The sequence below is a fragment of the Streptomyces sp. BK79 genome, from assembly GCF_044142145.1.
Lineage (GTDB): Bacteria > Actinomycetota > Actinomycetes > Streptomycetales > Streptomycetaceae > Streptomyces.
Genome location: NZ_JBHVOC010000001.1, coordinates 111304 through 167643 on the forward strand (window position 1 = coordinate 111304; position 56340 = coordinate 167643).

Annotated in this window: 48 protein-coding genes and 1 pseudogene (2 of these 49 cut by a window edge); 31 read left to right on the forward strand and 18 right to left on the reverse strand. The window is 72.3% G+C overall.

Annotated elements, in window-relative coordinates:
- The 3 genes from ACFIF2_RS00545 to ACFIF2_RS00555 all read right to left on the reverse strand — a co-directional run.
- Nucleotides 1-865 carry the 5' end (the start) of a lectin gene (locus tag ACFIF2_RS00545; RefSeq protein WP_395570405.1) on the reverse strand. Its footprint begins 887 nt before the window's first position, so only the first 865 of its 1752 coding nucleotides appear in the window; its start codon is at nucleotides 863-865; the stop codon falls past the left edge of the window.
- Nucleotides 866-882: 17 nt separating this feature from the next.
- Nucleotides 883-3744 carry a lectin gene (locus ACFIF2_RS00550; protein WP_395570406.1) on the reverse strand — a complete coding sequence of 954 codons (2862 nt, stop codon included), beginning with the start codon at nucleotides 3742-3744 and terminating at the stop codon, nucleotides 883-885.
- Nucleotides 3745-4052: 308 nt separating this feature from the next.
- Nucleotides 4053-5048 (reverse strand): aldo/keto reductase, encoded by a 996-nt coding sequence (locus ACFIF2_RS00555; RefSeq protein WP_395570407.1) that lies wholly within the window; start codon nucleotides 5046-5048, stop codon nucleotides 4053-4055.
- Between the two features lie 277 nt (nucleotides 5049-5325).
- Between ACFIF2_RS00555 and ACFIF2_RS00560 the strand changes: the two genes are divergently transcribed.
- From ACFIF2_RS00560 to ACFIF2_RS00575, 4 genes are all read left to right on the forward strand, one after another.
- Nucleotides 5326-7521, forward strand: coding sequence for a discoidin domain-containing protein (locus ACFIF2_RS00560; protein ID WP_395570408.1), 2196 nt, complete (start codon nucleotides 5326-5328; stop codon nucleotides 7519-7521).
- Between the two features lie 137 nt (nucleotides 7522-7658).
- Nucleotides 7659-9827, forward strand: coding sequence for a discoidin domain-containing protein (locus ACFIF2_RS00565; RefSeq protein ID WP_395570409.1), 2169 nt, complete (start codon nucleotides 7659-7661; stop codon nucleotides 9825-9827).
- A 69-nt stretch (nucleotides 9828-9896) separates the two neighbouring features.
- Nucleotides 9897-10976 carry a DUF1996 domain-containing protein gene (locus tag ACFIF2_RS00570; RefSeq protein WP_395570410.1) on the forward strand — a complete coding sequence of 360 codons (1080 nt, stop codon included), beginning with the start codon at nucleotides 9897-9899 and terminating at the stop codon, nucleotides 10974-10976.
- 118 nt (nucleotides 10977-11094) lie between these two features.
- Nucleotides 11095-13536, forward strand: coding sequence for a glycoside hydrolase family 3 C-terminal domain-containing protein (locus ACFIF2_RS00575; protein WP_395570411.1), 2442 nt, complete (start codon nucleotides 11095-11097; stop codon nucleotides 13534-13536).
- Between the two features lie 39 nt (nucleotides 13537-13575).
- Here the strand turns inward: ACFIF2_RS00575 and ACFIF2_RS00580 are convergent, their stop codons facing one another.
- On the reverse strand, nucleotides 13576-14898 hold the full coding sequence (locus ACFIF2_RS00580) for an ROK family protein (RefSeq protein WP_395570412.1): 1323 nt from the start codon (nucleotides 14896-14898) through the stop codon (nucleotides 13576-13578).
- Nucleotides 14899-15080: 182 nt separating this feature from the next.
- Here ACFIF2_RS00580 and ACFIF2_RS00585 point away from each other — a divergent pair, with 182 nt between their 5' ends.
- From ACFIF2_RS00585 to ACFIF2_RS00615, 7 genes are all read left to right on the forward strand, one after another.
- Nucleotides 15081-16397, forward strand: coding sequence for an ABC transporter substrate-binding protein (locus tag ACFIF2_RS00585; RefSeq protein ID WP_395570413.1), 1317 nt, complete (start codon nucleotides 15081-15083; stop codon nucleotides 16395-16397).
- A gap of 14 nt (nucleotides 16398-16411) precedes the next feature.
- A complete protein-coding gene (locus ACFIF2_RS00590; RefSeq protein ID WP_395570414.1) occupies nucleotides 16412-17407 on the forward strand; it encodes a carbohydrate ABC transporter permease in 996 nt (331 codons plus the stop codon).
- Between the two features lie 28 nt (nucleotides 17408-17435).
- Entirely contained in the window at nucleotides 17436-18275 is an 840-nt protein-coding gene (locus ACFIF2_RS00595) for a carbohydrate ABC transporter permease (protein WP_395570694.1), read from the forward strand.
- A 61-nt stretch (nucleotides 18276-18336) separates the two neighbouring features.
- Complete coding sequence (locus ACFIF2_RS00600) at nucleotides 18337-19692, forward strand: GH1 family beta-glucosidase (protein ID WP_395570415.1); 1356 nt, start codon at nucleotides 18337-18339, stop codon at nucleotides 19690-19692.
- A gap of 172 nt (nucleotides 19693-19864) precedes the next feature.
- Nucleotides 19865-20302 carry an ATP-binding protein gene (locus ACFIF2_RS00605; RefSeq protein WP_395570416.1) on the forward strand — a complete coding sequence of 146 codons (438 nt, stop codon included), beginning with the start codon at nucleotides 19865-19867 and terminating at the stop codon, nucleotides 20300-20302.
- An 82-nt stretch (nucleotides 20303-20384) separates the two neighbouring features.
- A complete protein-coding gene (locus ACFIF2_RS00610; RefSeq protein ID WP_395570417.1) occupies nucleotides 20385-21149 on the forward strand; it encodes a DsbA family protein in 765 nt (254 codons plus the stop codon).
- A gap of 45 nt (nucleotides 21150-21194) precedes the next feature.
- Nucleotides 21195-21467 (forward strand): hypothetical protein, encoded by a 273-nt coding sequence (locus ACFIF2_RS00615; protein ID WP_395570418.1) that lies wholly within the window; start codon nucleotides 21195-21197, stop codon nucleotides 21465-21467.
- A 48-nt stretch (nucleotides 21468-21515) separates the two neighbouring features.
- On the opposite strand, the pseudogene ACFIF2_RS00620 reads toward ACFIF2_RS00615, so the two are convergent.
- Nucleotides 21516-21662: pseudogene (locus ACFIF2_RS00620) on the reverse strand (alpha/beta hydrolase); the annotation flags it as partial.
- Between the two features lie 361 nt (nucleotides 21663-22023).
- On the opposite strand from ACFIF2_RS00620, the gene ACFIF2_RS00625 reads away from it, so the two are divergent.
- From ACFIF2_RS00625 to ACFIF2_RS00645, 5 genes are all read left to right on the forward strand, one after another.
- On the forward strand, nucleotides 22024-23613 hold the full coding sequence (locus tag ACFIF2_RS00625) for a peptidoglycan-binding protein (RefSeq protein WP_395570419.1): 1590 nt from the start codon (nucleotides 22024-22026) through the stop codon (nucleotides 23611-23613).
- Nucleotides 23614-23918: 305 nt separating this feature from the next.
- Entirely contained in the window at nucleotides 23919-24122 is a 204-nt protein-coding gene (locus ACFIF2_RS00630) for a cold-shock protein (protein WP_067022479.1), read from the forward strand.
- Nucleotides 24123-24437: 315 nt separating this feature from the next.
- Nucleotides 24438-25943: a DEAD/DEAH box helicase gene (locus ACFIF2_RS00635; RefSeq protein WP_395570420.1), complete on the forward strand. Its 1506-nt coding sequence runs from the start codon at nucleotides 24438-24440 to the stop codon at nucleotides 25941-25943.
- Nucleotides 25944-25989: 46 nt separating this feature from the next.
- Nucleotides 25990-26397 carry a CBS domain-containing protein gene (locus tag ACFIF2_RS00640; RefSeq protein WP_395570421.1) on the forward strand — a complete coding sequence of 136 codons (408 nt, stop codon included), beginning with the start codon at nucleotides 25990-25992 and terminating at the stop codon, nucleotides 26395-26397.
- A gap of 49 nt (nucleotides 26398-26446) precedes the next feature.
- A complete protein-coding gene (locus ACFIF2_RS00645) occupies nucleotides 26447-26755 on the forward strand; it encodes an SCO5918 family protein (protein ID WP_395570422.1) in 309 nt (102 codons plus the stop codon).
- Between the two features lie 92 nt (nucleotides 26756-26847).
- Here ACFIF2_RS00645 and ACFIF2_RS00650 read toward each other — a convergent pair whose 3' ends face one another.
- On the reverse strand, nucleotides 26848-27453 hold the full coding sequence (locus ACFIF2_RS00650; protein ID WP_395570423.1) for a class I SAM-dependent methyltransferase: 606 nt from the start codon (nucleotides 27451-27453) through the stop codon (nucleotides 26848-26850).
- A gap of 45 nt (nucleotides 27454-27498) precedes the next feature.
- A complete protein-coding gene (locus ACFIF2_RS00655; RefSeq protein WP_395570424.1) occupies nucleotides 27499-28098 on the reverse strand; it encodes a phosphatase PAP2 family protein in 600 nt (199 codons plus the stop codon).
- A 119-nt stretch (nucleotides 28099-28217) separates the two neighbouring features.
- On the opposite strand from ACFIF2_RS00655, the gene ACFIF2_RS00660 reads away from it, so the two are divergent.
- The 4 genes from ACFIF2_RS00660 to ACFIF2_RS00675 are packed head-to-tail and all read left to right on the forward strand — an operon-like array spanning nucleotide 28218 to nucleotide 31235.
- Nucleotides 28218-28838, forward strand: a complete 621-nt coding sequence (locus ACFIF2_RS00660; RefSeq protein ID WP_395570425.1) for an ATP-binding cassette domain-containing protein — start codon at nucleotides 28218-28220, stop codon at nucleotides 28836-28838.
- On the forward strand, nucleotides 28835-29671 hold the full coding sequence (locus tag ACFIF2_RS00665) for a hypothetical protein (RefSeq protein ID WP_395570426.1): 837 nt from the start codon (nucleotides 28835-28837) through the stop codon (nucleotides 29669-29671). Before ACFIF2_RS00660 ends, ACFIF2_RS00665 begins: the two co-directional genes overlap by 4 nt.
- Nucleotides 29668-30708 (forward strand): SDR family NAD(P)-dependent oxidoreductase, encoded by a 1041-nt coding sequence (locus tag ACFIF2_RS00670; RefSeq protein ID WP_395570427.1) that lies wholly within the window; start codon nucleotides 29668-29670, stop codon nucleotides 30706-30708. The genes ACFIF2_RS00665 and ACFIF2_RS00670 overlap by 4 nt, the downstream gene beginning before the upstream one ends.
- The gene (locus tag ACFIF2_RS00675) at nucleotides 30705-31235 is read left to right on the forward strand and encodes a nitroreductase/quinone reductase family protein (protein ID WP_395570428.1); all 531 of its coding nucleotides are present in this window, start codon (nucleotides 30705-30707) and stop codon (nucleotides 31233-31235) included. Before ACFIF2_RS00670 ends, ACFIF2_RS00675 begins: the two co-directional genes overlap by 4 nt.
- 93 nt (nucleotides 31236-31328) lie before the next feature.
- On the opposite strand, the gene ACFIF2_RS00680 is transcribed toward ACFIF2_RS00675, so the two are convergent.
- From ACFIF2_RS00680 to ACFIF2_RS00690, 3 genes are all read right to left on the reverse strand, one after another.
- Nucleotides 31329-32822, reverse strand: a complete 1494-nt coding sequence (locus ACFIF2_RS00680; RefSeq protein ID WP_395570429.1) for a PHB depolymerase family esterase — start codon at nucleotides 32820-32822, stop codon at nucleotides 31329-31331.
- Between the two features lie 304 nt (nucleotides 32823-33126).
- Nucleotides 33127-33675, reverse strand: a complete 549-nt coding sequence (locus ACFIF2_RS00685) for a putative immunity protein (protein ID WP_395570430.1) — start codon at nucleotides 33673-33675, stop codon at nucleotides 33127-33129.
- 33 nt (nucleotides 33676-33708) lie between these two features.
- A complete protein-coding gene (locus tag ACFIF2_RS00690) occupies nucleotides 33709-34134 on the reverse strand; it encodes a Rid family hydrolase (protein ID WP_395570431.1) in 426 nt (141 codons plus the stop codon).
- A gap of 150 nt (nucleotides 34135-34284) precedes the next feature.
- Here ACFIF2_RS00690 and ACFIF2_RS00695 point away from each other — a divergent pair, with 150 nt between their 5' ends.
- From ACFIF2_RS00695 to ACFIF2_RS00715, 5 genes are all read left to right on the forward strand, one after another.
- Complete coding sequence (locus tag ACFIF2_RS00695; protein WP_395570432.1) at nucleotides 34285-34773, forward strand: MarR family winged helix-turn-helix transcriptional regulator; 489 nt, start codon at nucleotides 34285-34287, stop codon at nucleotides 34771-34773.
- Between the two features lie 109 nt (nucleotides 34774-34882).
- Nucleotides 34883-35941 (forward strand): abortive infection protein, encoded by a 1059-nt coding sequence (locus ACFIF2_RS00700; protein ID WP_395570433.1) that lies wholly within the window; start codon nucleotides 34883-34885, stop codon nucleotides 35939-35941.
- A 207-nt stretch (nucleotides 35942-36148) separates the two neighbouring features.
- Nucleotides 36149-36718, forward strand: a complete 570-nt coding sequence (locus tag ACFIF2_RS00705) for a DUF6328 family protein (protein WP_395570434.1) — start codon at nucleotides 36149-36151, stop codon at nucleotides 36716-36718.
- Nucleotides 36719-36982: 264 nt separating this feature from the next.
- Nucleotides 36983-38602, forward strand: a complete 1620-nt coding sequence (locus ACFIF2_RS00710) for a PP2C family protein-serine/threonine phosphatase (RefSeq protein ID WP_395570435.1) — start codon at nucleotides 36983-36985, stop codon at nucleotides 38600-38602.
- 68 nt (nucleotides 38603-38670) lie between these two features.
- Entirely contained in the window at nucleotides 38671-39708 is a 1038-nt protein-coding gene (locus ACFIF2_RS00715) for a B12-binding domain-containing protein (protein ID WP_395570695.1), read from the forward strand.
- A 69-nt stretch (nucleotides 39709-39777) separates the two neighbouring features.
- Here the strand turns inward: ACFIF2_RS00715 and ACFIF2_RS00720 are convergent, their stop codons facing one another.
- The 5 genes from ACFIF2_RS00720 to ACFIF2_RS00740 form a co-directional block, all read right to left on the reverse strand.
- The gene (locus ACFIF2_RS00720) at nucleotides 39778-40887 is read right to left on the reverse strand and encodes a PP2C family protein-serine/threonine phosphatase (RefSeq protein ID WP_395570436.1); all 1110 of its coding nucleotides are present in this window, start codon (nucleotides 40885-40887) and stop codon (nucleotides 39778-39780) included.
- A 92-nt stretch (nucleotides 40888-40979) separates the two neighbouring features.
- Nucleotides 40980-41519, reverse strand: coding sequence for a hypothetical protein (locus ACFIF2_RS00725; protein ID WP_395570437.1), 540 nt, complete (start codon nucleotides 41517-41519; stop codon nucleotides 40980-40982).
- Nucleotides 41520-41670: 151 nt separating this feature from the next.
- Nucleotides 41671-43497: a glycoside hydrolase family 3 protein gene (locus ACFIF2_RS00730; protein WP_395570438.1), complete on the reverse strand. Its 1827-nt coding sequence runs from the start codon at nucleotides 43495-43497 to the stop codon at nucleotides 41671-41673.
- 446 nt (nucleotides 43498-43943) lie between these two features.
- On the reverse strand, nucleotides 43944-44876 hold the full coding sequence (locus ACFIF2_RS00735; RefSeq protein WP_395570439.1) for a hypothetical protein: 933 nt from the start codon (nucleotides 44874-44876) through the stop codon (nucleotides 43944-43946).
- Between the two features lie 158 nt (nucleotides 44877-45034).
- On the reverse strand, nucleotides 45035-45475 hold the full coding sequence (locus ACFIF2_RS00740) for an OsmC family protein (protein ID WP_395570440.1): 441 nt from the start codon (nucleotides 45473-45475) through the stop codon (nucleotides 45035-45037).
- 133 nt (nucleotides 45476-45608) lie between these two features.
- On the opposite strand from ACFIF2_RS00740, the gene ACFIF2_RS00745 reads away from it, so the two are divergent.
- The 3 genes from ACFIF2_RS00745 to ACFIF2_RS00755 all read left to right on the forward strand — a co-directional run bounded on the left by ACFIF2_RS00745 (nucleotide 45609) and on the right by ACFIF2_RS00755 (nucleotide 49300).
- Nucleotides 45609-46211 (forward strand): GNAT family N-acetyltransferase, encoded by a 603-nt coding sequence (locus ACFIF2_RS00745; protein WP_395570696.1) that lies wholly within the window; start codon nucleotides 45609-45611, stop codon nucleotides 46209-46211.
- Nucleotides 46212-46302: 91 nt separating this feature from the next.
- Nucleotides 46303-46725, forward strand: a complete 423-nt coding sequence (locus ACFIF2_RS00750; protein WP_395570441.1) for a DUF6003 family protein — start codon at nucleotides 46303-46305, stop codon at nucleotides 46723-46725.
- Nucleotides 46726-46828: 103 nt separating this feature from the next.
- Entirely contained in the window at nucleotides 46829-49300 is a 2472-nt protein-coding gene (locus ACFIF2_RS00755) for an SCO7613 C-terminal domain-containing membrane protein (RefSeq protein ID WP_395570442.1), read from the forward strand.
- A gap of 240 nt (nucleotides 49301-49540) precedes the next feature.
- On the opposite strand, the gene ACFIF2_RS00760 is transcribed toward ACFIF2_RS00755, so the two are convergent.
- The 3 genes from ACFIF2_RS00760 to ACFIF2_RS00770 form a co-directional block, all read right to left on the reverse strand.
- Entirely contained in the window at nucleotides 49541-50758 is a 1218-nt protein-coding gene (locus ACFIF2_RS00760; RefSeq protein WP_395570443.1) for a serine hydrolase domain-containing protein, read from the reverse strand.
- Between the two features lie 132 nt (nucleotides 50759-50890).
- Nucleotides 50891-52609, reverse strand: coding sequence for an acyl-CoA dehydrogenase family protein (locus ACFIF2_RS00765; RefSeq protein WP_395570444.1), 1719 nt, complete (start codon nucleotides 52607-52609; stop codon nucleotides 50891-50893).
- Nucleotides 52610-52656: 47 nt separating this feature from the next.
- Nucleotides 52657-53223: a PadR family transcriptional regulator gene (locus tag ACFIF2_RS00770; RefSeq protein ID WP_395570445.1), complete on the reverse strand. Its 567-nt coding sequence runs from the start codon at nucleotides 53221-53223 to the stop codon at nucleotides 52657-52659.
- 117 nt (nucleotides 53224-53340) lie between these two features.
- Between ACFIF2_RS00770 and ACFIF2_RS00775 the strand changes: the two genes are divergently transcribed.
- The 3 genes from ACFIF2_RS00775 to ACFIF2_RS00785 form a co-directional block, all read left to right on the forward strand.
- The gene (locus ACFIF2_RS00775) at nucleotides 53341-54708 is read left to right on the forward strand and encodes a CoA transferase (RefSeq protein WP_395570446.1); all 1368 of its coding nucleotides are present in this window, start codon (nucleotides 53341-53343) and stop codon (nucleotides 54706-54708) included.
- A gap of 123 nt (nucleotides 54709-54831) precedes the next feature.
- Nucleotides 54832-55587 carry an IclR family transcriptional regulator gene (locus ACFIF2_RS00780; RefSeq protein WP_395570447.1) on the forward strand — a complete coding sequence of 252 codons (756 nt, stop codon included), beginning with the start codon at nucleotides 54832-54834 and terminating at the stop codon, nucleotides 55585-55587.
- 103 nt (nucleotides 55588-55690) lie between these two features.
- On the forward strand, nucleotides 55691-56340 hold the 5' portion of the coding sequence (locus ACFIF2_RS00785; RefSeq protein WP_395570448.1) for a 4-hydroxybenzoate 3-monooxygenase. It continues 529 nt past the right edge of the window; only the first 650 of its 1179 coding nucleotides appear in the window; it begins with the start codon at nucleotides 55691-55693; its stop codon lies off the right edge, out of view.

A 56340-nucleotide genomic window follows, 5' to 3' on the forward strand; every position in this document is an offset into this window, starting at 1 on the left:
GGCCGGCCTGTTTCCAGCCGGAGGTGGACGAGCCGTCGAACAGGGCCGTGTAGCCCGTCTCGGCACGGCAGTCGGCGTTGGTCATCCCCGCGGCCCAGCGGATGCCGCCGAGCAGGTGCCGGCGGAAGGCGGGGTCGGTGTAGGACTCGTCGGTGTGGCCGCCGCCGGTGTAGAAGGCCCGGCCGCCCTGGTAGTCCTTGCACCAGGCGATCGGGTGGTCGCCGTTCATGTTCCCGCCGGAGTAGCTGGACTCGTCGAGGGAGGCCAGCACACGGGCGGTGGTGCGCGGGTTGGTGCGGTAGTTGTACCACTCGTCGGTCCGCTGCCAGGTGCCGCCGAGGTGTGCGGTGGCGTCGTGCGCCCGGTCCTCGACCTCGACGGTCGCGGGCTGGATGGCGGGGTGCGAGTGGAAGAGCGCGCCGGCCAGGCCTTCGTAGAAGGGCCAGTCGTACTCGGTGTCGGCCGCGGCGTGGATGCCGACGTATCCGCCGCCGGCGGTGACGTACTGCTCGAACGCCGTCTGCTGGGCGTCACCCAGCACGTCACCGGTCGTCGAGAGGAACACGACCGCCTTGTACCGGGCGAGGTTGGCGGTGGTGAAGGCCTGGGCGTCCTCGGTGGCGTCCACGGTGAAGTCGTTCGCCGCTCCGAGGTCCCGCAGGGCCGCGATGCCGTCGTCGATCGAGGAGTGACGGAAGCCCGCGGTCTTGGAGAACACGAGGACCCGGTAGGCCGGGTCGGCCGCCGCGGCACGCGTGTCGGTGACCGCGTGGCCGGTCGTTTCGGGCAGGGCCGTGGCCTGCGGAGCCACACATAACGCGGCGCCGGCGAACAGGCCGAGGGCCGCCTTCCATGAGATGCGCATCTGACGTCACTTCCTCTCTACGGCAGGGTCCACTTCTGATTGGGGCCGGTGTGGCAGTTCCACAGGTGCACGGGCGTGCCGTCGTTCCAGGTGCCGCCCGACGCGTCCAGGCACTTGCCCGACTGCGGGTTGCGGACCGTACCGTCGGCTTGGGGCGCCCACGCCTGCGCACCGGAACCGTTGCACGTCCACAACTGGATCCTCGTACCGTCGGCGCTGCCGCCGCCCGACACGTCCAGGCACTTGCCCAGGGCGCGCACGGTCCCGTCACCGGGCAGCGTCCACCGCTGGGCACCCGTCCCGTTGCACGTCCACACCTGGACCTCGGTGCCGTCCGCGGTCTGGGCGTTGTCGACGTCCAGGCACTTGCCGGCGACCCCCTTCACCTCACCCGAGCGGGGACCCGGCTGCTGACCGTCTGTGGTGGTGAAGGAGTAGTCGTCCACGTCGAACAGGGAGCCGCTGCCGCCCTTGAAGACCAGGTACAGGGTCGTGGAGCCGCCCGGCGGGCCGGTCAGTGCGGCCGTCACGTCCTGGAAGGTCTCCCAGCCGCCGGTGACGGGCACGTTCGCCGTGCCGAGCAGCGTGCCGGTCGCGGAGCCCGCGCGTACTTCGATGGTGCCGCCGGCGCCCGCCGAGGAGACCCGTGCGGTGAACGCGGTGGCGTTGCCCAAGGCGTACGGCTCGAAGGAGATCCAGTCGCCGTTCTCGATGTGGCCGACGGTCCTGCCGCCGTGCGCGGGAGCATGGCTGACGACCTGGACGCCCGAGGAGTCTCCGTAGTGCTCGGCCTGGCGGTGGCTCGGCTGGGTGATGTGCTGGTCGTGGCTGGTGAGCGCGGGCTGGCCGTTCGCGCCCGTGTCCGTGTACTCGGCGTCGACGACGCCGAAGATGTTGGCGTTGGGGTCGTGCTCACCGTCGGCGAGGGTCTTCAGCGTGCCGGTGCAGCCGGTGGCCGAGGTCTGCGGGTGGCCGTGGCTGTCGTGCCCGATGATGAAGTTGACCTTCACCTTGGAGCAGTCGATGGTGCCGTCCTCCGGGTCGGTGACCGTCACCTTGAACGGGATCTCGTCGCCGAAGTCGTGGATGCTCCCGTCGAGGGGCGCGTCGAGCCTCACGGTGGGCGCGGTGTTCCCGACGGTGATCAGGACGGAGGCCGTCGCCGACTTCCCGGTCGCGTCCGTCACCTTCAGTGTGGCCGTGTACTGGCCGTTGGCGGTGTACGTGTGGGAAGGGCCGGCCGCGGTGGAGGTGGCGCCGTCGCCGAAGTCCCAGGCGTAGGTGAGGGCGTCGCCGTCGGGGTCGGTGCTGCCCGCGGAGGAGAAGGACACCTGCAGCGGGGCCTTGCCGGAGGTGAGGTCCGCCTTGGCCTGGGCGACCGGTGCGAGCCCGCCCGTGACGTGTTCGACGCGGTACAGAGCCGAGTTCTCGTCGCCGCTGAAGTAGCCGGTGCCGTAGTCCAGGACGTACAGCGCGCCGTCCGGTCCGAAGGCCATGTCCATCACCTGGGTGCCGCTCCAGGGGAAGGCGTTGATGGACTGCACGGTGCCGTCGCCGCCGGCCTCGATGCGCTTGATCCAGCGGCGGCCGAGTTCCCCGGCGAAGTAGTCGCCGTCGAACTCTTCGGGGAACTTCACGTCGGACGGGGAGGCGGCGTCGTAGCGGTAGACCGGCCCTCCCATGGGCGACTCGGAGCCGCCTCCGAACTCGGGGACGCTGTCGCCGTTGTACGGGATCCAGGCCGGCTGCGCGGGCGGCAGGTCGGTCAGGCCCGTGTTGCGCGGTGACGTGTTCCTGGGTGCCGAGCAGTCGAAGGTGCCGCCCGACGTGCCGGTGGCGAAGTCGAAGTCGACGTAGGCGTCGTTCCTGCCGGTGCAGTAGGGCCAGCCGAAGTTGCCCGCCTTGGTGATGCGGTTGAACTCGACCTGCCCCTCGGGTCCCCGGTCCGGCCGCGCGACGTTGGAGTCGGGGCCGTAGTCGCCGAGGTACACGATGCCGGTGGCCTTGTCGACGCTCATCCGGAACGGGTTGCGAAAGCCCATCGCGTAGATCTCGGGACGGGTCTTCGCGGTGCCGGGCGCGAAGAGGTTGCCGGCGGGGATCGCGTAGGAGCCGTCGGCGTTCACCTTGATGCGCAGGACCTTGCCGCGCAGGTCGTTGGTGTTGCCGGACGATCGCTGGGCGTCGTAGGCCGGATTGCGGGACGGGCGCTCGTCGATCGGGGTGAAGTTGTCGGAGGCGAAGGGGTTCGTGTCGTCGCCGGTGGACAGGTACAGGTTGCCCTGCGCGTCGAAGTCGATGTCGCCGCCGGTGTGACAGCAGACACCGCGGGACGCGGGGACGTCGAGGATCTTCTTCTCAGTGGCGAGGTCGAGGGTGCCGTCCGTCTTCAGGACGAAGCGGGACAGCCGGTTGACCCCGTCGAACGGTGCGAAGTCGGACGCCGTTCCCTCCGCGGGCGCGTCGCCGCCCGGGGTGTCGAGCTTGGGGGCGTAGTAGAGGTAGACGTGCCGGTTGGACGAGAAGCCCGGGTCCACGGCGACACCCTGCAGGCCCTCCTCGTCATGGCTGTAGACGTTCAGCCTGCCCGCGACGGCCGTGTTCCCCGCGGCGTCGGTGCGGCGCACGGTGCCGTCGCGTGAGGTGTGCAGGACCGAGCGGTCCGGCAGGACCGCCAGCGTCATCGGCTCGCCCGTTTCGGCCACGCCCTTGGCGAGTGTGACCTGCTGGAACTCCGGAGCGGCGACCGCGGCGGCCTCTCGTTCCGGTTCCTCGGGCGCGGCGGTCGCCGGGGACACCGGCAGCAGACAGCCGACGGCGCATGCCGCGGCGGTCAGTAAGAGACGGACACGTCTGGATCGGGATGGTCTCGAGCGCACAGTGGTCTCCCGGAGGGTGGGGGTGACGGCAGGCCTGACCGGACTGCCGAGAGCTTCGCGGGGCGCGCGCCGCGGCGCCGTGGCACCACGTCTGAAAGGGCCATGACCGGTGTGTTGCATGGAAGTTAGCGGGCTTTGTCGAACTCAGGAACCCATTCCGCACATGATCTCGATACTTTTCCCGTGCACGGGACAAAGTGGACGCGGCTCGTCTCCACCCCGGGCGCGGCATCCCGGGACGGGTTCCGTGGAGCGCAGGAGGCACCCGTCCGGGAACGGGTGCCTCCTGCCCTCGACGGCCGCCGTGCTCAGCGGTCGAGCAGGGCGTCGATCTCCTTGAGCTGCTCGCCGGTCAACGGGCCGTACTCCATCGCCCGCGCGTTCTCCTCCGCCTGCCGCACGGTCCGGGCGCCGGGGATCGGGACGGCGTGCGGACTGCGGGCCCACAGCCAGGCCAGGGCGCCCTGGGCCGGGGTACGGCCACCGCTGGTCAGCACGTCCCGGACGGCGTCGAGGCGCTCCTGCCAGGCGGGAGCCAGCCGGCCGCCGTCGAAGAACGGCAGCCACGCGGGAGCCGCGGCGCGGATGTCTCCGGCCTGGAGCACGGCACCGGAACCCGGCGCGCTGCTGTACTTGCCGGTCAGCACGCCCATCGCCAACGGACCGCGGATCACGGCGCCGAGGTCCAGCTCCCGGCACAGCGCCAGCATCTCCGACGCGTCCTGGAAGACGTTGCAGTTGACCTGCACCGTGGCGCAGTGCGCGCCCCGCGCGAACAGCCGGGCACGGGCGGGGTCGTCCGTCGACCAGCCGTAGGCCCGGACCAGCCCCGCGCGCACGAGGTCCTCGCACGCCTCGCGCAGGGCGGCCGCCTCGTCCGGCGGGGCGTCGTTGACGTGCAGGTGGTACACGTCCAGGTGGTCGGTGCCCAGGCGGCGCAGTGTGTCGGTCAACGCGCGCCGCGCGTGCTCGGGGGAGAGGTCCGGGGTGTCGGCCATCGTCCGGGTCGCGGCGTCGAACACGTTGCCCCACTTCGAGGCGATCACCACCTCGTCCCGCCGCCCGGCGACCGCCCGGCCCAGGACTTCCTCGCTGTGCCCCGCACCGTAGACGTCCGCCGTGTCGAACAGGGTCACGCCCAGGTCCATCGCGCGGCGGATCGCGCGTATCGACTCCTCGTCGTCGGCCCTGCCCCAGCCGAGCGGGTTGCCCTTCATGTCCTGCCATTCACCACCGATCGCCCAGGTGCCGAATCCGACCGCTCCCACGGTGATGCCACTACGTCCCAGGGGTCGTTTCTCCATGCCCGGGAGTATGGAACTTGAAGCGCGATCCAGGTCAACTCCGGTCTCATCCATGCCACTTGAGCGACGCCGGTACTCGGGTACGAGCCGCGTCCCCGAGCGCCGGCAGCGGCGGGCGGCGACCGGGCGGCGCCCCCCTCCATACCGCCGGAGAGCGCTCACCACCCTTAATGCAAGTCAAAAGAAAAGTCGTGCGAGGAACCTTGACCGCGTCCGGCAGGCCGGGCAAGGTTCCGGAGAGCGCTCTCCCACCTTTTCCGTGTCAAGGAGTCCCTCCATGCCCACTGTCGGCATCCCACCGGCGGCGCCAGTGCCGCGCAGACCCGGTCGCCGCGGCCTCGCCGGGGTCCTGGTCACCGCTCTGGCCGCCACCCTGCTCGCCGTCCTGCCCGCCACGCGGGCCCAGGCCGCGCCCGTGCTGCTGTCCCAGGGCAAGCCCGTCACCGCCTCCAGCCAGGAGCACTACGGCACGCCCGCGACCGCCGCCGTCGACGGCGACAACGGCACCCGCTGGTCCAGCGCCGCCGCCGACCCGCAGTGGATCCGCGTCGACCTCGGCGCCCCCGCCACCCTCAGCCAGGTCGAGCTGCGCTGGGAGGCCGCCTACGCCAAGTCCTACCGCATCGAGACCTCCCAGAACGGCACGGACTGGTCGACGGCCTACTCCACCACCACCGGCGCCGGCGGCACGGAGACCGTGAACGTCTCCGGCACCGCCCGCTACGTCCGCGTGCTCGGCACCACCCGCGCCACCGGATACGGCTACTCCCTCTGGGAGTTCAAGGTGTACGGCACCACCGGTGACGATCCCGGCCCGGTCATCCCGGGCGGCGGCGACCTCGGCCCGAACGTGCACGTCTTCGACCCGTCCACGCCCGGCATCCAGGCCAAGCTGGACCAGGTCTTCCAGCAGCAGGAGTCGGCGCAGTTCGGCTCCGGCCGGCACGCCTTCCTCTTCAAGCCGGGCACCTACGAGAACCTCAACGCCCAGATCGGCTTCTACACCCAGATCCTCGGCCTCGGCCTGCGCCCCGACGACACGACGATCAACGGTGACATCACCGTCGACGCCGGCTGGTTCAACGGCAACGCCACCCAGAACTTCTGGCGCGGCGCCGAGAACCTCGCCGTGAAGCCGGTCAACGGCACCAACCGGTGGGCGGTCTCACAGGCCGCCTCGTTCCGCCGGATGCACGTCAAGGGCGGCCTCAACCTCGCGCCCAACGGCTACGGCTGGGCCAGCGGCGGCTACATCGCCGACAGCAGGATCGACGGCCAGGTCGGCAACTACTCGCAGCAGCAGTGGTACACCCGCGACAGCTCTATCGGCGGCTGGTCCAACAGCGTGTGGAACCAGGTCTTCTCAGGTGTCGAGGGCGCTCCCGCCACCAGCTTCCCCGAGCCCCGCTACACCACGCTCGACACGACGCCGATCTCCCGCGAGAAGCCCTTCCTCTACCTCGACGGCAGCGAGTACAAGGTCTTCGCGCCCGCCAAGCGGACCAACGCCCGCGGCACCACCTGGGCGAACGGCACCCCGCAGGGCGAGTCGATCCCGCTCAGCAGGTTCTACGTCGTCAAGCCCGGCGCCACCGCCGCCACCATCAACGCGGCCGTCGACCAGGGGCTGCACCTGCTGTTCACCCCCGGCGTCTACCACGTCGACCGGACGATCGACATCGACCGGGCGAACACCATCGTGCTCGGCCTCGGCCTCGCCACGATCATCCCGGACAACGGGGTGACCGCCATGAAGGTCGCCGACGTCGACGGCGTACGCCTCGCCGGCTTCCTCATCGACGCCGGACCGGTCAACTCCCCCACCCTGCTGGAGATCGGCCCGCAGGGCGCGTCCGCCGACCACGCGGCCAACCCGACCACCGTGCAGGACGTCTACATCCGCATCGGCGGCGCGGGCGCCGGCAAGGCGACCACCAGCATGGTGGTCAACAGCCACGACACGATCATCGACCACACCTGGGTCTGGCGGGCCGACCACGGCGAGGGTGTCGGCTGGGAGACCAACCGGGCCGACTACGGCGTCCGCGTCAACGGCGACGACGTCCTGGCCACCGGCCTGTTCGTCGAGCACTTCAACAAGTACGACGTCGAGTGGTACGGCGAACGCGGCCGGACGATCTTCTACCAGAACGAGAAGGCGTACGACGCCCCGAACCAGGCCGCCATCCAGAACGGCGCGACGCAGGGGTACGCCGCCTACCGGGTCGACGACTCGGTGGACACCCACGAGGCCTGGGGTCTGGGCAGCTACTGCAACTACAACGTCGACCCGACCATCCGCCAGCACCACGGCTTCAAGACGCCCGTCAAACCGGGAGTGAGGTTCCACAGCCTCCTCGTCGTCTCCCTCGGCGGCATGGGCCACTACAACCACGTCATCAACGACACCGGCGCCTCCACGGTCCCGGCCGGCACCTCGACCGTGCCGTCCACTCTCGTGTCCTTCCCCTGACCGGGCCGCCCGTCGGCCGAAACCCCCCTCCGGGCCGGACCACGTCCCCGCGTTCCGGCCCGGAGGGGCCATCGGGCGGTGCTCCCGGCCGCCCCGCTCCGCCCCGTCGGCTTTCCCCCAACCCGCCAGGAGCAGTCGTGTCCCCACTTGCCCCGTCCCGCAGACCGGCCGGCCGCGCCGGCGTCCCCCTGCTCGTCCTCGGCGCGCTGGTGGCCTCGGCGCTCGCCGTCACGGCCCCGCCCGCCCGAGCCGCGGAAACCCTGCTCTCCCAGGGCAAGACCGCCACCGCCTCGTCCCAGGAGGGCGACGGATACGCCGCCTCGGCGGCCGTCGACGGCAATCTCACCGGTACTCGCTGGGCCAGCCGGTGGAGCGATCCGCAGTGGATCCAGGTCGACCTCGGTCAGCGCGCCGACCTCAGCCGTGCCGTGCTGACCTGGGAGGGCGCGTACGGCAAGAGCTACCAGATCCAGGCGTCCGACAACGGCACGGACTGGCGGACCCTGAGAACCGTGACCGGCGGTGACGGCGGCACGGACGACGTCGCCGTCTCCGGATCGGGCCGCTACGTGCGCATGCTGGGCACCGAGCGGTCCGGCGGCTACGGCTACTCCCTGTGGGAGTTCCAGGTGTACGGGACCGCGGACGGCGCCCCTCCCGGCGGCGGCGGAGCGGTCGAGGTCACCGGCTCCCAGGGGAACTGGCAGCTGACCGTGGGCGGCCAGCCGTACACCGTCAAGGGACTGACCTGGGGCCCCGCCGTCGCGGACGCCCCGAAGTACATGCCCGACGTGAAGTCCATGGGGGTCAACACGATCCGCACCTGGGGCACCGACGGCTCCACCAAGCCACTGCTCGACAGCGCCGCCGCGCACGGCATCCGCGTCGTCAACGGCTTCTGGCTGCAGCCCGGCGGCGGGCCCGGATCCGGCGGCTGCGTCGACTACGTCACCGACACCACGTACAAGAACAACATGCTCACCGAGTTCACCAAGTGGGTGGAGGCGTACAAGAGCCACCCGGCGACCCTCATGTGGAACGTCGGCAACGAGTCGGTGCTCGGCCTGCAGAACTGCTACAGCGGAGCGGAGCTGGAGGCGCAGCGCAACGCCTACACCGGATTCGTCAACGACGTGGCCAAGAGGATCCACGGCATCGACCCCGACCACCCCGTCACCTCCACCGACGCCTGGACCGGGGCCTGGCCCTACTACAAGCGCAACGCGCCCGACCTCGACCTGTACTCGATGAACTCCTACGGCGACATCTGCGGTGTCCGGGAGGACTGGGAGGAGGGCGGCTACACCAAGCCGTACATCATCACCGAGGGCGGACCGGCCGGTGAGTGGGAGGTGCCCGACGACGCCAACGGCGTCCCGGACGAGCCGACCGACGTGCAGAAGGCCGAGGGGTACACCAAGGCGTGGGACTGCGTCACCGGTCACCGGGGCGTCGCGCTGGGCGCCACCCTCTTCCACTACGGCGTCGAGCACGACTTCGGCGGCGTCTGGTTCAACCTCGTCCCCGACGGGTTGAAGCGGCTGTCCTACTACGCGGTCAAGCGCGCCTACACCGGCTCGACCACCGGCGACAACACCCCGCCGGTCATCTCGAACATGGCCGTCAGCCCCGCCTCGTCCGCGCCGGCGGGCGGCGAGTTCACCGTCCGCGCGGACGTGCGCGACCCCGACGGCGACCCGGTCACGTACAAGGTCTTCCTCAGCGGCAACTACGCGAGCGGCGACAAGCGCCTGGTCGAGGCCGAATGGCGGGCCACCGGTAACGGCACCTTCGCCGTGAAGGCACCGGAGAAGCTCGGCGTGTGGAAGGTGTACATCCAGGCCGAGGACGGACGGGGCAACGCCGGCATCGAGACGAAGTCGGTCAAGGTCGTCGCCCCGCCGGTGACCGGCACGAACGTGGCGCTGAACAAGCCCACCACCGCGTCCTCCTTCCAGCCGTCGTACGGCGACTGCCCGTGCGAGCCCGCCAAGGCGACGGACGGCAGGGCGGACACGCGCTGGGCCAGCGACTGGAGCGACCCGCAGTGGATCCGCGTCGATCTCGGCGCCGCCACCGCCATCCGCAAGCTGCAGCTCGTATGGGACCCCGCCTACGCCAAGTCCTACGAGGTCCAGGTGTCCGACGACGGAAACACCTGGCGCACGGTGCACACCACCACGACCGGCAACGGTGACATCGACACCGTCGACGTCGCGGCGACCGCGCGGCACGTGCGACTGCACCTGACGGCGCGTGGCACCGGCTGGGGCTACTCGCTGCACGAGTTCGGCATCTACAGCTGACCGTGAAGGGCGCCCGCCAGGCGCCCTTCACCCCCCCCCACCTGGCACCTCAGCGGGCAAGGAGGCCCCATGAGACCGCGTTCCAAACTCCCCGCGCTGCTGCTCGGCAGCGCACTCCTCGCAAGTCTCCTCGGCGTCGGCACCGTCGCAACGGCGGCCGACCCCGGCGGCGCGACGACCGCCTCGGCCGGTGGCCACACCGGACACACGATGGCGGTGTCGAACCAGGCGTCCGCCGACGACCCCGACGGCGACGGCTACATACCGGCCGTGCCGCAGGTCACCGGAGTGACCCCGTCCACGGCCACGCCGCCGCCGCGCTACCACAAGGAGTTCCAGGCGAACTGCGCCGTCACGCACACCGCGCCGGACGACCCGATCGTGTACCCGGGGCAACCGGGCAAGTCCCACGACCACACCTTCATGGGCAACAGGACGACGAACGCCGGCAGCACGACGGCGAGCCTCTACGGCGGCTCCACCACCTGTCTCGCACCGGCCGACGCCTCCGCGTACTGGATGCCGTCCCTGTACAAGGGCGACCGGAAGATCCTTCCCGTCGGCCCGCAGGTCATCTACTACAAGGCCGGTGTCACCGACTACACCAGCGTGCGGCCCTTCCCCAGAGGACTGCGGTACGTCGTCGGCGACCCCCTGCAGAGCGCCCAGGAGTTCCGCGGCCACAAGGGCTTCGTCGAGGGCTGGGAATGCGGTGACAGCTTCTTCAACGTCGACATCCCGGCGAGCTGCCCGAGCCGGCCCGACGTCCAGCTCAACATCCGCTTCCAGGCGCCCAGTTGCTGGGACGGCAAGTACCTCGACACCCCCGACCACAAGAGCCACATGGCCTACCCGGTCGTCAAGCCCGGCACCAACGACAACATGTGCCCGGCCTCGCACCCGGTCGCCCTGCCGATGATCGAGTTCAAGATGGCCTTCCCGGTCAACGGCGACATGAGCGACGTCCGGCTGGCCAGTGGGCGCGGCTACTCCTTCCACTACGACTTCTTCAACGCCTGGGAGGAGCGGACCCTGAAGGCGCTGGTCGACCACTGCATCGTGGGCGGCCTGCAGTGCGACACGCGCGGCTACGACCAGAACCACCCGGAGCGCGGCGCGGTGCTGAACGCGGATCACCGGCTGCCCTGACCGGCCGGTACTCAGGGGCCCGGCCACCCGCTCCGGCGCGGGTGCCGCCGGGTCCCTTCCGCTGCTCGCGGTCGGAAGAGCGCTCCCCCACAGGCGGGGAGCGGGAAGTGGGGCGGGAATGGACGACGGGACGGACGGGACGATCGACCGGCTCATCGGCGGGCTGAGCCTCGAGCAGAAGGTGCGCCTGCTCACCGGCGTGACGACCTGGCGCACCGCCGGTGAGCCGGCGATCGGGCTGCGGGAGATGGTGACCTCGGACGGGCCCGCCGGGGTGCGCGGCGAGGCATGGGACGAGCGGCGCACGTCGGTCCTGCTGCCCTCCGCGTCCGCCCTGGGCGCGATGTGGGACGAGGAGCTGGTGGAGCGCCTCGGAGGTCTGCTCGGCGCCGAGGCCGCCCGCAAGGGCGTCGACGTGGTCCTGGCGCCCACGCTCAACCTGCACCGGAGCCCGCTGGGCGGCCGGCACTTCGAGTGCTTCTCCGAGGACCCGGAACTGACCGGCCGTACCGGGGCCGCCCTGATCCGGGGCATCCAGGCCCTCGGGGTGGCGGCCACCGCCAAGCACTACGTCGGCAACGACTCCGAGACCGACCGGCTGACCGTCGACGTCCGGGTCGGCGAACGCACCCTGCGCGAGGTGTACCTCGCGCCCTTCGAGGCGGCCGTCCAGGCCGGGGTGTGGGTCGTCATGGCGGGTTACAACGCCGTCGACGGCACGACCATGACGGCCGGCCCGCTCCTGGCGGAACCCCTCAAGGGGGAATGGGGGTTCGACGGGGTCGTCGTCTCCGACTGGGCGGCCGTGCGCACCACCGTGGACACCGGTCGCGCCGCCCTCGACCTGGCGATGCCGGGCCCGGACAGTCCCTGGGGCGCGGCGCTGGTGCGGGCGGTGAAGGACGGGCTGGTCGCCGAGGAGGCGGTGGACGACAAGGTGCGCCGGCTGCTCCGGCTCGCCGGCCGCGTGGGCGCGCTGGGACCGGCCCGCCCACGCCCGGTGCCGGTGTCGGCGTCCCCGGACACCCGGGGCCTGCTGCGCCGCGCCGTCGGTGCCGGTTCGGTCCTGCTGCGTAACAGCGGCGTCCTGCCGCTCGATCCCGCCGGGCTGTCCACCGTCGCGGTCGTCGGCACGCACGCGGCGACGCCGCGCGTCCAGGGCGGCGGCAGCGCGGGGGTCTTCTGCTCCGACGTGGTCACCCCGCTGGCCGGCGTCCGGGCCCGGCTGCGGGGGCGGGCCCGGGTGGTGTACGAGCCCGGCCCGGCACCGGTCGCGCCGCCCGCTCCCCTCGACGCCGGCCTGTGCACCGACCCGGCTTCGGGCGCCCCCGGCGTGCTCCTGCGGGTGCTGGACGCGGCGGGGCGGGAGCTGTACGCGGAGCGCCGGCTCTCGGGCCGGCAACTGGAGCCGGACCTGCCCCCCGGCGCCCACACGGTCGAGATCAGCGCGGTGCTGCGTCCGCGCCGGCGGGGAGAGTGGACGTTCGGTGTCGGGGGCTTCGGACGCATGACGCTCACCGTCGACGGCCGCACGCTCCTGGACGGGGAGTTCCCCGGTGACACGGACGACCCGGCCGTCGTCCACGTCAACCCGCCCCTGCGAACGGCCCGGACGGTGCTGGCCGGCAGGCGGCCCGTGCGCGTGGTGGCCCGGCGCGAGCTGGTGCCGGGGCGCGGACGGGCCACCGTCCTCGCCGCGGCGCCGCCGGAACCGGACCCGGCGACCGCGTTGGCGGACGCGGTGCGGGCGGCCCGGGACGCCGACGCCGCGATCGTGGTCGTCGGCACCACCGAGGACAGCGAGACCGAGGGGTACGACCGCGTCGGGCTGTCGCTCGGGGAGCATCAGGACGAGCTGGTCCGCGCGGTCGCCGCCGTGAACCCGCGCACGGTCGTGGTCGTCAACAGCGGCGGTCCGGTCGAGATGCCCTGGCACCGGGAGGCGGGCGCCGTGCTCCTCGCGTGGTTCCCGGGCCAGGAGGCGGGCGCGGGGCTGGCCGACGTCCTGTTCGGCCTCGCCGAACCCGGCGGCCGGCTCCCCACCACGTGGGCGGCGTCCCTGGCGCACGCGCCCGTCACCCGCACCCGGCCGGTCGACGGCCGGCTCGACTACGCCGAGGGACCGCACATCGGCCACCGGGCGTGGCTGCGGTCCGGTCGCGAGCCCGCGTACTGGTTCGGCCACGGACTCGGCTACACGACGTGGGAGTACGCGGCCGTGGAGGCCCCCGCCCACGTCACGGCGGGCGAGCCCTTCACGGTTCGGGTGACGGTGCGCAACTCGGGCGCCCGCGCCGGGCGGGAGGTCGTGCAGGTCTACCTGGCCCGGTCCGATACGGCGGTGAAGCGTCCGGTGCGCTGGTTCGCCGGATACGCGGCCGTGCGGGCGGAGGCGGGCCGGACGGCGCTCGCCGAGGTGGTGGTGGGCCCGCGGGCCTTGCGGCACTGGTCGGAGAACGACCGGGGCTGGGTCGTGGAGCCCGGCCCCTACCGGATCATGGTGGGCAGGTCGGCGGGGGACATCCGGTGGGAGGGGCGGGTCACGGTCAGCGGATCCTGACGGGCGGGGCGGCCCGGCCGGTGCGACGGCGGGCGCCGCTCACTGTGCCAGGCGCTCCCGCAGGGCGGTCCGCCACGCCGGGCCCGGCTCCGCGGGTTCCGTCTCCTCCGGCCGGCCGCCCCGCGCGAAGAAGCCGGCGAGGGGCAGGACCGCGGCGCCCACCGTGACGGCGTCCGGTCCCAGGGTGCCGAGGTCGATGCGGACGCGGGCGGCCGGGTGGGTGAGGGCGTACGAGGTGGCGTGGGCCGTCACCGAGTCCAGGAAGCGCCGGCCGAGCTGCAGTCCGGCCCAGCCGCCGACCAGGATGCGTTCGGGCTGGAAGAGGTTGATCAGGTCGGAGAACCCGGCGCCGAGGTACTCGGCGGTCTCCTCGAGGACGGCGAGGGCGGTGGCGTCGGGTTCCGGGCCGGCCCCCGCCGGGCCCGGTTCCGGGTAGGCGGCCGCGAGCATCGCGGTGAGCGCGGTCTCCTCGTCCGCGCCCTCGGGCGGCCGCCCTCCCGCCTCCGCCCAGCGCTGCAGCAGCGCCTCCGCGCCGGCGTACGCCTCCAGACAGCCGAGGGCGCCGCAGCGGCACCGGCGCCCGCGCACCCGTACCGTGAGGTGACCCCATTCCACGGCCCGGGCCGGACCCGTGTCCTCACCCACGACGCAGGCGCCGACGCCGGAGCCGAAGAGCACCACCGCCACGCTCCGCGCGCCCCGGCCGGCGCCGAACCACATCTCCGCCTGGCCCAGTGTCCTGGCACCGTTGTCGATGCAGTACGGCACGGTCTCGGGCAGGATCCGGGACTCGCGCAGCAGCCGCTCCAGCGGAACGGCGTCCCACCCGATGGTCTGGCCGTGCACGACGGCGCCGTCCTCGGGGGTCCTGGCGACGATGCCCGGTACTCCGACCCCTACGCCGAGCAGCCGCTCGGCCGCGATGCCGGCCTCCGCCAGCACCTCGCGGATGCCCTCGCGCAGATGCGTCACGACGACGCCGACGTCGTAGCGGTCGAGGCGGCTCGGGCTGTCGGTCCGCAGCGGTTTCTCGACCCGTGCCAGCTCGGTGAGGGCGAGGTCGAGGAGTTCGACCCGCACCCTGGTCTCACCGATGTCGACACCGACCAGATAGCCGCTGTCCGCGCTGACGCGCAGCAGCGTGCGGGGACGGCCGCCGGCCGAGTCGACGCTGCCCGCCTCCTCCACCAGCCCTTCGGCGACCAGCTCGGCGACCACGTTGCTCACCGAACCCGAACTCAGCCCGGTGGCGGGCCCCAGGGCGAACCGGCTGAGCGGCCCGTCGAAATACAACCGTTGCAATACCGCGCCGCGGTTCTCCCGCCGCAGGTCACGCACCGTTCGGCCACTGCGCACGTTCACCCTGTCCCCTCGTTCCGAAGTCGTCACCGCGACCTGCCTGTGCCGGAGCCCTTGACGCACCCTTCCACCTGAAGCTTAACTCACAGCCTAAATTAAGCCGTGGCTGGGCCAGGGGGCGCGGGGCGCCGTCCCGGCCCGCCACCACGGGCGATCTCGTCACCTCCCGGAAGGCCTCTGGAGTCATGCGCAGAATCAGAGCCGCAGCCGTCGGCGCCGTCACCCTCTCGTTCGCCCTCACCCTGGCGGCCTGCGGAGGGGGTTCGTCCGGCACCGAAGGCTCCAACGAGCAGCCGAAGACACTCACCTACTGGGCCTCGAACCAGGGCGCGAACCTGGAGGTGGACAAGAAGGTCCTCCAGCCGGAGCTCGACAAGTTCGAGAAGGAGACGGGCATCAAGGTGAAGCTGGAGGTGGTGCCCTGGGCGGACCTGCTCAACCGCATCCTCACCGCCACCACCTCCGGCCAGGGCCCCGACGTCCTGAACATCGGCAACACCTGGAGCGCCTCGCTCCAGGCCAGCGGCGCCCTGCTGCCCTGGGACGCGAAGAACTTCGAGGCGATCGGCGGCAAGGACCGCTTCGTGGAGTCCGCGCTCGGCTCCACCGGCGTCCCGGGCCAGGACCCGGCCGCCGTACCGCTGTACTCCATGGCCTACGCGCTCTACTACAACAAGAAGATGTTCGCCGACGCCGGCATCGAGAAGCCCCCGACGACCTGGGAGGAGCTGGCCGAGACCGGCAAGAGGCTCTCCAAGGACGGCAAGTGGGGCCTGGGCGCCGAGGGCTCCAACCTGTCGAACAACATCCACCAGGTCTTCGTCCTCGCCAAGCAGCACGGCGCGGACTTCTTCACCGCGGACGGCAAGGCCGACTTCACCTCCGACGGCGCCGTGGCGGCGGTCAAGCAGTACGTCGACCTGATGGCGAAGGACAAGGTCGTCGCGCCGGGCAACGCGGAGTACGCGCAGAACCAGTCCCTGAGCGACTTCGCCAAGGACAAAACGGCCATGGTGCTGTGGCAGACCGCCTCGGCCACCTTCAAGGCGCAGGGCATGAACGACGACGAGTGGGGCGTCGCCCCCGCCCCCGTGCAGTCCGGCGAGCCGGGCCCGGGCAAGGCCACCAACTCCATGGTCGCCGGCATCAACATGGCCGTCTTCAAGAACACCAAGAACATCGACGGCGCCAAGAAGTTCGTGAAGTTCATGACCAGCGACGAGGAGCAGGTCGTCCTGAACAAGGCGTACGGATCCATCCCGCCGGTCAAGGCGGCCCAGCAGGACCCGGCCTTCAACACGCCGGCCCTCGCCGTGCTCAGGGAGACCCTCGCCACCAGCGCCGCCGCGCTGCCGCAGGTGCCCGAGGAGTCGCAGTTCGAGACCGTCGTCGGCACCGCCGTCAAGGAACTCTTCGCCGACGCCGCCGCCGGCCGCGCGGTGACCACCGAGTCGGTACGGGCCAAGCTCGAGAAGGCCCAGCAGCAGATGCCCAAGAAGTGAGCACGGACACCGACATGACCACCACCGCTGCCCTCAGCGCAGGCGAGCGGACGGCACCGAAGCAGGACCCCGGGGCGGCACCGCGCCGACGCCGCCCCGGGCGGCTGCGCCGCATCGGACTGCCGTACCTGCTGCTGCTCCCCGCACTGCTGCTCGAACTCCTGGTCCACCTCGTGCCGATGGTGATCGGCCTCGTGGTCAGCTTCAAGGAGCTGACCCAGTTCTACATCCGCGACTGGGGCACCGCGCCCTGGGCCGGCCTCGACAACTACTCCCTGGCGGTCGACTTCGACGCCCCCGTCGGCGAGGCGCTGCTGAGCTCGTTCCTCACCACGTGCCTGTTCACCGTCCTCTCGGTCGGGCTGTGCTGGCTGCTCGGCGTGGCCGCGGCCATCTTCATGCAGGAGTCCTTCCGCGGCCGGGGCGTCCTGCGCACGCTCTTCCTCGTCCCGTACGCCCTGCCCGTCTACGCCGCCGTCATCACCTGGGCGTTCATGTTCCAGCGGGACAACGGCCTGGTGAACCACGTGCTGCACGACCAGCTCGGCCTCACCGGCAGCCCCCCGTTCTGGCTGATCGGCGAGAACAGCTTCATCGCCCTGCTCGTCGTCTCGGTGTGGAAGGGCTGGCCCTTCGCCTTCCTCATCATCATGGCCGGGCTCCAGAACATCCCCAGGGACATCTACGAGGCCGCCGCCCTGGACGGCGCGGGAGTGTGGCAGCAGGTCCGCCGCATCACCCTGCCGGCGCTGCGCCCCGTCAACCAGGTCCTGGTCCTGGTGCTGTTCCTGTGGACCTTCAACGACTTCAACACCCCGTTCGTCCTGTTCGGCAAGGCGGCGCCGGAAGCCGCGGACCTGATCTCCATCCACATCTACCAGTCCTCGTTCCAGACCTGGAACTTCGGGACGGGCTCCGCGATGTCGGCGCTGCTGCTCCTGTTCCTGCTCGTGGTGACGGGCGTCTACCTCTGGCTCACCTCCCGAGGAAGGAAGGCCACCGATGCCTAGCCGAACCGCCCGGCAGCCCCGCTCCCCGATGGCCGCCCCGCGGTCGTTCCTGTGGAGCCGGCGGATCTTCCTGACCCTCCTCACCGTCTTCGTGCTGCTGCCGGTGTACGTGATGATCTCCAGCTCGCTGAAGCCGCTGGAGGACGTGTCGGGGAAGTTCACCTGGGTCCCGTCGGGCCTCACCGTCCGCCCCTACTTCGACATCTGGGACACGGTGCCGCTGGCCGACTACTTCATGAACTCCCTGATCGTGGCCGGGGCGGCGACCGTCTGCTCCGTCACCATCGCCGTGTTCGCGGCGTACGCGGTCAGCCGCTACTCCTTCCGCGGCAAGCGCCTGTTCACGGTGACGGTGCTGTCGACCCAGATGTTCCCCGGCATCCTGTTCCTGCTGCCGCTGTTCCTCATCTACGTCAACATCGGCAACGCCACCGGCATCGCGCTCTTCGGCTCCCGCGGCGGCCTGATCCTCACCTACCTCACCTTCTCGCTGCCGTTCTCCATCTGGATGCTGATCGGCTACTTCGACTCGGTGCCCAGAGACCTCGACGAGGCCGCGAAGGTGGACGGCTGCGGGCCGCTCGGGGCCCTGTTCCGGGTCATCGTGCCCGCCGCGATCCCCGGCATCGTCGCCGTGGCCGTCTACGCGTTCATGACCGCCTGGGGCGAGGTGCTCTTCGCCTCCGTCATGACCAACGACACCACCCGCACCCTCGCCGTCGGCCTGCAGGGCTACTCCACCCAGAACGACGTGTACTGGAACCAGGTCATGGCCGCCTCACTCGTCGTCAGCCTGCCCGTCGTCGCCGGCTTCCTGCTCCTGCAGCGCTACCTCGTCACCGGCCTCACCGCCGGCGCCGTCAAGTAGGAGCGGCCGGGACCCCGGCCCCCGCACCGCGCCCGACCGTTCCCCCGTAGAGAGGCTCTCCGTGTCCGAATCGCTCGACCTCGCCGCCTTCCCCGCCGACTTCACCTGGGGCACGGCCACCTCCGCCTACCAGATCGAGGGCGCCGTCACCGAGGACGGCCGGGCACCGTCGATCTGGGACACCTTCTCCCACACCCCGGGCAAAATCGACAACGACGACCACGGCGACGTGGCCTGCGACCACTACCACCGGTGGCCCGAGGACATCGCCCTGATGCAGCGGCTCGGCACCGACGCCTACCGCATGTCCATCGCCTGGCCCCGCGTGATGCCCGCCGGTGACGGACCGGTCAACGCGGCCGGCCTGGACTTCTACGACCGTCTCGTCGACGCCCTCCTCGACGCCGGCATCACCCCCAACATCACCCTCTACCACTGGGACCTGCCCCAGGCCCTCCAGGACCGCGGCGGCTGGACCGTACGCGACACCGCCGAACACCTCGCCGAGTACGCCTCCGTCGTCGCCGGCCGGCTCGGGGACCGCGTCACCCGCTGGGCCACCCTCAACGAACCGCTCTGCTCCGGCTGGATCGGCCACCTGGAGGGCCGCATGGCCCCCGGCCTGACCGACCTGACCGCCGCCGTGCACGCCTCCTACCACCTGCTGCTCGCCCACGGCCTGGCCACCCGCGCCGTCCGTGCGGCCGTGCCGGGGGCACGGGTCGGCCTCGTCACCAACCACTCCCCCGTCGAGGCCGCCTCGACCCGCCCCGAGGACATCGCGGCGGCCACCCGCATGGACGGCCACACCAACCGCTGGTGGCTCGACCCGGTCTACGGCCGCGGCTTCCCCGCCGACATGCGCGAGCTGTACGGCGTGGACCTGCCCGAGCGCCCCGGCGACCTGGACACCATCGCGGCGCCCCTCGACTGGCACGGCCTCAACTACTACTTCCCGGCGACCGTCACCGACGACCCCCGGGGCCCGGCCCCGTACGCCCGCGAGGTCCGGCTGCCCGACGTGCCGCGCACCGGCATGGACTGGCAGGTGGACGCCGGGGGCCTGGAGGCGCTGCTGCTGCGCCTGACCGACGACTACGGAGTGCGCGAGCTGTACGTCACCGAGAACGGATCGGCCTTCGCGGACACCGTCGCCGCCGACGGCACCGTGCACGACCCCGACCGGGCCCGCTACCTGGAGCAGCACGTGAACGCCTGCGCCCGTGCGGTCCGCAAGGGGGTGCCGCTGGCCGGGTACTACGCCTGGTCCCTGCTCGACAACTTCGAGTGGGCCTACGGCTACGACAAGCGCTTCGGCCTCGTCCACGTCGACTACGCGACCCAGACCCGCACCCTCAAGACCAGCGGCCTGCGCTACGCGGAGATCATCCGCGCCCACCGGGAGTCCCACGCCTGACCGCGCCGACACCACGCGCCCTGCCGCCGGCTGCCCCCGAGAGCGGGCCCGGCGGCAGGGCCCGTTGGCGCCCGACGCCGTCCGCCTCGCGTCCGTGCCCGCGACACGGCTTCAGTCCGCGCACCGAGGGTAACCGCGACAAGGTGGAACCGAGTCGGGAAAGGAACCAATCATGGACAAATCGTCGCTACGGGCCGTGGGGTGGGCACGATCGCTGCCGATGCAGAGCACTCCGAAGACGGCACGCGACTGGGCGCACAGACACCTCAAGACCCTCGACTGGGCGGCCGGCGCTCCCGACACCGTGGACGCCGTGCTGCTGACCGTGTCCGAACTGGTCACCAACGCGCACGTGCACGCGCGCTCCGGCGCCCAGCTGGTGATGACCTGGGACGGCCGCTGCCTGCACGTCGCCGTCCACGACGCCTCCAGCGCCCTGCCGAGAGCGCGTCCCCCGAGCGACGAACGCCTCGGCGGGCGCGGCATGTTCCTCGTCGACGCCCTGGCCGACAGCTGGGAGGCCCGCCCCTGCCCCGACGGCAAGACGGTCATCGCCTGCTTCCGCCCACCGGCCGTGGCCGCGGACACCCACACCGGCCTGGTCCAGTGAACTGCCCGTCCTGACCCACCCGTTCGCCACCACGCGTGCCGGTGATCTAGAGTCGCCCCGTTCTCTGGGGAGGGGATGACGCATGGTGCGTGGGGGGCGGTGGGCCGTTCTGTGTGCGGCCGCGGTGATGGTGCTGGCGGGGTGCGGACACCGGCCGGGGGACGCCCGGCCCGACTTCACGGGCCGGCAGGAGCTGCCCGAGAAGCTCGGTGAGGACGGTGTCACCATCCTGGTGGGTGAGCCGGACGCGGATCTGCGGGTTCAGCTGTACGAAGATCCCCGGTGCCCGTACTGCGCGACGTTCGAGACCACGGGTGGTGCGTCGGAGCTGGAGACCGCCATGCTCGAACGACGGGTGCGGACCGAGTACACCCTGGCGTCGTTCCTGGACGACCGCGTCGGCGGCAGCGGTTCCGAGAAGGCGGTCAACGCCTTGCGTGCCGCGCTGGACGAGGACAAGTTCGTCGAGTACCACAAGGTGCTCTTCGACCACCAGCCCGAGGAGAGTGTCGACGGGTACACCGACGCGTACCTGCTGGAACTCGCCGGCCGGGTGGACGGCCTGCGCGGGCCGGACTTCGACACGGCGGTGAAGAGCATGAAGTACCGCTCCTTCGTGGCCGCCTCGCAGAAGGCCTACGAGCGCGCCGGGGGCAAGGCGGAACCGACAGGACCGGGAACCCCCACCGCCGTCATCAACGGCAAGCGCATCCCCTCGGACTTCAACGGCGTGCTGTTCGACGGGAAGACGTTCGCCGGTCTGCTGCGGGCGATCCAGCAGGACCCCGACGAGTGGGACGCGACGGACCTGGACGCGATCCGGTTCGATGACGACCCGGATCGTTGAGCAGCCGGTTCGGTGGGACGGGACGACGATCGACGGGACTCACGGATGAGCCGCCGCAGGTGGGTCGCCGCGTGGGCGGTGCTGTGCGCGGCCGGTGTCGCCGCCACCGCCGCGCTGAACGCCTCGCCGGCACCGGATCCGCGGCCGGAGAAGCCCGTCAGCCGGGAGTGCGCCGAGTACATCGCGGACATCGAGGCGCGACTGGCCGAGGCGAAGCGGGAAGGCGAGGACGAGGGAGTGCTGGCCTTCTCACGCAGAAGGGCCGGCGCGGAGGCCTGTGACGACGAGATCCGCGACCACTTCGATGGCGGCCGGTGAACCACCGCCGAGCCCCGGCACGAGGCCCTCCTGGCCCCTCACGTCGTGCGGACGGCCGCCGATGAAGACGACCTCGGCCAGCCGTCCGGGCCTTCGGTCGGCGGCCGTCCAGGCCGGCGAGCAGGCGGCGGAATGCCCCACCACCATGAGGCTGCCGGGCACCGCGTCCACCGCGGTGAGCACCGCCTCGACCTGTGCCGCTTCGTCCGGCGACCGCACGGCGGTTACCGGCTGGGACGCGGGACGCCGACATGCGGCATTGCCGCGCTTTCCGTGTCGAGGGCGGGGACGGACACTCGCGGCGCGCCTCACCGACGCCGTGACCGACCCCGACCAGCCCTGACAGCGAGACCTCGAACGGCCGGCCCGGACGGCGGACAACTCCCCTGATCCGCGGGTCGGCTTGAAGCCGCCCACCCCGGGTCCTCCGTCCGCCGCACGTTCGCAACCCGGCGGTCTACACGTATTGGCATGCCCATGAAAGATTGGCGGAGCATTCCGCGTATCGCCGGCCGACGCCCGTCCGACCCGACCGCCCGCGAGGAGACGACACCGCATGCACCGACACCCGCGATCATGGAGACGCGCCTCAGTACTCGTCCTCGGTACGGCCTTCGCCGTGCTGTGCACGGGCACGGGCACGGGCACGACCGGACATCCCGCCGCCGCGGCTACGACCGCTCAGGACCACGTCGGCCGCTCCTTCGAGCGGGCCGGCGCGGAGTTCGACGTACCCCGCGACCTGCTCGTGGCGATCGGGTACGGCGAGAGCCGGCTCGACTCCCATGAGGGCCGGCCCAGTCACGCGAACGGGTACGGGGTGATGCACCTCGTCAGCAACCCCCGCTCGCACACCCTGGAGCGAGCCGCAAAACTGACGGGCGAGACACCCGCCGCGCTGCGGCACGACACCGCGGCCAACATCCGCGGCGCGGCCGCCGTCCTGCGCTCCTACGCCGACCGGCTCGGGCTCGACGCGGACGACCGCGACGACGCCGGCGCCTGGTACCAGGCGGTGGCCGAGTACGGCGGCAGCACGGACGAACGCACGGCCCGCCTCTACGCGGACGCCGCCTACGACTTCCTCGCGCGCGGCGTCCGCGCCACCACGAGCGCGGGCGAGGCCGTCACCCTGCGTCCGCGCGCCGTGCGCCCCGAACGCGGCCGTTACGCGGACGTGCCCGCCCTGGACGACGGGGGCTCCGCCGCCGCGGGCACGCTGAGCACCGACTATCCGCCCGCGTTGTGGGCGCCGGCGAACAGCGGGAACTACACCGTGGGCCGCACCTCGGCGATCTCCGCCGTCGTCGTCCATGTCACCCAGGGTTCGTACGCCGGGTCCATCAGCTGGTTCCAGAACCCGGACTCCAACGTCAGCGCGCACTACGTGATCCGCTCCTCCGACGGGCAGGTCACCCAGACGGTGCGCGACAAGGACACCGCCTACCACGCGCGGTCGGGCAACGCCTACAGCGTCGGCATCGAGCACGAAGGGTACGTCGACAACCCCGCCTGGTTCACCGACGCGATGTACCGGTCGTCCGCCGCCCTCACCCGGCACCTGGCCGACAAGTACGGCATCCCCAAGGACCGCGCGCACATCGTCGGGCACTCCGAGGTCCCCGACAACGACCACACCGACCCGGGGCCGAACTGGAACTGGTCCTACTACATGCAGCTCGTCGGTGGCAGCGGCGGCGGGAGCGCGAACCTCGACTTCCCCTCCTACGACACGCTCCGCAGCGGATCGACCGGTCCTCAGGTCACCGCCGCGCAGACCCTGCTCAACGCGCTCGGATACGCGGCGGGCACCGCGGACGGTGTGTTCGGTACGAGGACGGTGAGCGCCGTGAAGGCCTTCCAGAGCGCCCGCGGCCTGTCGGCCGACGGGATCATCGGCCGTCAGACCTGGACGGCGCTGCTCTCGGCCGGCACGAGACCCGTCCTGCGCGAGGGCTCCTCGGGCGCCGACGTGAAGCGGCTCCAGCGATCGCTGACGGCCGCGCTGGGCCGGACCGTGGGCATCGACGGCAGCTTCGGCCCCGGCACCGCCCAGGCGGTCCGGGACTACCAGAGCAGCCGGGCCCTGACGGCGGACGGCATCGTGGGCGCGGCGACCTGGACGGCCCTGCAGAGCGGGCGGTGACATGAGCGCGCGGGCCCGGGATTCTTCGGCCGTCTCCTTTTACTCGCGCAGCTCGGTCGCGAGTGTGTCAATATCTGCACCCGCGGGCAGAGATTTCAGCAGAACAGGCTGACAGATTGTTTGCCGCAAAGAGCGGGGTGGGGTTCTTCACCGCCCGCCGGGCGCCGCGGCGTGCTACTGTCGATCTCAGTTGCAGTTGTGGTTCCCGAAAAATTTCCGGTCTTTTTCCGGACGGGGTGATCATCGCGGCGACACGGTGTCCGCACAGTGCGGGCACCGATGCACTGCCCCAAAGGAGAAATGACATGGCTGCTGGTACCGTGAAGTGGTTCAACGCGGAAAAGGGCTTCGGCTTCATCGAGCAGGACGGTGGCGGCCCCGACGTGTTCGCCCACTACTCGAACATCGCCGCCCAGGGCTTCCGCGAGCTGCTGGAGGGCCAGAAGGTGAACTTCGACATCGCGCAGGGCCAGAAGGGCCCGACGGCCGAGAACATCGTTCTCGCCTGACGCCGACTGTCACGTACTTGTAGCTGGGGCCCGCATCCTTCGGGGTGCGGGCCCCAGCTGCACGCGTTTCCCGCAGTGGTTTCGCCTGCGGACGACGACCAGGAAATCCGTGGGCTCACCGCACCCGGATCATCCTTCGCGGTGGATTCTTTCGCATAGCGACTCCACACCGCGCCATCCATTTCAGCGTTCTGCGCCCGCGCTATTTCCGCAGGGCAGATCCGCTGTCGCGCTCCACCGGCCTATTCTTGCAATCTCCGCGTCGCTCTCGCTGCGGGAATTCCTTGATATGTGCCGCATCGAGGAAGGCCCCGCATGAACCGCACACGCACGAACGACCGCTTCCCCCGCAGCCGCAACGGCGGTGCCGACTCCCACAGGGGCGGCAGCCGTTTCGGCTCGTCGGCCCCGAGCCGGTCGGCCGGTTCGAGCCGCTCCGGAGGGTACGGCGGTCAAGGCCGCCGGTCCGCCGCGCCCCAGGGGGAGTTCGCCCTCCCCCGGACGATCACCCCCGCGCTTCCCGCCGTCGAGGGCTTCGCCGATCTCGACATGCCCGGTGAACTGCTGGCCGCGCTCGGCTCGGCCGGTGTCACCGCGCCGTTCCCGATCCAGGCCGCGACCCTGCCGAATGCCCTCGCCGGCCGCGACGTCCTCGGCCGCGGCCGCACCGGCTCCGGCAAGACGCTCGCCTTCGGCCTGGCCCTGCTCGCCCGCACGGCGGGCCAGCGCGCCGAGGCAGGGCAGCCGCTCGGACTGATCCTCGTACCGACGCGGGAGCTGGCCCAGCAGGTCACCGACGCGCTCACTCCGTACGCCCGCTCCGTGAAGCTGCGGCTGGCCACCGTCGTGGGCGGCATGTCGATCGGCAGGCAGGCGCACGCGCTCCGGGGCGGCGCCGAGGTCGTCGTCGCCACCCCGGGGCGTCTCAAGGACCTCATCGACCGCGGCCACTGCCGGTTGAACCAGGTCTCCATCACCGTCCTCGACGAGGCCGACCAGATGGCCGACATGGGGTTCATGCCGCAGGTCACCGCCCTGCTCGACCAGGTCCGCCCCGAGGGCCAGCGCATGCTGTTCTCCGCCACCCTCGACCGCAACGTCGACCTGCTCGTGCGCCGCTACCTGACCGACCCGGTGGTGCACTCCGTCGATCCCTCGGCCGGCGCCGTCACCACGATGGAGCACCACGTGCTCCACGTCCACGTCGCCGACAAGCACGCGGCCACCACCGAGATCGCCGCCCGCGACGGCCGCGTGATCATGTTCCTCGACACCAAGCACGCCGTCGACCGGCTGACCCAGGACCTGCTCAGCAGCGGCGTGCGGGCCGCCGCCCTGCACGGCGGCAAGTCCCAGCCGCAGCGCACCCGCACCCTGGCGCAGTTCAAGACCGGACACGTCACCGTGCTGGTGGCGACCAACGTCGCGGCCCGCGGCATCCACGTCGACAACCTCGACCTCGTCGTCAACGTCGACCCGCCGACCGACCACAAGGACTACCTCCACCGCGGCGGCCGCACGGCCCGTGCCGGTGAGTCCGGCAGCGTCGTCACGCTCGTCACACCGAGCCAGCGGCGCGGCATGGTCCGGCTCATGTCGGACGCCGGGATCCGGCCGCAGACCACCCAGGTCCGCGCCGGCGACGAGGCCCTCAACCGGATCACGGGAGCCCAGGCCCCGTCCGGCATCCCGGTCGTCATCACCGCGCCGGTGACCGAACGCCCCAAGAAGCGCGGCTCCGCCTCCCGCGGTCGGCGCCGCCCCTCCTCGGCTCCCCGGCGTTCCTCCGCATCGCAGTCCCCCGCCGGTGCGGCCGCGTAACACGGTCTTGGTCAGGAATTCGTCCCGTCTTCCCAGGAGGCACCCTTTGGCAGTGGTCCAGTTGCAGACTCGCTCCGTGAGCGCGCGCCCCGCGCACAGCACGATGGCCGGCGCCACGGACGCGGCCGCGCCGCACGTCTGGTACGACATGACCGTCGAGGTCGCGCTGTCCGTCATGGTTGCCGCACGCGCGGAGCAGCTGGTCGTCCGCGACGAGGACGGGCTGGACGTCGGTGTGGTCACCCGGGCCCGGCTCACCGCGGTGCGGGACGGCTATGGATACACCGACCGGCTCCGCCTGGGTGACAGCGGCGACGGCGGCGAGCCGTTCGTCTCACCCTCGGCCACGAGGGCCGAAGCCGGGGGCGCCATGTCCTTCGGGCGGCGGCTCGGGCCCGTACCCGTGGTCGGCGAACACAGCAGCTCCCCGGGCGTCCTCGCGCTCTCCCGCTGAACCGCCGGACGGCGGTCGGTCCCGTTTCTCCTCCTGCCTGTGAGGCACCATGCGCTGTGTCATCGCCCGCTTCCCGTTCGACCTGACCAAGAGCGGCGTGCTGGAATCGATGAAGGGCGTCAAGCCCGAACCGGTCACCGGTGAGTCCGTGATCATCGGACGACGCCACTACCCCGTCAAGCAGGTCGGCCAGGTCATCACCCGTCAGGACCGCCGTGATTTCAGCGCGGGAGAGGTCCTGAGGGCCATGGCCCGGCTCGGCTTCACCTGCCGCACCGGGCCCGAGACCGCACCCGCCCCCGTCGGCGGTCCGCTGCAGCGGGCTTCGGCGCTGCTCGGCTCCCCCCTGTCCGTCTGACCGACGCGACAGGCGTGCGCTGACATCAGAGCGACCGCAGGGCCCGACCGGCACACGCCGGCCGGGCCCTCACCGCATGCCGCGCGGGCGTGTCAGCGGCGGTGAACGCTGACCGCGTAGCCGCCACCGTCGTACGGATCGGCGTCCCACGTGGCGAAGCGATCGGCGAGGGTGAGGCCGACGGCACCGCAATACGTGTCGTACTCCCGCAGGGTCAGGCTGGGCGCCACGGGAAGATGGGCTCGGTCCAGGCCGAAGCCGGCGACGAGGAGACCGCCCGGGCGCAGGGCACGGGCCAGCCGGGCGACGACCGCGGCCTCGGTGCCCTGGGCCAGCAGGGGGAAGATGTTGCCCGCGGCGACGACGAGGTCGAAGCCGGTGGTGATGCCCGCGGTCTCCGGTTCGAAGTCCGCCAGGTCGGCCTGCAGCCAGGTCAGGTCCGGCGCGTTGCGACGGGCCACGGCCAGCATGGAAGCGTCACGGTCCACGCCTACGCCGTCGTACCCGAGCTGGGCGAGCCGGATCAGGACCCGGCCGGTGCCGCACCCGGCGTCCAGCACCCGCGCCCCTGGGGGCACCAGCGTGGCGCACAGTCGCGCCTCGCCGTGTACGTCTTCTCCCCGTTCGGCGAGTTCGGCGAACCGCGCGGCGTACTGCTCACCGGACACACCACCGGTCAACTCTTCCCATCGGCTCATGGCGGCAAGCATAGGCACCCCTCCGCCGGGGGCGCCGCGGCGACCTCAGCGGCCCAGGCAGACCACGGCGACACATGCCGTGGTTCCCAGGGCCGCGCCCGCGAGCACCTGGCCGAGCGAGTGGGCGCGTAGACGCAGCCTGGACCAGCCGATGGCCGCCACGAGCGGGTACAGCAGGACCCAGGCGGGCCCCAGTTCCAGGGTGAGGAGGGTGACGCCGGCGGCTGCCGCACCGGTGTGCAGGGAGACGTTGGTGACCCAGGTGGACACCAGCAGGAGTGCGGCAAGCAGCGGGGCGGTGGTCCCCACCGCCAGGAGCGGCGCCGGGGCCCCCAGGCGTCGGCACGTCATCCATACGGCCGCCGCGGCGAGGAGGGTCGCGGCCAGCAGCATCAGGCGTGGTCCGCGCTCCGAGGGAACGTGCGTGGGCCACCACCCCAGGCGGGTACCGGCGAACGCGACGGCCGTACACAGCAGGACCCAGGAACCGCAGCCGTACAGCCCCCACAGAAGACCGTCGTAGGAGGGCCATGTGGTGCGCCAGCCGACCGCGCAGCCCGCCACGACCGGCATGACGGGAGGGGAGAAGTACGTGCTCAGCCGCCTCGCCAGATGCGCCCGGCCGCCCGTGATGATCATCGTCATGACGGGTGAACGAGACAACCGCGCCGAAGTACACGTCGCCCGCCGTGTCCGTGCGACGTCCGCTCCCGTTGGTCCGGGCAGACGTGGTGCGTGCGGTGGGCGGCGAGGGGCAGGACCAGATGGGATCGGACACGCGGCTGCGGCTGGCGGCCGTGTACAAGGCATACGGCAGACGGACGGTGCTGCGAGGCGCCGATCTGGCCGTCTCCGCCGGCACGCTCGTCGGCGTGGTCGGTGAGAACGGCTCGGGCAAGAGCACGCTGCTGCGTATCGCGGTGGGGCAACTGGTCCCGGACCGGGGCACTGTGCGGCGGTTCAGCGCGCTGGGGTACTGCCCGCAGCAGGCGGTGGTCGACGACACCCTCACGGTCGCCCAGCATCTGCGGCTGTTCCAGGTCGCCTACCGGCTGCCGCGGCTGGACCACGCCTGGGAGACGGTGGACCTGCTCGGCTTCGGCGCCGAACGCCGCACCCGTGCGGGAGAGCTGAGCGGCGGCACCCGGCAGAAGCTGAACCTGACCTTGGCTCTGATGCACGATCCGCCGCTGCTGGTGCTCGACGAGCCGTACCAGGGCTTCGACTGGGACACACACCAGCGTTTCTGGCAGCTGGCCGGTCGTCTGCGCGACCGAGGGCGTTCGGTGGTGGTGGTGTCGCACCTGCTGCACGACCTGGAGCACTTCGACTCCGTCCATCATCTGCGGGACGGCCGCCTGTACCAGGACGGGGTGCGGCGATGAGGCACCAGTGGACGGCGTTCACAGTGGCTCTCGGCTTCACGCTGACCGGTCACCTGCGCAACCGCCTCGCGATGAGCATGATCGCCTTCTTCATCCCGACCTGGATCTACCTGGTCCGGGCCACCGCTCTGAACAAGGACATCACCTTCAGCAGCGCCACCATCGGCGTCGATGTGATCGCGTCGATGAACCGCACCATCCAGGTCTCCAGTGCCCTGCACGCCGTTACGGTGATCGCCGGCTTCATGATGTTCATGGCCACCTTCAACGCCCGGGACATCGACCTGCGCCTGGTCCTGGCCGGCTACCCCCGGCTGCAGCTGCTGGCCGCGAAAATGGTCGCGCTCCTGGTCATCACGGCACTGCTCACCTGCTACACCCTGGCCCTGCTGCGGCTGTCCTGGCCACTGGCCCAGCCGACGGCCGTGGCCGCCGCCCTGGCGGCGGCGATCATGGCCTACGGAGGTCTCGGCATCATGGCCGGCTCCTTGCTGCGCACGGAACTGGAGGGGTTCTTCGTCGTGGTGATGGCCACGCTGATCGACGTCGGCATGCAGAGCCCGGTCTCCAACCCGGCCGGAGACCAGGCATGGCTGGGCGCCCTGCCCCTGTACGGGCCGGCCCAAGCGGCCCTGGCCGCCTCGTTCACGCAGGCCGGCACCCTCTCCTGCGCGGCCCGTGCCCTCCCCTGGTTCGCGGCGACCAGCCTTCTCGCCCTGCTCATCTTCTGCGTACGCACCCGGCATTACGGTCAGCCCCTCACCACCTCCCCGTCAGGCACCCTGCATCTGCGAACCGATCCGAGGCACACACGGCAGGACCGGACCCGATGACAGGGCGCGCCCGCACGACCGGAGGCGATGGCGCCGGCATCCCCGGACCGTGGCGACGCCTGCGGGCAAGCCGGGCGGCCTCGTGGACGCCCGCGCACCTGGCCGACCTGACCGGACGGACGGTGGTGGTGACGGGCTCCTCCCGCGGCATCGGCGCGGCAGCAGCCGTACATCTGGCGCGGCACGGGGCGCACGTGATCATCCTGTGCCCGTCCGCCTCGCAGGGGCGCGCGTCGGCCGAGGCGGTACGGCGCCGCGTCACGGCGGCGCGGGTGGAGAGCGTCACGTGCGACCTGGCTCGTCCTGACCAGGTCCGCGAGGCCGCCGGGGAGATCACGCGGCTCGTGGGAGGGCGGCTGGACGTGCTGATCAACAACGCCGGTGTGGCGGCGCTGCCGTACACCCGTTCCCCGGCCGGCTTCGAGATGCACTTCGCCGTGAACCACCTCGGTCACTTCGCCCTGACCGGGCACCTGCTGCCCGCTCTGCTGAGCGCTCCGCGGCCCCGGGTGGTGAACGTGACCTCGGTCCTGCACTGGCTGGGCCGGTGCCGCACCGACCGGCCGCATCTGCCCCGGCGCTACCACCGGTGGCCGGCCTACTTCGACTCCAAGCTGGCGAACCTGCTGTTCACGCACGGACTGACGGTGTGGGCGCAGGCTCGTGGCGTGCCCCTGCGTGCGGTCGCGGCCCATCCCGGCCTGGTCGACACCACCTTGGGCTCCCGCGCCCTGTACGCCGACGGTCGCCGCCTCGAGGCGCGGCTGCTGCGGTGGGGGCAGTCACGATGGCACTCGCCGTCCCAGGCGGCCTGGTCCCTTGTGCGGGCCGCCGGCGACCCCCATGTCGCCGGTGGCGAGTTCTTCGGCCCGGGAGGCCGCTGGGAGTGGTCCGGCGCCCCGGTACGGGTACGGGCCGCACGGCGTGCCCGCGACGACCGTGCCGCCGAGCGGCTGTGGCAGTTGTCCCAACGCCTGACCGGGCACCCCTTCCCCGCATCACCGGGGTGGCCGGGGCGGGGCGGGGAACCGTCGTGACGGCGCCGCAGTGGGACACCGAGCAGGTCACCGGTCGCCGGCAGCGGTTGCTGCGCGCGGTGGGGAACAGCTGGCTCCTGCGCCGCTGCGGCCCGTACCTGCTGCCGCCTCTGGACCGGCGGTTCCACCGGTGGACCGGAGGCCGCTGGATGCCCAGCCGCCTGCTGGTCCCCGTCCTGATCCTCCATACCACCCGCCGTGACGGCACCCCCTGTGCCACACCGCTCCTGGCCGGCCGGATCACGCGGGACACCTTCATCGTCATGGCCACCAACTTCGGGCGGCCCCGGCACCCCGCCTGGTCCCACCACCTGCTGCGCGAACCCCACGCCACGGTCGACTGGCACGGCACGCTCCTGCCGGTCCGGGCACGTCTGCTGACTCCCCGGGAACGGCGAGCGGCCCGGGACCTCATCCTCGCCCGGATGCCCTGCTTCGACGACTATGCCCACCGCAGCCGACGGGACATCCGGGTCTTCGCCCTCACGCTGGACGGCCGGCGACCACCGGAGCGGTCCTCGTCGTGACCACCGGGCGGCTCACGCACCCGCCGCCCGACGTGCTGGAGGTACCGCGACCGCGAGCGTGCGGGTACGGGACGTCTCGGCGGTGGCTTCGGGTCAGGGGCACGCCCCGTCCGCCACCGTGTAGTAGCCGGCGGGCGACTCCTTCAGCGTATGGATGACGAAGGTGTTGTACAGCCCCATGTTCTGGCGCGAACCCACGGCGTAGGTGTAGCCGCCGCTGGTCGTGGCCCGGCCCGCTTGCGTGTGGGCGTAGTTGCTGGCGGTCCAGCAGGTGGCCGTACCGCCGGTGGTCCTGGCCGTGACCGCGCCGGAGAGCTGCCCGGTCCTTCCGTCGGCGTCCCGTGCGGCCACCGTGTAGGTGTGCGTCGATCCCGCGGTGAGCCCGGTGTCGGTGTACGCCGCCGTGTCGGACGTGGCGATCCGGGTGCCGTCGCGGTGGACGGCGTAGTCGGCGGCGCCGTCGACCGGGTTCCAGCTCAGGGTGACGGTGGTGTCGGTGGCGCTGGTGGCGGCCAGGCCCGTCGGAGCGGGCAGCGTGCCGGGCTGGGGCTCGGAGTCCTCCAGGCCGAAGAACCGCGTGATCCACAGACTGGAGCAGACCGAGTCCAGGAAGTAGGCGGCGCCGGTGCCGCCGCACTGTTCGGCGCCACTGCCCGGATCGACCGGAGTCCCGTGCCCGATGGCCGGGACGCGGTTCACCTCGACGGCGACCGACCCGTCCCCGGCGTGGTACTCCTCGTGCCGGGTGGAGTTCGGGCCGATGACCGACGTGCGGCTCGGGGTCTGGGACAGGCCGTGCAGCGCGGTCCACTGGTCGCGCAGTTCGTCGGCGTTGCGGGGGACGACGGTGGTGTCGCGGTCGCCGTGCCAGACGGCCACGCGCGGCCACGGGCCGGACCACGCGGGGTGCGCGTCGCGGACCCGCGTCGCCCACTGGGCCGGGGTGAGGTCGGTTCCGGGGCTCATACACGTGTAGGCACTGCCGACGTCGGCGGCGCAGCCGTAGGGCAGTCCGGCGACGACCGCGCCGGCCTGGAAGACGTCCGGGTAGGCCGCGAGCATCACCGAGGTCATGGCGCCGCCGGCGGACAGACCGGTGACGTAGGTCCGCCCGGCGTCCGCTCCATAGGCCGAGACGGTGTGCGCGGCCATCTGGCGGATGGACGCGGCCTCGCCCTGGCCTCTGCGGTTGTCGGTGCTCTGGAACCAGTTGAAACACTTGTTGAGGTTGTTCGAGGAGGTGGTCTCCGCGAACACCACCAGGAAGCCGTGCCGGTCGGCGAGTTCCGGCAGCCCGGAGTTGTCCGCGTAGCCCTGGGCGTTCTGGGTGCAACCGTGCAGCGCGAACACGACCGCCGGGTTCGCGGGCAGCGACGTGGGGCGGTAGACGTACATGTTCAACTGGCCCGGGTTGGCGCCGAAACCCGTGACCCTGGTCAGTCCGACCGCCGCGTGGGCGGCGGGTGCCGGGCCGAGCAGGGCCGCTGCGAGTACGAGGGCCACGAGGGCCACCAGCCGGGACGGCAGCGCACGCCGGGCGCGTCGTGCCCGGCGTGGAGGGGGACCGGCGGGCGGCGGCCCGGACATGACGGGAGAGACACGGGTGACGGGGGTCGGCGGGACACCGGCTCCTCGTGATGGCGGCGGCTGCATGGCGGCTCCTTCGGCGCTCGGGGGGCACCGGGCCGCTTCGCCGGCGTGACACGGGGGAAGCGGCCAGGTGACCGGCACCGTAGGGGTGGTGCGCCGTACGGCGGTATGTCACGGCGCACCACCAAACCGCCCTGCACGGTGTGCACGTGGAGGGGTGTGCCGCCCCACGCCGTCTGCTAGCCGGACGGGCCCACCGCGCCGGGAAGGTGTGGCCGCCGCGGAGTCCGCACGCTCGGGGTCAGTCGGCGGGGGCGAGTGACCGCAGGTCGGCGTCCAGCATGCGGATCAGCTCGCCGACCCGGCCGCCGCCACCCGGGGCTGTCGGGAAGCGGGTGAGCACCTCGACGACGGCCGGTGTCGCCCGGTGCACCGCCCGCCGGAGGTGTGCGGCGCCGACGCCGCGATCGTCGCCGGCGACGAGTTCGGCCGCTCTGGCCTCGTGAGCGCCGGCTCCGAGAATGTGCTTGACCTGGGTGGCCCTGGCCAGCGGGTGCAGGTAGGCGGCGCCCGCCGCGGACATCGCGGCCCGGGCCGCCTCACGCGCCGCCGGACGGTCCGCGCTCCGGGCTGCCGCGAGTGCCGCCCACGCCGTGTCTCGCAGCGCTTTCCCCCGCTCGCCGCCCCGCGCGAATTCCCACGCGGCGCCGACAGCGTCCCGAGGCCGCACGTCATCCGGCTCCTCGCCCTCGAAGACGTCGAGCACCACTTCCGCGCACGCCGCGGCGAACGCGGTGACCTCACGCAGGTCCTGCCTGCTCAGAGCGATCTCGCTCGCGTCCCCTGTCATGACTCCATCCTCGGCCACAGCGGAGGTGACGGTTCAGTTCCCGGAGCCGACGACGGCCGTGACGCGGATCTCCACGCGCATCGCGGCCAGGCCGAGGACCGTGACGCCGGTCTCGGTCCAGATCGGCGCGCGGCCGCCGAGGCGCCGGCGGAACTGCTCGGCCATGACCCTGTTGTGGTCGTCGCCGATGACGTCCTCTCCCGGTGCGACCTTGTGGTACGAGTTGACGTGGATGACGTCCTTCCATGTCGCGCCGACCGTGGCGAGCGTGCGCTCCACGTTGTCGAAGGCCCGGATGATCTCGTCCTCCAACGCGTCGGGGACGACCAGGTCGTCATCCACTCCGGCCTGGCCGGACGTCTCGACCCGGTCGCCGACGCGGACGGCGCCGCTGTAGCCGAGGGCGTCGTGCAGTTTCTCGCCGAAGCCCGCAGCGCTGCCGAAGGTGACGGTGCTCATGATGCGTCCTCTCCCTGCCCGTAGGGGCGCGTTTCCTCCCGTATGAGTTCACGCGTAAAGTGAAACTAGCACGCAAGGACTTCAAGCGTAAAGTGATGGCGGATGCCGCCGGAGAGCGCGGGAACATCCATGAACGGCACGGGAGGGCCCATGAGCGGCACGGACGAGCACACGGGCGACGAGGAGCCGCGCTGGCTCGACGAGCAGGAGAAGGCGGCGTGGACGGGGCTGATCTCCCTGGTCCTCCTGCTGCCCGGCAAGCTGGAGTCGCCGCTGCGGCAGGAACACGGCCTCACCCTGTTCGAGTACCTCGTGCTCAGCCACCTCTCCGAGGCCCCGCGGCGCACCCTGCGGATGGGAGAACTGGCCTTCCTCGCCAGCGGATCGCTCTCCCGCCTGTCCAACGTCATCAAGCGCTGTGAACAGCGCGGCTGGGTCGTGCGGACACCCGACCCGGCCGACGGCAGGTACACCCTCGCCGAACTCACCGACGCCGGCTTCGACATCGTGCGCGCGGCAGCGCCCACCCACCTGCGCGCCGTACGCCGCATCGTCCTCGACTCGCTCAACACGACCGATCAGAAAGCACTGGCCCGCATCGCGCACAAGCTCCGCATCGTCCCGGACGACTTCGGCTGACGGCGGCCCCTCGCACCTGGGCGAGGTCCGCGCCCGAGGCGGGAACTCGTCAACGGGACCGTGCGTTGCTCCGGTGCGAACGGCGGGCCGGACAACGGAAGGAGTCCCCTTGGCCGTCCTTCCCGTGCGAGGCGTCTGCTACGACGCCGGTGTCCAGTACGCCAGGGACTTCCACTCGCGTCCCCACTGGCGCCCCGACGAGGTGCGCCGCGACATGACCGCCATCCGGAGCGGCCTGTCCTGCAACGCCGTGTCCATCATGGCCACGGACCCGCGAAGACTGATCGAAGCGGCCGCCATCGCCACCGACTGCGGCCTGTCCGCCTGGCTCCAGCCCCGGCTCGTCGAGGCCCGCCCCCGTGCGATCGAGGCCGCGCTGAGAGCGCTGGGACCGGCCGCGGAAGCCCTGCGCACCGAGACGGGGCGCGTCGGCGTCAACGTCGGCTGCGAACTGTCCCTCACCAGCCGCGGAATCGTGCCCGGACGCTCCTTCGCCCACCGAGGACAGCGGCTCCCGCGGCTGATCGGCACCCACAAGCCGAGGTTCGACAAGGCGCTCGGCCGACTCCTCGACCGCTTGGTCACCGCCGTCCGGGAAAGCTACCGCGGCCCGATCACCTACGGCGCGGGCGACTGGGAGTCCGTCGACTGGTCCCGGTTCGACTACGTGGGCCTGGACACCTACCGCGACGACCACAACGCCCCGGTCTACATCGAACAGGTCCGGCGACACGTCGCCGGTGGCAAACCCGTGCTGATCACCGAGTTCGGCTGCTGCGCCTACCGCGGGGCGGCCCGACGCGGCGGATCGGGGTACGAGATATTCGACCACCGCACCGACCCGCCGAGCATCACCGCCGAGGTGACCCGCGACGAACAGGTCCAGGCCGGCTACCTCACCGAGTCGATCGACGCCCTCGCGGGGGCCGGTGTCCACGGAACGTTCGTGTTCGCCTTCAGCGAGCCCATGCTCCTCCACACCGGCGACCGTGCCACGGACGCCGACCTGGCGAGCTTCGGCATCGTCAAGATCACGAGAACCGCGGGCGCCGGACCGGACGCCACCGAGCAGTGGACACCCAAAGCCGCCTACCACGCCGTCGCGCGGTGCTACGAGGCGCTCGCGCCGGGCGACGACGCTGATTCCGGCCCTGCCACGGCAGGTTGACCGTCCCGGTCAGGGACCAGCCGGATGCCCGTACCCGCCGCGACGAGCGAGCCGGCGAAGAAGCAGCCGGACGAAGCGTGACGCACCGTGGAGGGCGTTCCGGGCCGGGCACCCGCGCCGCGAGCAGGAGCGCTGTCGGACTGTCCCGGCGTGCGGACGGCTCGGGCGGGCATCAGAACCGTCACCAACAGGAGGAGACGGTTGACCATGACGACGGAGCCGATGGAGTTGTCGGGGGCGACGGCCGGCGAGTGCGATGCGTGCCACGGCGGGGGCGCGACGTCCCAGGAGGAGGAGCCGGAGAGCCCGCATGAGCGCATCAACCGCCGGTGGAACGAGATATTGCAGGAGACGCGCGTCGCCCAGACGGGAGTGCAGATCCTCTTCGGCTTCCTGCTCAGTGTGGCGTTCACGCCGCTCTTCCACGATCTGAGCACGTTCGACCACACCGTCTACGTCATCACCGTGGTCTCGGGTGCCACCGCCACGGCCTGCCTGATAGCACCGGTCTCCATCCACCGCTTCCTGTCGGGACAGCGCATGAAGGAAGAGGTGATGGAGGCGGCACACCGGCTCATGATGTGCGGCATGCTGCTGTTGGCCGTGACCATCGGCTGCACCCTGCTTCTGATCCTGCACGTCGTCGTGCCGGGCGTCCTCGCGAAGTCGCTCGCCGGTGCCGTGATGCTCTGGTTCGCCCTGTCCTGGTACGCGTTCCCCCTGTGGCTGCGCCGCCGGTCCACCCGCCGCTCGACCTCGCCGGACGGATCCGCGTGACGAGACGCTCCGCACTCGCCGCGGGCTCCGCTCACCACCACCGGGAAGCCGCACTCGTGAAGGTTCCGTGACCTTCCGTGGGCCTCAGGGACGTCTCAAGGAGGGGGAAACCCTGCAGTGTGCGGCGAAAGTCCCCAGTACACCGGGGCGAACGCGGCCACGGAGCGTGGCTTGCGTACGGGGTCGCACGTGAGGGACTGTTGCCGTTCAGCAACGACGCTTGGCCCTCACGGCAGATCGAGGGCCCGGGAGGATGCCCTGCTCATGTCTGTGTCTCCGGGAGGATCCCGCACCGGCGCCACCGGTCCGGTGAGCGCCGCTGCCGCCCCCTTTCCGGTGGTGGTCACGGACGCCGCCGGGCACGTGGCGGAGCTCAACGACGCGGCGGGGGCCCTCCTGCCCGATGCCCGTGTGGGCGAGGTCCTGCCGTCGCCGGGCTGGCTCGCCGCCGCCCAGCGCACGCCCGGTACCGGTTCGGTCAGCGGCGCGGTGGGTGAGGGGTTCTTCTCGGCGTCCCCGTCCGTGCTTCCCGGCGGGGAGACCGCGTGGTGGCTGGTGGAGCAGACCGCCTACCGGTCGGCCGTGGAAGAGCTGGAGACGGAACGCGAACGCACCCGGTTCCTGTCCGAGGCATCCAGCGCCCTGCTGGCGTCGCTGAACCTCGATCGGTGCATGGACGTCACCGCGCGCCTGGCCGCCGAGCACCTGGCCGACGCGGCACTGGTCATCGCCCCCACCACGGGGAGGTTGCTGCCGTTGGTCCTGTGCGACCAGCACGGCCGCCTGGTCCGCGGCACGGTCTCGGGCGCGGTGCACAGTGTGCCCGGTCTCCCGGAGGCGCTGCGGGGCTTCCCGCCGGTGGCCTCACGCTGGATAGACCCCGCCGCCGCTCCCGACTGGCTGGTCCCCGAGGACTTCGGCGAGGTCGGCTCGCTGGCGATCGTCCCGCTTCCCGGCCATGGCGTTCCGGCCGGTGCGCTGGTCCTGCTGCGCCGGGCGCCGCGCTCGGTGTTCAGCGCGTCGGAGGAGGTCTTCGCCGGCCTGTTCGCCGCCCGGGCCGGAGCGGCGATGTCCGCCGCGCGGCTGTACACCGAGCAGAACGCGATCACCGACACCCTGATGCGGGACCTGCTGCCGCCGGCTCTGCGGGAAGTGGAAGGGGTGGAGTTCGCCGGCGGTTACCGGGCCAGTGTCGACACCGACCGCGTCGGCGGTGACTTCTACGACGTCCATCCCGCGAACGAGGACAGCCCGGAGTCCCTGGCCGTGCTCGGTGACGTGTCCGGCAAGGGCCTGGAGGCGGCGGTCCTCACCGGCAAGGTCCGCAACACGCTCCAGGCGCTGCTCCCCCTGGGCGGCGACCACGGCCAACTGCTGCGACTGCTCAACAACGCGCTGCGCAACGCCCACTCGACGCGCTTCGTGACCCTCGTCCTGGCCTCCGCCGTCCGCGAGGACCGCGACGTGTTACTGCGCCTCACCTCCGCCGGTCACCCTCCTCCGCTGATCCTCCGCCAGGACGGCGGTGTCGAGGAGGCCGACACCGGCGGCACCCTGATCGGTGTCCTGCCGCAGATCAGGACCCGCACCACCGAGCTACGGCTCGCCCCGGGGGAAACGTGCGTGCTGTACACCGACGGCGTCACCGAGGCCAGGGGCGGCCCGCTGGGCGACACCCTGTTCGGGGAGGAGCGCCTCCAGCGTGCTCTGCTCGGGTGTGCCGGCATGCCTTCCGAGGCTGTCGTCGAACGCGTCCAGATGCTGGTCGACGAGTGGATCGGGGACGGAGGCCACGACGACATCGCCGTGCTGGCCATCACCGCCCCGCTGGAGGCGCACCCGAGTGCCGTACGGGGCGCGGCTCGGGGCAGGGACACGGCATGACGAACACTTCCCCCGCCGGCGTGGGCGACGCGCCCGCCCGGCACGACGTCGGAGTACGTCTCGCCCCCATGCCCGGCGACGAGCGGGCCGCGGACTGGGCGGACAGGCTCTGGGCGGCCGCCCGGACGGCGGACGAGTACGCGGCACACGACGTCATCGCCGACGCCCTGGCGGCGGGACTGGACGCGGAGACGGTCCTGCTGGAGGTGATCGGCGCCGTCCAGCACAAGGTCGGCACCGAGTGGGCCGCCAACCGTATGAGCGTCGCCGACGAGCACGCCGCCACCGCCATCAACGACCGGGTCGTCGCCGCGCTGCCCGTCAGCCGCCCCGACACGTTCCTCGGCAGGGTGACGGTGGCCTGCGTGGACAAGGAGTGGCACGCGCTGCCCGCCCGCCTGCTCGCCGAGACGCTGCGACTTCGGGGATGGGAGGTCCGCTACCTCGGCGCCCAGGTGCCCACCGCCCACCTGGTCGGCCAGATCCACCGCACCGGCGCGGACACCGCCTGCCTGTCCGCCGCGCTGTCCACACGCCTGCCCCTGGCCCACGCGGCGATCACCGCCGTCCAGGCCATCGGCACGCCGGTCATGGTCGGCGGCCTCGGTTTCGGCTCCGACGGACGCCACGCCCGTCGGCTGGGCGCCGACGCCTGGGCGCCCGACGCCCGCGCCGCCGCCGACCGGCTCGCCGCCGGCCCCCTGCCCCGGCCCCGGCCGCCCCACCAGGCGATCGACGACCTGCCGCACCTGGCCGACCAGGAGTACACCATGGTCGCCCAGTCCTCCCGCGACCTGGTGCGGGAGACCTTCCGACGACTCCTGCGGCGCTCGCCCGCCGTGGCCGAGTACGACGACGCCCAGCGCGAACGCACCGCCGAGGACATCGCCCACATCGTCGACTTCCTCGCCGCCGCGCTGTACGTGGACGACCCGGACCTCTTCACCGGCTTCCTCGCCTGGACCGCGGACGTCCTCACCGCTCGCGGCGTCCCCGCCCACTCGCTCGTGCCGGGCCTGGATCTGCTGGAGGAACAGCTGCGCGACTTCCCCCGCGCCCGCCGTCTCCTCGACGCCGGCCGCGCCACCCTGACCGCCCGTCCCTGACCCCGGGCCGCCCTCCACCGCGCGGCACGCCCCCCGGGGGTGCGGGCGTCGTGGTCCACGAGCCCTGTACTAAAGCTCAGGAGGGCGCTCCACGACGATCATGACGGCGTCGTCGTCCAGATGTCCGCCGACGTGGTCCAGCAGGTCGCGCCGGAAGCGGGCGAGGAAGGCGTCGCAGTCGTGCTCCGTCCAGCCACGGATGCGCTCGGTCAGCGGGTAGAAGGTGCCGGCGGAGTCGCGGGCCTCCGTGATGCCGTCCGTGTACAGCAGCAGGAGATCTCCCGGCTCGAACGGGAACGTCTCCACGTGGTAGCGCGGAGCCGCCAGTTCGCCCAGGCCCAGCGGGGGTGCGGGATGGCGGGCGTCCACCGTGAGCGGCCGGCCGTCGCGCAGGACGACCGGCGGTGGGTGGCCGCAGGAGACCATCCGGACACGGTGGTCCCGGTCCGGGATCTCCACGACGACGGCGGTGATGAACGTTTCCCCGGAGCGTCCCGTCTCGCCCGGCTCCGCCAGGTCCCAGCACACGCTGCGGTCGAGATAGGCCACCAGCTCGTCCAGGCTCGCCGGCCGGTGGGCCGCGACGCGGAACGCTCCGAGCAGCAGGGAGGCGTCGTTGACCGCCGTCATCCCCTTGCCCCGCACGTCGCCGACGATCAACCGGGTGCCGGAGGCGGTGCGTACCGCCGCGTACAGGTCTCCGCCGATCTGCGCCTCGGCCTCCGCGGCGAGGTAGAGGCTGGCGGCGCGCAAAGGTCCGAGCCGTTGGGGAAGCGGTGGCAGGACCACGCGTTGGGCGGCCTCGGACACGTACCGCACCTGTCTCAGTTCCTTGGCGCGGCGCTCTCGGATCACGCAGAAGACGACGAGGCTGGTGCCGACCAGGAGCAAGGCCATGATCTGGGCCTCGTGGTTGGCCGAGAGCAGTTCGTCGGGGTCGCGCAGCACCCCGATGACCGTCTGCGCGCACACCGCCAGCGCGGCCACCAGTCCCACCGTCCGGGGCCCGCCGAACGACGGCGTGACCGCCGGCGCCGCGACGAGCAGCGGGCCCAGATGGATGTGGGGTGGCGCGAGTACGTCGACCACGGACACCGCGATGATCCAGGCGATGGGGACGAGGACCCACGCCCGGCCCGGTCGCCCCGGCCGGCTGAGTCCGTCGAGACCTTGCGCCATGCCTCCTCTCTACACCGCCCCGGCCCCGCTCGCACCGGCAGGACGGGCGCGCCGTCGCCCTCGCGCCGAGGGCGCGCGTCCGGGAGTCCGCGCTACTCGAGCACGGCGTCCGCGGCAATGATCACCAACCCGATCAGCATGTCCACGACCCCCGCCCGGCAGGAGGTCAGCCAGCCGAGCCCCGCGGTGCGGGCCGCCGCCGTTCCCAGGCCGAACAGGGCGACGGTGTTCGCCAGCAGAGCCACGTCGACCGCCGTGTCCTCCGACCACCACTCGGCGACCGCGCCGAGCAGGAGCAGCACGGTGGGCAGTACGGCGGCGGTCAGGGGCCACTCGGCGAGTACCGCCCGCAGTCTGCCCGGCGGCCCGGCCGGCGTCTCACCGGACGCGCGTCGCGCGATGACGTGCGCGTACCCGTGGGCGGCACCCGCCGCCAGCGCCGTGAGGAGGACCCACAGCGCGTCCTGACCGGGGTCGGCCTCCTCGCCCGGCACATCCAGCGCGGCCACCAAGGCGCTGGCCAGCACCAGGCCGTAGATGCCCCGGAACAGCCACCGCTGAGCCAGACGGGGTCTCAGACCTCCCCTCGGCACAGCGCTGCCGGGCTGGACGGGACGGGCGTGGTCGGGCATCGCATCGCCTCGGTACGGGAGGACAAACAGGTCACCCCATGCTCACCCCCGCCCCGCCGGCGGACACGACGCCACGCGGGTCGCCCGGTCACCCGGCCCCGCGCCCTTCCGCGCCCGGCCTGGGCCGGCCGGGCGCGGAAGGGCCGGCGCGTCAGTCGTCGTACCTGAGGCCGTGCCCGGAGGGGAAGAGAACCCTGGCCGGGTCGTCGGCCCGCTGGACGGGCACGGGCAGCTTGCCGCGCGGCTCGACCCGGCCGGCGATCACCCGGGCGGCCGCGCGCAGTTCGACCTCGGTCCAGCAGTAGGAGGCCAGGGAAGCCGGGACGTCGCCGAGGTGGGCGATGTCGTAGGGGTTGCGCACCGCGAGGTGCACGACGGGGACGCCGGTCGCGAGCAGCCGGGACACCAGGGTGCGCTGGGCGCTGGTGGCGCCGACGTTGTCGGTGGTGACCACCACCGCGTCCCGCCCCTGCGCGGCGGCCACGGCCTCGTCGATCTTCGCCGGGTCGGGCGTCCGGCCGGTGGCGAGGTGGGTGGTGCTGTAGCCCAGTTCGTCGAACGCCTTGGCCAGCTCGGGCACCGTGGCACGGGTGGCGTCGGTCGGGAAGGCGGGGCTGGCGCCGACCACGAGCAGTTTGCGCTGCCCGCGGCGCAGCGGGAGTGCCTCGTTCTCGTTGACCAGCAGGGTGGTGGTCCGCTCGGCGATACGGGCGGCGGCGAGCCGGTGCCGGCGGGCGCCGACGACCCGGTCGACCTCTTCCGGGGAGACGTAGGGGCTGCCGCTGAGCAGGCCGGCCTTGTCCTTGATCCGCAGGATGCGCAGGACCGACTCGTCGAGCCGGGCCTCGGTGATCTCTCCGTCGCGGACGGCGGCCAGGACGCCGTGGTAGGCGACGTCGATGTCCGGCGGGAACAGCAGTTGGTCGACGCCGGCCTTCAGGGCGAGGACGGGCACGCGGTCGTCGCCGTACTTGGTGCGCACGCCCTGCATGTTGAGGGCGTCGGTGACGATCACACCGTCGAAGCCCAGTTCGTCGCGCAGCACGCCCTGGAGGATCGCGGGTGACAGGGTGGCGGGTTCGTTGCTGGGGTCGAGCGCGGGGACCTGGAGGTGCGCGGTCATGATCGAGTCGACACCGGCGGCGATCGCGGCCTTGAAGGGCGGGGCGTCGACGCGCTCCCACTCCTCGCGGGTGTGGGTGATCACGGGCAGTCCGGTGTGGCTGTCCTCCCCGGTGTCCCCGTGGCCCGGGAAGTGCTTGGCGCAGGCCACGACGCCGGCCTGCTGATAACCCGTCACCTGGGCCGCCACCATGCGGCCGACCTCGCGGGCGTCGGCGCCGAAGGAGCGGACGTTGATGATGGGGTTGGCCGGATTGACGTTGACGTCGGCGACCGGGGCGAAGTTCTGGTGGATGCCCAGGGCGGCGAGTTCGGTACCCGATATCCGTCCGGCGGTGCGCGCGTCGGAGAGCGAGCGGCCCGCTCCGAGCGCCATCGCGCCGGGCAGCTGGGTGGCGCCGCTGCCGATGCGGACGTTGGCCCCGTGCTCCTGGTCGATGGAGACCAGGGACGGGATGGGGGTGGGCAGGGCGAGCGACGCCCGCTGCACACCGTTCGTCAGGTCCGCGACCTGGCGGGGGTCCTGGATGTTGTTCGCCCAGCCGGAGAAGTAGATGACACCGCCGATGTGGTACTTGGCGATGAGCTCGGCCACGGTGCGGACCCCGAGTTCCCTCAGGTTGCGGTCCTGGTCGAACTGGCTGGGGGAGGTCGCCGACGTACCGTAGAAGTACGGCACGAACAACTGGCCGATCTTCGCCTCGATGCTCATCCTGGCGATGATCTTCTTGATGCGGCGGTCGCGTCCGTGCGCGGCCGCGGGGGAGGCCGTCACGCCCACGACGCCCGCCGCGCCCGCGGCGACCACGGTCGCGGAGGCGAGAACGGCCCGTCTGGACAGACTCCGGTCCTGCATGTGGGCATGCTCCTTCCGGCCTTGCACATCAAGGGAATTGAAGGAAACGTGACTCCGGACAGCGGGAAACGTAGCCCGCGCGTCACGGGCGGGCAAGAGGTCTAGACAAAATAGGTCTAGACAAAGCCGGGGGGTTGAGGTCGCGGCCCGTCCTCGTCCGGTGCCGGGCCGTCCGCCGAGGTGCCGGTGAGGCGGCTGGCGAGGCGGTACTTCACGGTCACCTCGCGGTACTCCTTCCCGGCGGCCACCCGTCGGGGGAGATTGGTCCGCTCGCTGCGGGACACCGACTCGCGCGCACCGGTGCCGGGGAAGGTGACCCGGGTCCGTGGCGCCTCCTCGAAGCGGAGGCGGTCACCGCTGACGACCGCGTCGAAGGAGATGTCGGGACCGGGGTTCGCATGTTCCGCAGGCGGAGCCTGGGCGGCCTCGCGCGGCGGGCCGTCCGTTCACGGCGGCTCGTCGCGGCTCCTGACCCTCCGCTGCCCGGCGGGGCGCCGCGCCTCGGACCCGTCCTCGCGCGTGCGGCGCCGCCGGGTGCCGGAGCGTCCGCCCTCGGTGTCGGCGCCGGTCCGTCCGGCCGTCCGCCGTGCCTCCGTGCCGCCGGCCTCCCGCGTCACGTCACCCGCTTCAGCGACGGCCTCGCCCGCCGCGCCGCTCACCTCGCCGACGGCATCTCCCGCACCCCCGCCGATGTCCTCGGCCACCTCGCCGACGCCCTGCCCGACCTCTCCGACGGCTTTTCCGGCACCGCCACCGACGCCCTCGACCGCGACTCCGGCCCCCTCTCCCACATCCTCCACCGCGGCTCCGGCCCCCGCTCCGACATCCTCCACCGCGGCTCCCGCCCCCTCCCCGACGTCCCGCACGGCGGACCCGGCGCCCCGGCCGACATCGTGTACGGCCGATCCGGCGCCCCGGCCCACGTCCTGCACGGCCGACCCGACGCCGCGGGCCAGCGCCTCCAGCATCTGCGGATTGCGGTCGAGCGTGGTGAGGACCCGGCCGATGATCTGCGCGACGTTGTCCAGCCGGACCTCGAGCTGGGCCTGTGCCTCCACGCCGGAGATGCCGAGGTGGACCTCGCCGAGCGCGACGTCGGCACCCACGTTCAGCTTGAGCAGATCGAGCACCTCGGCCTGGAGGGAGACACGGGCCCGCAGGTTCTCCACGTCCAGGTTGATCTCGTCGACCTTGAGCTGGGGGACGTCCAGGAAGACGTCGGGGCTCCCTTCCGGCGACGGACGCGCCGGCTCGTCGTCGCCCTGGACGACGGTGCCTTCGTAGGTCTCCTCGTCGTCGTAGACCTCGTCGTCGTACGGTTCCGGTTCCTGCGCGGCGTCCGTCGTGTGGTCGGCACCGTTCTCGGCGTGGTGGTGCATCGCTGCGCCTCCGCGAGCTCGCCCGGGCTGTTCATCCCATTTGTTCCAGTATGGGGCAGGCGGGGCCGGTGAGACCGATCCGGTGGGGGCGGGACGGGGCCGAACGGGTGAGGGAGGGGGACGCGACACAACCCCTCCCCCGGGTCCGCGCCCGGACGTCAGGCGTCGGTGACCGTCGTGGTCACGGGTGTGCCGATCTCGACGGTCCTGCTCACGGTGCAGAGGCGGTCATGGGACGCCTTGACCGCGCGGGGCAGGATCGCGCGGGCGCGTTCCGCCCCCTCGTCGTCCGGGAACGCCACGCTGAAGGTGACCTCGAGGTTCGTCATGCGGTTGCCCAGGTCGTCGCTGATCTTGTCTCCGGTGACCGTCACGGAGAACCGGGTGGGCTCCGCGTGCCGGCCGGTGGCGATGTCGACGTCCACGGCACTGCAGCCGCCGATCGCGGCCAGGAACAACTCCACGGGCGTGAATCCGGTGTCGTGGCCGCTGTCCGAGGACGTACCGAAACCGATCGATCCGCCACGGGCGTTGGTCGCCACGAACTGGCCGCTGCTGGTGCGTTCGACGGTGACGGAACGCTCCGAGTGTTCGCTCATGCCCTCGACAGTAGCCGCATCGGCGTACGGGGACACGGCGCCGGACCGACCGGCCGTCGGGGAGGCGCGCACCGGGCCCGGCCATGGGCGTTGTGTGGAGGACAGGGCCTGCTGTCAAGATCGTTCGGTGGACATGCCCCAGCGCCGCAGCGCGCCTTCCGTACGCCTCCTCACCGACGCCGACGTCCCCACCGCGGTCGACACCCTCGCCCGGGCCTTCGCCGACTACCCCTTCACGCGGCACGTGATCGCGGCGGACGGTCACGAGGAGCGCGTCCGGCGGTACCAGGAGCTGTGCCTGACCCGTATCGGCATGGTGTACGGACGTGTCTGGGTCGCCGACGCGGGCCGTGCCGTGGCGGTCTGGGCGATTCCCGGCCAGGACCCCTCCCCCGCCCTCGCCGAACTGGGGCCGGTCCTCGGTGAACTCAGCGGCGACCGGGCCGCCATGGCCGCGGACGCGGACGTGGCCATGGCGCCGTACCGGCCGAAGGACCCGGGATGGTTCCTGCAGACCGTGGCGACCGCCCCCGAAGCACAGGGGAAAGGGCTCGGCGGTGCCGTACTGGCCCCCGGCGTCCAGGAGGCCGAGCGCGCGGGGTGCCCGGTGTTCCTGGAGACCTCAAGCGAGGCGAACGTGCGGTTCTACGAGCGGCTCGGCTTCGAAGTCACGGCCGATGTCCGGCTCCCCGGCGACGGCCCCCGCACCTGGTGCATGCGCAGGGACCCGCGCTGAGAACCCGCCGGCGGCCCGGGTACGTGAGACGCGCGGTGGCGGGTATAGGGAAGGCCGTCCGACACGCACGTCGCCCATGAGGAGCAAGAGGATGACCGACGACGCCTATCTCGTCCTGTTCACCGGAACGGACTCGCCGCTCGGCACTCCGCCCGCGGCCGTCGGGGACCTGGCCTGCATGGACACGCCCGCGGTCCGTGCGTGGCTGGACGCGCAGGGTGTCACCGCGTCCTCTCCCGGGCTGCGCCTGCTGCCGCCGGAGGAGACGTCCTCCATTCCCGAGGGCGCCGAGCGGCTGCCGGTCCCTCTGAGCGACGAGGAACTCAGCCGCGTACGCCACTCGCTCGTGCCGGAGAACGTCGCGCGGCTGGAGGAGGAGCTGCTGGCCTACCGTTCCTGCGCGGACAACCGTGAGGCGCTGCTGACCCGTGCGCTCGCGGCCGGGGTGCCGGCGCACCGCATCGCGGAACTGACCGGCGAGGAGCTGACGACCGTCAGGGCGATGGCCCGGTGACGGGCGGCCGGGCCGCCACCGCGCCGGGCGCGGGCGGTACCTGAGTAGGAACTGAGTACGCGCGCTCATGTCCGGTGGCGTGCGGGGGGCCACACTCCCAGGCATGACGAACCCCTTGCCCCCGGCCGAGGAGCTGCGGCTCCTCGACGCCGAGTTGTGGCACCTCGACGCCCGCCGGGCCGTCCTGCTGCGACGCCGCGCGTGGCTGATCCACACGTTGCGGGCGTCCGCGCCCCGGGGCGGCCGGGGCGACGGGTCCGTGCCGCCGGTGTGGCCGAGCCGTCGTGGCCCCGCTCCCGTGCCGGACGCCACGGCACCCGGTGTGCAGAACGTGCTGCTGGTCCTCGGCGGAGTCCTGCTGACGGTCGCCGCGGTCGCCTTCACCCTGGTCGGTTGGGGGCAGCTGGGGATCGCCGGACGGTCGCTGGTGCTCGGCGCGGTGACCGCGGGGGCACTGGCGGCGCCGGTGGCGCTGCTGCGGCGTGGGCTGGTCTCGACGGCCGAGGCGGTCGCCGCTCTGGGGATCGCGCTGACGGTGCTCGACGCCTACGCGCTGCGCCAGGTGGCGTTCACCGGGACGGGCGCTCTCCCGTACACGGCCGTCGCGTCGGCCGTCCTGTCCGGGGTGTGGGCCGCGTACGGCGTGGGCGTGGGGACGCTGGTGCCGTCGGACGCTCCGGCCGCCGAGGGCCCGGACCGGACGGGGACGCGGCGCGTGCTCCGTCTGCCCCTCCCGCTGGCCACGGCGAGCGCCCACCTTCCCCTGCCGCTGTGGGCGATCTCCGTCGACGCCGGCCCGCACGCCCTCACGGCCGTACTCCTGGTGACCGCGGCGGCCGGGGCCGCCGGCGCCCTGCGGGCCGCCCTCGCGCCGGTCCGGGTCGTCGCCGCCGTCGGCTCGCTCGGCGCCGGTGCCGTCGGTGTTCTCTCGGCCGGCTCGCTCTGCTGGAGCGCGTCCGGCCCGATCGACGCCGCGCGAGGGGCGGCGCTCCTGGTCCTCGCGGCCGCGATCGCCCTGGTGGTGGCCCGGGCCGTCCCGAACCCGGACGTGGCCGTGGGCGCGGCGCTGACGGCCGGTCTGGCCGCGGTCGCCGGGGCGGGCGGGGTGCTGCGGGCCTCGCTGCCCGGTGAGTGGACCGTGCCCGGGTTCCTGGTCTGCGGTGTCGCACTGCTGCTGGTCCTCAGGTCGCCGCTTCCCGAGGCGCCGCGCCGGGGTCTGGTCCTGGCCTCGTGCGCGGTGCAGGGCCTCGCGGTGCTGTCGGCCCTGCCGCCGGTCGCCGGGGTGCTCCTCGGTCCGGTGCCGCGGGTGGCGCGGCCCTGGTCCGGTGTGCCGCGGGACATCAGGACCGCCGTGTTCGCGGACGCGCCCTGGCCCGCGTACGCGACCACCGTGCCGCTCGTCCTGGCCGTCGTCACGGTCGTCCTGGTGACGGCTTCCGCGCACGTCGGGAAGGTGCGGCCGGCGGCCGTGGCGGGGGCGTTCGTCGCCGGCTGGGCGGCGATGCTGGTGCTGCCTTCCGCGCTCGGACTGCCCTACGGTCCCGCGCTGGTGGTGCAGGGCGCCGTGGTGGTGGCGGCGCTGGGCTGCGCGGAGCGGGCCCGCCGCGGCGCGGCCGGCCTGTCGTGGCCGGCCGTCACGGCCGTCGTGCTGGCGCTCGTCACCTCCGTGCATCTCGCCCTCGTCTCGCTGGTGTCCGAGGCGACGACGATCGGTGTGCTCACCGCGATGACACTGCTGTTCGCCGCGGCGGGTACGCGTCCGGGGACCGGCCCGTTCGCGGCGCCCGCCGCCCTCGTCCACGCCACGGCTCTCGCCTGTGCGATCGGCGCGTGGGCCGGACTGCCGCCGCGGCACACGGCGCTGCTGGTCCTCATCGTGCCCGCGGTCGCGGTCCTGCTGGCGTGGCGTCTGACGGGTTCTTCCGCGAGGGTGCCCGTCGAGGGTGCGGGCGCGGCGGCGGGGCTGCTCGCCCTCGCTCTCACCGCGACCGATCCGCCGATGCTGGCGGTGGTGCTCTCGTTCGGCGGGGTGGTCACGGCCGCGACGGCGCTGCGACCGGACCGGCGGGCGGCCGGTCACGTGGCCGCCGTCCTCTTCGTGCTGGCCGCCTGGGTCCGGCTGGCGGCCTGGGAGGTCACCACGCCGGAGGCCTACACCCTGCCGGTGGCCGTGCCCGCGCTGGTCGTCGGCTTCCTGGGGCGCCGTCGCGATCCCGCGCTCTCCTCGTGGACGGCGTACGGACCCGGCCTGGCCCTCGCCCTGGTGCCGAGTCTGCTCGCGGCGTGGGGCGACCCGCACTGGCTCCGGCCGCTGCTGCTCGGTGCGGCCGCGCTGGCCGTGACCCTGGTGGGCGCGCGCCACCGGCTCCGGGCGCCGCTGGTCCTCGGCGGGGCCGTGCTGGCCCTGGTGACCCTGCACGAACTCGCCCCGTACGTCGCCCAGGTCGTCGGCGTGCTCCCCCGGTGGGCGCCTCCCGCGCTGGCCGGTGCGGTGCTGCTCGCCCTGGGCGCCACCTACGAGCAGCGCCTGCGCGACGCACGGCGCGTGCGGGACGTGTTCGGGCGGTTCCACTAGGGCCTGTCTGACAATTCGCGTCGTCGCCCGGAGGGCGGCCTCGCGGCGTCAGGTGCGTGCTCTCGGCGTGCCGGGCGTAGAGCCTCGTACTGGATGTACTCGGCTCTGCGCCCGGTGCGGCGAGTGGGGGTGCCCCCTCTGGGGGAGCGTGCATGGCGTCGCGAGGCAGGCGGGAATTGTCAGACAGGCCCTAGGGCGCACGGCGCCGGGCGCCGGGCCCGTCGGGGCGGGTGGTGGCGGTCAGTCGCGCACGACCTGGGGAGCGACCTCCTCGGCGAAGCCGCCGTCGGCCAAGCGGGCCCGGGCGCTCGTCCCCGTGGGCTCGGTGCCGCAGAACGCGGCCTCGAGCGTGGTGCCGAGGATGGAGTTCACCGTGCCGTTGTTGGAGGTGTTCGCCATCGACGACATGCTGCGCTCGCCGTCGGCCGTCGTGAACGCGTACGTGTAGTAGCCCTGGACCGTGCCGGTGTGACCGTATACGGTGACGCCGCAGGAGAGCTTCCTCCCCCGCAGTCCGAGTCCGTAGGACTGGGTCCCGTCGGCGTTCACCGGGACCAGGCTCATCATCTCCCGCAGTTGCTCCGTGGCGACGAGTTCGCCGGAGACGACCGCGGCGAGGAAGCGGTTCAGGTCCTCGGAGTTCGAGATGACGGCACCGGCCGACTGCGCCCAGGAGACGGTCTGCTCGGTGGAGTCCACCAGGGGCAGCGCGGTGTCGTCGTCACGGACGTAACCTCGGGCGTGGGAACCGGTGAGAGTCGTCCGCGGATGGACGTACGAGGTGTTCGTCAGACCGAGCGGCTCGAAGATCCGCTGCTCGTAGTGCGTGGCCATCGGGACGCCGGTGACGTGCTCGATCAGCCGGCCGAGCACCACGAAGTTGGTGTTGGAGTAGCCGTAGGCGGCACCGGGCTCGCCGGTGGTTGCGTGGGCGACGGACAGGTCGATGAGTTCCTGGTACGTGAACACCTTGTTCCGTACGGCCTCGAAGCCCGGGACGGTGTGCTGGAACATGTCGTTCGTGTAGTCCCACAGGCCGCTGCGGTGGTTCAGCAGGTGCCGCACGGTGATGCGGTCGTCCGGCAGGGCCCGGGGGAGGTAGTCGTTCGCCGGCGCGTCCAGGTCGACGCGTCCCTCGGTGACGAGCTGCATCAGCACGACGGCGGTGAAGGTCTTGCTGACGCTGCCGACGCGGAACCTGCGGTCGGCGTCCATGGCCGTGCCCGCCGCCCGGTCAGCCTTGCCCACCGCGATCCGGTACCCCGCGCCGCCGGAGTCGATCCGGGTCAGTGCGCCGGGCGCCCCGGCGGCCAGCGCCTGCTTCTGTACGGCGAGTACACCGGTGAGCGACGGATCGGGCAGGGTGGGAGGGGTGTCCGCGACGGCGGGCGAGGCGGTGGCCAGGGCGACCACCATCGCGGACCCCGCGAGCGCGAGGCCCGCGTTCTTGAGGCGCATCCGGTTCCCTTTGCGTGTGAGCGGGCCAGGGCCCTGCGGGGAGTTGCCCGCACGATAGCCCACCGGCCGGGGCACGCCGGGGAGGCGCCGGCGCCGACGCGGGGTCCGCGTCGCGGTCCCCGCCCCCGTCGCCTACGGGGCCATCTCGTAGGCGCCGGACAGCGCCTCGACGCGCTCCCACACGCGGGCCGAGCGGGCCTCGTCGACGACGGGGCGCCGGACGGCGCCCAGCGCCCAGTCCTGCTGCGCCCGCGTGGCGGAGTCCTTGCCGTGGAGTTCGACGGCGTGGCCCGAGAAGTCGCGGACGAGGACGGCGAACAGCTCGTCGAGGACGTCCTCGTCGAGCGCGGTCAGCTCGGCCTGCTCGAGGATCAGCTGACCGTGCACCACGAGGGCGAACAACTGGCCGACGGCGAGCAGCAGGTCGAGGTCGCGGCTCTGCCCCTCGTCGGGTGCCGCGGTGGTGACGAAGGTGCACAGGGCGTCGGCCTGCTCGCGGAACCGGGCGACGTTCGGCACCCCGGCATGGGCGTCGAAGGCGGCGCGCCAGTCGTGGAAGCGGATGGAGCCGAGCCCGCGGGCCGGGCCCTGCCGGAAGAGGAAGGTGTCGTCGGCCGCGTCGAGACGGGTCGGCACCCGCGGGTGGTCGACCGGGTCGAGCAGGTGGTTGCGCAGGAACTTCAGGATCAGCGCCAGGTTGACGTGGACCGTGCCCTCGAGCTTCGGCAGGCTCCGGATCTCGACGGCGGCCTGGGCGAAGTAGGTGTCCTTCTCGAACCCCTTGGCCGCGATGACGTCCCACATCAGGTCGACGACCTTCTCGCCCTCGGTGGTGACCTTCATCTTCGTCATCGGATTGAAGAGCAGGTAACGGCGGTCGTCCGGGCCGGCGGAGCGGAAGTAGTCGACGGCGCGGTCGCTGAACAGCTTCATGCCGACGAGGCGCACGTACGCGTCGATCAGCTCCCGCCGGACGTGCGGGAAGGCGGTGACGGGCCGCCCGTACAGGATGCGGTTGTGGGCGTGGGTGACGGCCTCGTACAGGGCGTGCTCGCAGATGCCGATCGAGGCGGTGCACAGGTTGAACTTGCCGACGTTGACGGTGTTCAGGGCGGCGTCGAAGGCGGCACGCCCGGTGTGCAGGACGTCCTGGGCGGCGACCGGGTAGTCCTCGAGGCGGAACTCGCTGACGTACTTGGAGGAGTCTACGACGTTCTTGACGAGGTGGTAGGCGGGGTGGCGGCTGTCGGCGGCGAAGAAGACGTAGCCCTCCGGCCCCTCGACGTCGGTGCGGCGGCCGAAGACCGACACGAGCCCGGCGGCGTTGCCGTTGCCGATGTAGTACTTGGAGCCGGTCGCCCGGAAGCCGCCCCGGCCGTCGGGTTCCAGCAGCATGTCCGTGGAGTAGATGTCCGCGCCGTGGCTCTTCTCCGAGAGGCCGAACGCGAACACGTCTCCCTGGGTGAGCAGTTCGGCGGCCCGGGCGCGGGCGGCCGCGTTGTCGCTCTGCCAGACGGGTCCGAGGCCGAGGATGGTGACCTGCCAGGCGTACCAGTAGTCGAGTCCGTAGAAGCCGAGAATCTCGTTGAGCGCGGCGATACGCGCGGTGTCCCAGCGCTGGTCCGGGCGGTCGCCGTCCGCCGCCGGGGTCAGGAACGTGGCGAAGAGGCCCTCCTTCGCGGCGAAGGCGAGGAAGTCCTCCAGCCACGCGCGCGAGCGGTAGTCCTCGATCAGCCTGCGCTTGCCGCGTGCCTCGAACCAGTCGACCGTGGCGCGCAGCAGCCTGCGGGTCTCCGGGTCGAAGTGCGCCGGGTCGTACGTGCGCGGGTTGAACAGGAGCTGGTCGGCCATGAGGGGTGCCTTCCGGGGATCGGAGGGGGTGGGACGGTGGGGTCGGGTCAGGTGCCGGGCCGTGTGTCGCGGAGCCGGCGGAGGGTGTCGAGGACGTCGTCGAGCCAGGCGATGGTCATCCGCTCGAAGGCGATGCCTCCGCGCAGCACGACGTGCTGGAGCTCCTGGCCGGCGTCCAGCGGCCGGGGAGCGTCGGGGCCGGCGAAGTCCCGGCGCTCACCGGTGAGGTAGCGCCCGAGCCGGTCCTCGTGGGCCGTGCGGTGGCGCTCGACCTCACAGATCAGCGCCGACGGGTCGTCGAAGGCCGCGCCGCGGATCTTCACGGCCAGCTCGTGCCGGAGGCTCTCGGGTTCGATCGGCCGGTGCAGCCACGCGGTCAGTGCGGCGCGGCCGGGTGCCGCGACGGAGTACTCCTTCTTGTCCGGCCTCCCCTGCTGCGGCACTTCGCGGACGTCCAGCAGGCCGTCGCCCTCCATGCGCCGCAGCACGCGGTAGATCTGCTGGTGGGTGGCGGTCCAGAAGTACCCGATGGACCGTTCGAACCGGCGCGCGAGTTCGTACCCCGAGCCCGGCTTCTCCAGCAGCGAGACGAGGATCGCGTGTTCGAGCGCCATGCCCGCATCCTCCTATGCAACTTGTTGCATAGGCAAGTCGCGGGATCCCGGTGAGACGCGGCTCACCCGGATCCGCCGCACACCCCGCACCACCGCGTAATGGGGCAGGCTGAGCCGATGACGCGAACCGACGACGAGGCGACCGCCCACGCCTGGGCCGCCCTCGGTGGACGAGCCGAACTGGTCGAGCGGGTGTCGTACGAGGGCGCGAGCGGCGTCCTGCCGGCACGTCTGCCGGTGCGGGAACTGGCGCGGGCCTCCGTGGGCGTGTGCTCCCTGGCGGCCGCGGAACTGCTGGCACGGCGCGGCACCCGACCCCTGTCGGCGGTGCGGGTGCACGAGGGGGCGGTGGCCACGGCGTTCGTCAGCGAGCGGCACCTGCGCGTGGACGGCCGGGCCCCGGCGTCCTTCGCGCCGTTGTCCGGGTTCTGGCGCGCGGCGGACGGCTGGGTGCGCACCCACGCCAACTACCCGCACCACCGCGCCCGGTTGCTGGCCGCGCTGGGCGTCCCCGACACCGGCGACGACCGGGTGCTGGCCGGCCGGTTGTCGGACGAGCTGGCCACCCGCCCGGCGCGGTCGGTGCAGGAGACCGTCTACGCGGCGGGCGGCCTGGCCGTGGCCGTGGCCCCGGCGCCGGTCCCGCCCGATTCCGCTCCCCCGCTGGTCGAGACGCGGCAGGTCGAAGGGGACGGCCCACGGACGCTGCCGGCGGCGGCGCTGCCGGCCGGTGGCGTACGGGTATTGGACCTGACCAGGGTCATCGCCGGGCCGGTCGCGACGCGCACCCTCGCCCTGCTGGGGGCCGACGTGCTGCGCGTGGACCCGCCCCGGCTCCTGGAGGACGGTGACGCCCACGCGGACACCGGCTTCGGGAAGCGCTCCACCCTGCTGGACCTCTCCGCTCCCTCGGACCGGAGCGTCTTCGACGCTCTCCTCGGCTCGGCCGACGTCGTGCTCACCGGCTACCGACCCGGCGCGCTGGACCGGTACGGTCTGGCCCCCGACGCCCTGTCGGCCGGGCGGCCCGGCCTGATCGTCGCTCAGCTCTGCGCCTGGGGCTGGTCGGGGCCGTGGGCCTCGCGCCGCGGTTTCGACAGCCTGGTCCAGGCCGCGAGCGGTATCGCCGCGATCGAGTCCGCGGCCGACGGCATGCCGGGAGTACTGCCCGCGCAGGCACTGGATCACGCGACCGGCTACCTCCTCGCCGCCGCGGTCCTGCGCGCACTGGCCGACCGGCAGACATCCGGCGGGGGGAGGCAGCTGCGCCTGTCCCTCGCCGGCACCGCGTCCTGGCTCCTGCACGGCATCCGTCCCGCGCCGCTCGCGGGCGACGCACACGAACCGCGGAGCTGGCTGGCCAGGACCGCATCGCCCTACGGGGTGCTCGACCACGCACTGCCCCCGGTGCGCTACGACGGCTCGCCCCGCGACTGGGCGCGTCCGCCCGGGAAATGGGGCACGGACCTGCCCGTCTGGAACTGACCGCAGGGGGGCGCACAGGCCCAGCCCTCCTGACCGCCGGGCGCGAGCGGCGACCCGGTCACCCTTGCACGACCGGTACCGTCACACTTCCGGCACCTCAGACGTAAGGAGCGAAGGCGCCCGATGGCGAACTCACCGTCCGGGGAGACGGTCACCGAGCGGATCGTCCGCGTCCTGGAGACGTTCGACACCGACCGCACCGTGCAGACGGCCGCCGAGATCGGACGGCGGGCCAGGCTCCCGTCGTCCACGGCGCACCGGATCGTGGCCGAACTGGTGGAGTGCGGGCTGCTGGACCGGGACGAGGAGCAGCGGGTGCGTCTGGGCATGCGGCTGTGGGAGCTGGCGCTGCGCGGTTCGCGTGCCCTGCGGCTGCGGCAGGCGGCGCTGCCCTTCATGGAGCGCGTGCAGGCCCGCGTGCGCGAGCACACCCAGCTCGCGGTCCTCGAGAAGGACGAGACGCTCTTCATCGAGCGGCTGTCGCATCCGCACGCGGGGGCGAACATCACCCGGATCGCCGGGCGGTTGCCCCTGCACGCCTCGTCGTCCGGCCTGGTCCTGCTCGCGCACGGCCCCGAGGAGCTGCGGGAGCGGGTCCTGTCCGGCCCGCTCGACGCGGTGTCGCCGGGGACCGTGACCGACCCGGCGCGGTTGCGGCGCCTGCTGGCCGGCATCCGCCGTGACGGTGTCGTCGTGGCGCCGGGGACGGTCGAGTCGGTGTCCACGGGGGTGGCCGTGCCGGTGCGCGAGGGCCGCGGGGAGGTGATCGCGGCGTTGTCGGTCGTCCTTCCCCGGGACGCGTCCACCGGCGGCGCGGTGGAGGAGCTGCGTGCCGCGGCGGCGGGCATCTCGGCGGCGCTCGGCACGCGGCGTCCGTGACCCTCGACCGAACTCGATTCCCGTTCAATGGGAAGAGGCGTCGTCAAGCGTCCCGGCCGGCGCGAGACTCCTGGGCATCCCCGCGTCCGTCGAAGGAGACGACATGTCCGTACGCACCCGTGTCGCCATCATCGGTGCAGGCCCCGCCGGTCTGCTGCTGTCCCACCTGCTCGACCGGCAGGGCATCGAGTCCGTCGTCATCGACTCCCGCAGCCGCCAGGAGATCGAGACCACCATCCGGGCGGGCATCCTGGAACAGGGCACCGTCGAGATCCTCACCGAGACCGGCGCGTCCGACCGGGTGCGCACGGCCGGGCAGAAGCACGAGGGCATCGAGCTGCGCTTCGACGGCGAGGGCCACCGCATCGACTTCACCGGCACCGTCGGCCGGGCCGTGTGGCTCTACCCCCAGCACGAGGTGCTCAAGGACCTGGTCGCCGCACGTCTCGCCGCGGGCCAGGACCTGCGCTTCCAGGTGACCGCCGAGCGGGTGGAGGACGCCGGGACGGACCGGCCGCGGATCATCGCCAAGGACGCCGACGGCCGCCGGATCGAGATCGAGGCCGAGGTGGTGGTCGGCGCGGACGGCTCGCGCAGCGTCGCCCGCGAGGCCGTCACCGGCGCCTACGGCGGCTACTTCCGGGAGTACCCGTTCGCCTGGTTCGGCATCCTGTGCGAGGCGCCGCCCAGCGCGGAGGAACTCATCTACAGCAACTCCCCCGACGGCTTCGCCCTCATCAGCCAGCGCAGCCC

Excerpts from the sequence above, each read along its gene's own strand:
- ACFIF2_RS00555 (WP_395570407.1), bottom strand. The coding sequence starts at position 5,048 with ATGGAGAAACGACCCCTGGGACGTAGTGGCATCACCGTGGGAGCGGTC.
- ACFIF2_RS00560 (WP_395570408.1), top strand. The coding sequence starts at position 5,326 with ATGCCCACTGTCGGCATCCCACCGGCGGCGCCAGTGCCGCGCAGACCC.
- ACFIF2_RS00570 (WP_395570410.1), top strand. The coding sequence starts at position 9,897 with ATGAGACCGCGTTCCAAACTCCCCGCGCTGCTGCTCGGCAGCGCACTC.
- ACFIF2_RS00575 (WP_395570411.1), top strand. The coding sequence starts at position 11,095 with ATGGACGACGGGACGGACGGGACGATCGACCGGCTCATCGGCGGGCTG.
- ACFIF2_RS00585 (WP_395570413.1), top strand. The coding sequence starts at position 15,081 with ATGCGCAGAATCAGAGCCGCAGCCGTCGGCGCCGTCACCCTCTCGTTC.
- ACFIF2_RS00590 (WP_395570414.1), top strand. The coding sequence starts at position 16,412 with ATGACCACCACCGCTGCCCTCAGCGCAGGCGAGCGGACGGCACCGAAG.
- ACFIF2_RS00595 (WP_395570694.1), top strand. The coding sequence starts at position 17,436 with ATGGCCGCCCCGCGGTCGTTCCTGTGGAGCCGGCGGATCTTCCTGACC.
- ACFIF2_RS00605 (WP_395570416.1), top strand. The coding sequence starts at position 19,865 with ATGGACAAATCGTCGCTACGGGCCGTGGGGTGGGCACGATCGCTGCCG.
- ACFIF2_RS00610 (WP_395570417.1), top strand. The coding sequence starts at position 20,385 with ATGGTGCGTGGGGGGCGGTGGGCCGTTCTGTGTGCGGCCGCGGTGATG.
- ACFIF2_RS00615 (WP_395570418.1), top strand. The coding sequence starts at position 21,195 with ATGAGCCGCCGCAGGTGGGTCGCCGCGTGGGCGGTGCTGTGCGCGGCC.
- ACFIF2_RS00625 (WP_395570419.1), top strand. The coding sequence starts at position 22,024 with ATGCACCGACACCCGCGATCATGGAGACGCGCCTCAGTACTCGTCCTC.
- ACFIF2_RS00630 (WP_067022479.1), top strand. The coding sequence starts at position 23,919 with ATGGCTGCTGGTACCGTGAAGTGGTTCAACGCGGAAAAGGGCTTCGGC.
- ACFIF2_RS00635 (WP_395570420.1), top strand. The coding sequence starts at position 24,438 with ATGAACCGCACACGCACGAACGACCGCTTCCCCCGCAGCCGCAACGGC.
- ACFIF2_RS00645 (WP_395570422.1), top strand. The coding sequence starts at position 26,447 with ATGCGCTGTGTCATCGCCCGCTTCCCGTTCGACCTGACCAAGAGCGGC.
- ACFIF2_RS00650 (WP_395570423.1), bottom strand. The coding sequence starts at position 27,453 with ATGAGCCGATGGGAAGAGTTGACCGGTGGTGTGTCCGGTGAGCAGTAC.
- ACFIF2_RS00655 (WP_395570424.1), bottom strand. The coding sequence starts at position 28,098 with ATGACGATGATCATCACGGGCGGCCGGGCGCATCTGGCGAGGCGGCTG.
- ACFIF2_RS00660 (WP_395570425.1), top strand. The coding sequence starts at position 28,218 with ATGGGATCGGACACGCGGCTGCGGCTGGCGGCCGTGTACAAGGCATAC.
- ACFIF2_RS00665 (WP_395570426.1), top strand. The coding sequence starts at position 28,835 with ATGAGGCACCAGTGGACGGCGTTCACAGTGGCTCTCGGCTTCACGCTG.
- ACFIF2_RS00670 (WP_395570427.1), top strand. The coding sequence starts at position 29,668 with ATGACAGGGCGCGCCCGCACGACCGGAGGCGATGGCGCCGGCATCCCC.
- ACFIF2_RS00680 (WP_395570429.1), bottom strand. The coding sequence starts at position 32,822 with ATGTCCGGGCCGCCGCCCGCCGGTCCCCCTCCACGCCGGGCACGACGC.
- ACFIF2_RS00685 (WP_395570430.1), bottom strand. The coding sequence starts at position 33,675 with ATGACAGGGGACGCGAGCGAGATCGCTCTGAGCAGGCAGGACCTGCGT.
- ACFIF2_RS00690 (WP_395570431.1), bottom strand. The coding sequence starts at position 34,134 with ATGAGCACCGTCACCTTCGGCAGCGCTGCGGGCTTCGGCGAGAAACTG.
- ACFIF2_RS00695 (WP_395570432.1), top strand. The coding sequence starts at position 34,285 with ATGAGCGGCACGGACGAGCACACGGGCGACGAGGAGCCGCGCTGGCTC.
- ACFIF2_RS00705 (WP_395570434.1), top strand. The coding sequence starts at position 36,149 with ATGACGACGGAGCCGATGGAGTTGTCGGGGGCGACGGCCGGCGAGTGC.
- ACFIF2_RS00710 (WP_395570435.1), top strand. The coding sequence starts at position 36,983 with ATGTCTGTGTCTCCGGGAGGATCCCGCACCGGCGCCACCGGTCCGGTG.
- ACFIF2_RS00715 (WP_395570695.1), top strand. The coding sequence starts at position 38,671 with ATGCCCGGCGACGAGCGGGCCGCGGACTGGGCGGACAGGCTCTGGGCG.
- ACFIF2_RS00720 (WP_395570436.1), bottom strand. The coding sequence starts at position 40,887 with ATGGCGCAAGGTCTCGACGGACTCAGCCGGCCGGGGCGACCGGGCCGG.
- ACFIF2_RS00725 (WP_395570437.1), bottom strand. The coding sequence starts at position 41,519 with ATGCCCGACCACGCCCGTCCCGTCCAGCCCGGCAGCGCTGTGCCGAGG.
- ACFIF2_RS00730 (WP_395570438.1), bottom strand. The coding sequence starts at position 43,497 with ATGCAGGACCGGAGTCTGTCCAGACGGGCCGTTCTCGCCTCCGCGACC.
- ACFIF2_RS00735 (WP_395570439.1), bottom strand. The coding sequence starts at position 44,876 with ATGCACCACCACGCCGAGAACGGTGCCGACCACACGACGGACGCCGCG.
- ACFIF2_RS00740 (WP_395570440.1), bottom strand. The coding sequence starts at position 45,475 with ATGAGCGAACACTCGGAGCGTTCCGTCACCGTCGAACGCACCAGCAGC.
- ACFIF2_RS00745 (WP_395570696.1), top strand. The coding sequence starts at position 45,609 with ATGCCCCAGCGCCGCAGCGCGCCTTCCGTACGCCTCCTCACCGACGCC.
- ACFIF2_RS00750 (WP_395570441.1), top strand. The coding sequence starts at position 46,303 with ATGACCGACGACGCCTATCTCGTCCTGTTCACCGGAACGGACTCGCCG.
- ACFIF2_RS00755 (WP_395570442.1), top strand. The coding sequence starts at position 46,829 with ATGACGAACCCCTTGCCCCCGGCCGAGGAGCTGCGGCTCCTCGACGCC.
- ACFIF2_RS00760 (WP_395570443.1), bottom strand. The coding sequence starts at position 50,758 with ATGCGCCTCAAGAACGCGGGCCTCGCGCTCGCGGGGTCCGCGATGGTG.
- ACFIF2_RS00765 (WP_395570444.1), bottom strand. The coding sequence starts at position 52,609 with ATGGCCGACCAGCTCCTGTTCAACCCGCGCACGTACGACCCGGCGCAC.
- ACFIF2_RS00770 (WP_395570445.1), bottom strand. The coding sequence starts at position 53,223 with ATGGCGCTCGAACACGCGATCCTCGTCTCGCTGCTGGAGAAGCCGGGC.
- ACFIF2_RS00775 (WP_395570446.1), top strand. The coding sequence starts at position 53,341 with ATGACGCGAACCGACGACGAGGCGACCGCCCACGCCTGGGCCGCCCTC.
- ACFIF2_RS00780 (WP_395570447.1), top strand. The coding sequence starts at position 54,832 with ATGGCGAACTCACCGTCCGGGGAGACGGTCACCGAGCGGATCGTCCGC.